Below are 45,789 nucleotides of genomic sequence, written 5' to 3'. Positions count from 1 at the left end.
CCCTCACCGTCATACCGGCGTACGCCGGTATCCACGGCCTCGGTGCACGGTTTTCGCGACACGTCACACGCCAGAAACGTCGTCGCGACAACCGATCGTCTCGCCGTGGACCCCGGCGTGCGCCGGGGTGACGAGCCGGAGGAGTCGCGGCATCCCTCACCGTCACGGCGGCACAAGCGGAACGTCGCGGCATCCCTCACCGTCATACCGGCGTACGCCGGTATCCACGGCCTCGGTGCACGGTTTTCGCGACACGCCGCACGCAGGAACGTGATCGCGACAACCGATCGCCTCGCTGTGGACCCCGGCGTGCGCCGGGGTGACGAGCTCGAGAGTCGCGGCACTCCTCACCGTCATATCGGCGAACGCCGGTATCCACGTCCCCGGTTCACGCTTTTCGCGACACGCCATACGAGGGCAGGTCATCGCGACAACCGGTCGCGCCGGGGTGACGATGACGGCGCGCGGCAAACGACCTCGCTTCGAGCCCCTTGTCACAAAAATGTATGACGAAGGGCTTGCAAGAATTCGGCCACGTCGCTATACTTTTTTGACTCTGATGCGGGGTGGAGCAGTCTGGCAGCTCGTCGGGCTCATAACCCGAAGGTCGTAGGTTCGAATCCTACCCCCGCTACCAGTTTTCCTAAAAAGCGCGAACCTCACGGTTCGCGCTTTTTTCTTGTGAGCGAGGATACGCCCATGGCCTGGGAACACATCCTTTCGGACAACCTCACCACGACCGCCGTCGGCGTGCTGATCGTGGTCGTTTCGTTCAACCGCTTGCTCGCATTCCTCTGGCCGTTCGCGCTGCTGATGCCGCTCGTGCCGATCTTCTCGCTCGCGTACTCGGGTTACCCCGATGGCGTGTTCATGTGGAGCTACGTGCCCATCGGGATCGCGATCTACGCGCGGATCAAGCTCGGTAGCTTTCCCAGGACGTGAGGTGGACCATGGCTGCCTTCCGGCACTTGCCGCTGGACCGGGCTGTGATTAATTTCGCGACTCCATCCACAAGGAGTGCGACGTGAGGACGATCGGTAACATCATCTGGTTCGTATTCGGCGGCCTGATCATGGGCCTGGGCTGGTGGCTGGCGGGGCTCGTCTGCTTCATCACGATCGTCGGCATTCCCTGGGGCCGTTCCTGCTTCGTGATCGGCTCGTTCGCGTTCTGGCCGTTCGGCAAGGAAGCGGTCGACCGCCGCGACCTCACGGGGCGCGGCGACATCGGCACCAGCGTGTTCGGCACGGTCGGCAACATCGTCTGGTTCGTCTTTGCCGGCATCTGGCTGGCCATAGGCCACGTGTGCTCGGCCATCGCCTGCTGCGTCACGATCATCGGCATCCCGTTCGGCTGGCAGCACCTCAAGCTTGCAGGCATCGCGCTCGCGCCGATCGGCAAGACGGTGGTGAGCACCGACGTTGCGGAAGCCTCGCGCCGGATGAACGCGGAAGCCGCCGTTCTTCGGGCACGCGCCTGAGCATGGCTGCACGGTTCATGCGCCTGCTCCGGAGCGGGCTGGCGGTTATCGCCATCACCGTGTCGATCAGCGGTTGCACCCGCGATGCGATGATCGAGAAGTTCACTCCGCACCCGGAAGCCGAGCAGGCGAAGAAGGCGATCGACGACTGGCGCATGGGGCGCCTGGCGGACCTACGCCCGCAACTATCGCAGGAACTCGCAGCTCAGGTCACGGACGAGCAGCTCGCCGTCATGGCGGTCGGGTTCCCGCGTGGCGAGCCGCGCTCCGTCAGGGTGATCGGAGCGACGACACATTTCCAGTCCGATACCCGTCGCTACGACGTCACGTATGAGTATGACTTCGACGGTCGCTGGTTCGTGGCGAGCGCCGTGATCCTGAAGGTTGGCGACATCGCCCGGATCGCCGGACTGCACGGGCAGATGCGTTCGCAGTCGATGGAGCAGGTCAACGCGTTCACGCTCGCGCACAAGGGCGGACTGCATTGGCTGATGCTGTGCCTTGCCATCGCCGCCCCGGTGTTCTGTCTGGCGGTTTTCGTGATCTGCATCAGGACGCCCTTCCGTCGCCGGAAGGTGTGGTGGGCGCTGTTCACGCTCGTCGGTGTGTGCACGGTGCATTTCAACTGGACGACGGGGCAGGCGGACTTCACCCCGCTCTCGTTTCAGCTGCTGGCGGCGTCCACGGCGGCCGTACCGTTCGGCCCATGGATCCTCGGCGTTTCGGTGCCGTTCGGCGCCATCATGTTCCTGATTCGTCGCAAGGCTCTCGTCGCGAGGGCCGGAGCCGAAGCTACTGCGGCCTAACCGGGCAGGGGCAGGGCGACCTCGGGTTCGCCGCTGGTCGCATAGCGGTTACGGCCCGCGCTCTTCGCGAGATAGAGCGCCTGGTCCGCGTGACGGACGAGGTCGCGTGCGTCGGCCGACATCGCGGTAGCGACCCCGATGCTCACCGTGACCCGGCCGTCGATGCCGTGGTCGTATTCGAGCAGGGCGTCGTACACGGCGCGCGTCATGCGTCGCGCGACGACCTGCGCGCCCTCCGCCGGTGCCAGCGGAAGCAGGGCGATGAACTCCTCGCCGCCGTAGCGCGCGATGAAATCGGCCGGTCGGCGCAAGGCGCCCGCGAGGAGGCGTGCGACCGCTTTCAGGGCGATGTCGCCTTCGGGGTGGCCGCGCGTGTCGTTGAAGGTCTTGAAGAGGTCGACGTCGATCATCAGCGCGCTGATCGGTTTGCCGTCGCGCGAGGCCTCGCGGACACGCTCCGCGAAGGCCTGTTCGAACGCGCGGCGGTTCGGGATGCCCGTGAGCTCGTCGAGCAGCGAGACGCGCTCGACCGCGGTCAGCGCGTCGGACAACCGGTCGCGCGTGGCGGCGAACCAGAACTGCGTCTGCACCACACGGACGACGTAGCAGAGCATGGCCAGCGCCATGACGATGCGTCCGAACATCCCTTGCGAGTCGCGGATGCCGAGGCTCAGCGCGAAGATGGCCGCCAGCAGGAGGCCGGGTGCGAATCCGGCCGCCAGCTGCCGCGCCCATAGCCTTCCCGCGGGATCGAAGGCGCGTGGCGTGCGGCCGTGGTGGAGCAGGCAGAGCAGCGCGGCGAAGGGCAGGGTGGGCAACACGTCCGCGAGCTGGCGGAGGACGGGCAGGTCCGGGTAGAGCTCGTCGTGATTGTGGATGCCCGCCGAGAGGGCGTACAGGCCGAGGAAGATCGTCGTCAGCCGGAAGAACCGGTACTCCTTGTCGTCCTGTGCGGCGAAGGTGCGGATGAGGAACGTCAGGAAGAGGAAGACGTTCTCGACGTCGAAGGCGACGACGACCCAGACCATGTCCTCGTTCTTCAAAAAACCGTTCCCGTCGCTGAGGTCGCGCACGCCGAGGTAGCAGAGGATGACGAGCAGAATGAGAAGCGCCCCGTCCACGACGCGGCGTGCCGGGGTGGTGGGTTCGTCGCGCGTCGCGACGGCCGCGTAGAGCAGCGGCAGCCCGAAGCTGACGAACAGCACATAGGTGGATATGAGGTTCTGTTCCGTGCCGGACCGGGCGATGGCGTAGCCCATGCCGGCGACCCAGCAGGCGAGGCCGAGCGCGAGGCAGGCCATGGTCCGCCGGTCGTACGAGGGCCATCGCAAGGCGACCACCGCGGCGAGGCAGGCAAGCCCGGACGCCGTGAGCATCAGGTAATAAGCAAGTTCCGGGAGATCGCGACCCGCGACCAGCGGCGCCAGGACCTGCACCAACGGAAAGGCGAGGAGCACGGCTCCATAGCCCAGGTATCGCCCCGGCGTTCGCATACCTGTGCTTCCTCCCCCTCAAGTGGCGCGCAGGCGTGCATCGTGCCACGAGACGCGGGCGTCGGCGATGCCCCGGGCGCCACATCGTCGCGTTGCCGAAAACGCGCTCATAGGCCCGGAGAGCGGATAGGCGACCGGATCATGTGCGCAAGATCGGTCGTGCGCCATCCCATCGCGCTCGCTACGCTTGTTCCATGACCCATTCCTCGCACCTTCGCTTTCGCCGCGTCCTCGACCACATGGACGTCCATCTCGACGGCGATCTTTCGCTGGAGACGCTCGCGCGTGTCGCGGCATGGTCGCCGTTCCACTTCCACCGGCGGTTCTCGGCGCTGACCGGCATGACCGTGCATCGCTACGTGCAGCTGTCGCGCTTCAAACGCGCCGCGTGGCAGGCGGCGTTCCGTCCGGACGCGTCGATGACGACGATCGCGCTGGACGCCGGCTATGAGAGTCCGGACGCGTTCACCCGCGCGTTCCGGCAGCGGCTGGGCCAGTCGCCCTCCGCATTCCGCGAGGCACCCGATTGGCGCGTCTGGGCAACGGCCTGGCGCGAACTCGACGAAGTAAGGAGGTTCCACATGCCTGCAGGTCATCGTCTCGACGAGGTTCGGATCGTCGATGTCTCCCCGGTGCGCGTCGCGTGCCTGCCGCACGTCGGCGATCCGGCCCGCATCGGCGAATCGGTGCGTCGCTTCATCGCGTGGCGTCGCGCCACCGGACTCTCGCCATCCCGAAGTGCGACCTGGAACGTGCTTCACGACGATCCCGAGACCACGCCTCCCGAGCGATACCGCCTCGACATCTGCGCGTCGTGCGACGTCGTGGAAGCGAACGATGCCGGTATCGTGGCCGGGACGATCGAAGGGGGACGCTGCGCGGTGCTGCGGCATACCGGTTCCGACGCGTTGCTCGGCGACGCCATCCGTTTCCTTTACGCCGACTGGCTGACCGCGAGCGACGAGGAGCCGCGCGATGCGCCGCTGTTCCTTCAGCGCGTCGCGTTCTTCCCCGATGTGCCGGAGCACGAGGCGGTGACGGATATCTACCTGCCGCTCGGAAGGGCCTCGAGCCCGGCGTAGGGTACCGATGAGTGACGGGGCGCGTTACAGTCGGCCCATGCCCCGGACCTTGCTCGCCTTGCTGGTTCCAGAAGCCGAACCGCTCGTCGGCGACCTCCGCGCGCGGATGGACCCGTCGGCGCGGCGCGGGCTGGGCGCGCACATCACGCTCGTCTATCCGTTCATCGACAGCCCGTCGGTGACGCCGGAGGTCCTCGATCGCCTGCGCGGCGTGACCGCGCGTCACGCCGCTTTTTCGTTCCGCCTCGCCGATGTCGGGACGTTCCCCTCGACGGTCTGGCTCGGGCCCACGCCGGCCGACGCGATCGCGCGTCTCGTGGTCGATCTGGAGGCCTCGTTCCCGGACCGTCCCCGTGCCGGCCCCGTCTTCGATGGCTTCGTGCCGCACCTTTCCGTCGCGCGTAACGTCCGCCGCGATCACGACGCGATCGTGGCGACCTGCCGGGGCCGCCTCCTCGCCAGCGGCGAGGTCGCCTGCCGGGCGCGCGAGGTCCATGTGATGGAGCGCGCCGATGCGGGCTGGCGCGTTCTCGCGGCGGCGCCCCTCTCGGAGGCCTAGGCCGCCGGGAACAGGCGGCGGTGGTCGCCGTCGCGGTACCAGCCGGCCACCGCGTCCGGCACCAGCCCGCAGGGATCGATGCCGGCCGCGGCGAACAAGTCCAGTGTGTCGAGCAGCGCCCGCCGCATCCGGACGGCGCCGGGATCGTCCGGCGCGTTGTGCCTCGCCCATTCGAGCGTCTCGTGGAGCCGCAGGGACCAGTCGTGGAGCAGGTCGGCTCGAGCGGCGAGGTGCTGGCGGAGCCAGGGCCGGATGGACTGGAGCGGAAACGCGTCGGTCGCCGCGATCCCGGCGAGCAGCTCACCGATGGGCTCCGCGGCGCCACGGAACCACTCGGTATGGCCCGCCGCCGAGTCGGGAACGACCAACGGCGCCATCGCCTGGTGCGTGGCGAAGGTCTCGATCAGCCGCCGTTCCACCCGCCGTGCCTCGGCGACACGCCCGGCGTCGAGCAGCAGGCCCCGGTCCAGGTCGAAGAAGTCGAAGAACCGGCGGTGCAGGGTGCTGAACCGGGTGAAAGGCTCGCGGGAGAACCCCACCTTCAGGAGATCCTCGTCCCGGCAGGGCAGCACGTAGACGAAAGCACGGCCACGGGAGGCGAAGCGGGGGTAGGGTGTTTCTTCGTCCATCCCGACAGTATGGGTGGCGGCGGTCTCATGGAGCGCGCCAGCCGGAGGGATTTCGGCCTGGTGGCGTCCTGCGACGCAGCCAGTGGCGACCTTGCAGGGAAGTGCGCTTTTACGATAGAATCAGTGAATCTTAAGCGGTGTTGGTGACGGTTTCGGCCTCTCACCGGTGGGCGCTTCAGGAACTTTCTTTTTACAAGAAAGCCTCCTCGTGAGGCTTTTTTGTTGGGCGCACGGAGGCGTCCTGCGACACGACTGTGAGCGCCGTCAGGGCATCGCGGCGCGCGCGGGAGGAAAGTGTCGGATACATCGGCGAACGAAAGGAATGGGCCGTTCGCGCCCTTTTTTTGTTTCTGGCCACCGGAAAAACCGCAGGTAACGTGGACACCAAAGCACTTTCCCAACGATTCAGCGACATCGTGGCCGAGCGCGGCCTCGAGGTTCTGGGCATCGAATTCCTGCCGGTCGACGGCCAGCAGACGCTGCGCGTCTACCTCGACGTCGTCGAGGCCGAGCGCGAGCGCCGCGAAGCGGCGGAGATCCCGCCCGAGGTGAACGTCAACGACTGCGAGGACGCCAGCCGCGAGTTTTCGGCGTTCCTGGACGTTGAAGACCCGATCCCGGGCAACTATGTACTGGAAGTCTCCTCGCCCGGTATCGACCGCCCCCTGTTCACGGCGGAGCAGTTCGCCCGCGTGGCCGGCCAGGAGGTCAAGGTGGTGCTCAAGGCCCCGATCGACGGCCGTCGCCGCCTCAAGGGCAACGTCGTTGAAGTAAACGGCGAGCACATTGTGGTGCAGGGCGAAGCGGGCCGGTTCGAATTCGAGCATGCGGACGTCGAAAGCGCCCGCGTGGTTCCCGACTGGGTGGCCCTCGGCTATGCGCCGCAGCCGAAGCCCACGGGCGGAAAGAAATCCAAATAACAGAAACGACGGGGTGCCGCGGGGCATCCTTACGGGAGTAGCGGCAATGAGCAAAGAACTTTTGCTGGTAGTCGACGCGGTCGCCAACGAGAAGGGCGTGCCGCGCGAAGTCATTTTCGAAGCCATGGAAGCGGCGCTGGCCTCGGCCGCCAAGAAGCGCTACCCCGATGAGGATCCGGACATCCGGGTCGAAATCGATCGCAACAGCGGCGATTACGAGACCTTCCGTCGCTGGGAGATCATCGCGGACGACGGCGAGATGGAGGATCCGTCCTTCCAGATCCGTCTGATGGACGCCCAGGACGAGGCCGGTGAGGACGAAGTCGCCGAGGTCGGCGGCTGGATCGAGCACCAGATCGAGAACGCCGAGTTCGGCCGCATCGCCGCGCAGGCCGCGAAGCAGGTGATCGTGCAGCGCGTGCGCGAAGCCGAGCGCCAGCAGGTCGTGGACGCCTTCCGCGACCGCGTCGGCGAACTGGTCACCGGTATCGTCAAGCGCGTCGAGCGCGGCAACGTGTACCTCGACCTCGGCAGCAACGCCGAGGCCTTCATTCCGCGCGACAAGACGATTCCTCGCGAATCGGCGCGCGTCGGCGACCGCGTCCGCGGTTACCTGTACGAAGTGAAGTCGGAAATCCGTGGTCCGCAGCTGTTCGTCTCGCGCAGCGCGCCGGAGTTCATGATCGAACTGTTCAAGCTCGAAGTGCCGGAAGTCGGCCAGGGTCTCGTCGAGATCAAGGGCTGCGCCCGCGATCCGGGCGATCGCGCCAAGATCGCCGTCGTCGCCCACGACAGCCGCACCGATCCCATCGGCGCGTGCATCGGCATGCGCGGTTCGCGCGTGCAGGCGGTGTCGAACGAGCTCAACGGCGAGCGCGTCGACATCATCCTGTGGCACGAGAACCAGGCGCAGTACGTCATCAACGCGATGGCGCCGGCCGAAGTCCAGTCGATCATCATGGACGAGGAAAAGCACTCGATGGACATCGCGGTCGCCGAGGACAAGCTGTCCCAGGCGATCGGCCGCGGCGGCCAGAACGTGCGCCTCGCCAGCAAGCTCACCGGCTGGCAGCTCAACGTGATGACGCAGGACCAGGTCACCGCGAAGTCGGAAGCCGAACAGCAGGCCGCGCTGCAGCTGTTCATGGACCGCCTGGAAGTCGACGAGGAAATCGCCGGCATCCTGGTCTCGGAAGGCTTCTCCTCGGTCGAGGAAATCGCCTATGTCCCGGCCGGCGAGCTGCTGGCCGTGGAAGGCTTCGACGAGGACATCGTCGAGGAACTCCGCGCCCGCGCCCGCGACGCGCTGCTCACCGACGCCCTCGCGGTGGAGGAAGGCATCGACGAGAACGGTCCGGCGGCCGAACTGCTCGAACTGGAAGGCATGGACGAACCCACCGCCTTCGCGCTCGCGGAGCGCAACGTGAAGACGCTCGACGACCTGGGCGACCTCGCCGTCGACGAACTGATCGATATCGAAGGCATGACCGAGGAACGCGCTTCGCAGCTGATCATGGCCGCGCGCGCTCCGATGATCGCCCGACTGGAGAAGGGCGGCTAAGCGCGAATCCGGAAGCGCCCTGGACGGGCGCCTCGAGGGAAGCCGAGAGGTTTCCCGCCAGGGATGGAGGCAGCCGTACGGGTCATCGACGGCACGTATGGTTACGCGCGGGAACGGCGGAGAATAAAGAACGATGTCGGACGTCACTATCAAACAACTGGCACAGGTCCTGGAAATGCCAGTCGAGAAGCTCCTTGGGCAGCTCGACCAGGCCGGGATGAAATTCAACAACGCGGATCAGGTGATCAGCAGCACCGAGAAGGTGAAGCTGCTCGGTTTCCTGCGCCGCACGCATGGCAAGAACGAGCCGGCTCCGGAAGCGGACGACTCGGCGCCGCGCCAGATCACCCTGAAGCGCCGCACGGTCGGCGAGCTGAAGGTGAACTCGGGCTCGGGCCGTGGCGCCGGTCCGGCCAAGACGGTCAACGTCGAGGTCCGCGCCAAGCGCACCTACGTCAAGCGCAGTGCGATCGCGGAAGACGCGTCCCACGATCCGGAACGCGAGGAGGCCACGCGCAAGCTGGCCGAGTCGCAGGCCCAGCGCGAGCACGAAGAGGCCCAGCGCCACGAGGAAGCCGAGCGTCGCCGCGAGGCCGAAGAGGCACGCGTGCAGGCCGAGGCCGAAGCCCGTCGCCAGGAAGAGGCCGCCGCCGAGGCGCGCCGCCAGGCGGAAGCCGCCGCGGCGGAACAGGCCCGTGCCGAACAGGCGCGCGCCGAGGCTTCGGCTGCCGTCGACACCGAGGCGCCGGCGACCCCGGCCGCCACGGCTCCCGCGGCCGGCGACGATGGCGTGGGCCATCAGACGGCCAAGCTCGACACGCGCTCGCTGGGCATGATCCTGCCGCGCATCCACGAGCCGCGTAAGCGCGAGCGCGTGGTCTCCAAGCCTGCGCCACCCCCGGCTCCCGCGCCGGCACCCGCTCCCGCCCCGGCGGCAGCGGCGCGTCCGGCCGGCCCGTCCGCGGCCCGTCCGGCGCCGACCTCGACGGCCGCGCCGTCGGGCGATCGTGGCGCCGCGCGTCCGAAGCACGGCGGTGGCGGTGCGGGTAACGGCGGTCGTGGCGAGCGCGAGCCGGGCGGCAAGCGATTCGCCGCCGGCGAGCTGCACCTGTCCGACGCCGATCGCGCGCGTCGCTCCAGCGGCGGCAACCGTCGCGGTGGCGGCAAGGTGCGCGGTCGTGCCGAAGTCCCGCGTGGCGGTTCCGCGCCGACGGGTCCGCACGGCTTCACGCGTCCCACCGCCGCGGTGGTGCGCGACGTCGTGATCGGCGACAACAACCTCGTCGCCGACCTCGCGCAGAAGATGGCCGTGAAGGGTGCCGAGGTGGTCAAGGCGCTGTTCAAGATGGGCGTCATGGCGACCATCAACCAGACGATCGACCACGACACGGCCGCGCTCGTCGTCGAGGAGCTGGGCCACAACCCGGTCCGCGCCACGGACAACGACGCCGAAGCCGCGCTGGCCTCGCACACCCAGAGCGTTGAGCTCGACGGCGAGAAGGTCACGCGTCCGCCGGTCGTCACGATCATGGGTCATGTCGACCACGGCAAGACCTCGCTGCTCGACTACATCCGCCGTACCAAGGTGGCGTCGGGCGAGGCGGGTGGCATCACGCAGCACATCGGCGCGTACCACGTCGAAACCAGCCGTGGCGTCATCACGTTCCTCGATACGCCGGGCCATGCCGCGTTCACGTCGATGCGTGCGCGTGGCGCGCAGTCCACGGACATCGTGGTGCTCGTGGTCGCCGCCGACGACGGCGTCATGCCGCAGACGCAGGAAGCCGTGAAGCACGCGCGCGCCGCCAAGGTGCCGCTGATCGTCGCGCTCAACAAGATGGACAAGTCCGACGCCAACCCGGACAACGTGAAGCAGGGCCTCGCCAACCTGGAAGTCATTCCGGAAGAGTGGGGCGGCGACACGCCGTTCGTGCCGCTCTCGGCGAAGACCGGCGACGGTGTCGACGCGCTGCTCGACGCGATCTCGATCCAGGCCGAGATCATGGAACTCAAGGCGGTGGCCGACGGCCGCGCCTCGGGTGTCGTGATCGAATCGAGCCTCGACCGCGGTCGTGGTCCGGTGGCCACGGTGCTGGTGCAGCAGGGCACGCTGAAGAAGGGCGACTTCGTCGTCTGCGGTGTCGAATACGGCCGCATGCGCGCGCTCGTCGACGAAACCGGCAAGCAGGTCAACGAAGCCGGTCCGTCGATCCCCGTGCAGGTGCTCGGTCTGTCGGGCGTGCCGGAGTCGGGTGACGACTTCGTCGCCGTGAAGGATGAGCGCCTGGCCCGCGAAGTCGCGGCCGAGCGTCAGCTGAAGCGTCGCGAGAACCGGCTGGTGTCGAAGTCCAACCGTCTGGAAGACATCATGGCCCAGATGGGCCAGGGCGAAGGCCAGCAGACCCTCAACATCCTGGTCAAGGCCGATGTGCAGGGTTCGGTCGAAGCGCTGCGCGACTCGCTCACCCAGATCGGCAACGACCTGGTGAAGGTGAACGTCATCTCGTCCGGCGTGGGCGGCATCACGGAGTCGGAAGCGACGCTGGCGGCTGCCTCGAAGGCGCTGATCATCGGCTTCAACGTCCGTGCCGACGCCTCGGCGCGCAAGGTGATCGATACGAACGGCCTCGATGTCCGTTACTTCTCGATCATCTACGACGTCATCGACCAGGTGAAGCAGGCGGCCTCGGGCCTCCTGGGCGTGGAGATCCGCGAAGAGATCATCGGTATCGCGCAGGTTCGCGACGTGTTCCGTTCGTCGAAGTTCGGCGCGGTCGCGGGTTGCATGGTCACCGAAGGTTTCGTCAAGCGCTCCAAGCCGATCCGCGTGCTGCGCGACAACGTCGTGGTGTTCCAGGGCGAGCTGGAATCGCTCCGCCGCTTCAAGGAGCTGGTGGACGAGGTCCGCAACGGCATGGAATGCGGTATCGCCGTGAAGCAGTACAACGACGTGAAGGTCGGCGACCAGATCGAGTGCTTCGAGCGCATCGAAGTGGCCCGCACGTTGTAAGAAAAGCGGAGATGGGGGGTGGGAAATGGGGGCGCATGGATGCGTCGTGAGCGGTACCGGTAGCGCCGCGGGGCGTATCCGGCTCCCTCAGGCGCACGTACATGCGCCCCCACTTCCCATCTCCCATCTCCTTCTTGGCCTCAGGCCAATGGTTCCCGGAGTGCCCTCCCCATGCCTTCCCGCGATTTCAAGCGCACCGACCGCGTGTCCGCCGAGCTCCGCCGCGAAATCGGCCTGCTCGTCCACGCCGCCGTGCGCGACCACGCGCTGCCCTCGGTCAGCGTGTCCGACGTCGAGGTCACCAAGGATCTCGACTGGGCCACCGTGTGGGTCACCACGTTGATGCCCGAACGGTCCGCCGAGGCCGTCAAGGCCCTGAAAGAGCTCGCCCCCGAATTCCGCCGGACGCTGTCGCGGTCGATGCGCCTGCGTCGCGTGCCCGAGCTGAAGTTCAAGTACGACGAGTCGGTCGACACCGGCGAGCGCATCGAGCGCCTGCTGCGCGAGAACCCCGTGCCGCCGGCGGATGCCGACGAAACCTGATCGCCATCCTTCGCGCATGAATCGCCGCTCGTTCCGCGACATCCACGGCATCCTCCTCCTCGACAAGCCGCTCGGTCTCAGCTCCAACCAGGCGTTGCAGACGGCGCGCCGGCTCGTCGGAGCGGCCAAGGGCGGCCACACCGGCAGCCTCGACCCGCTGGCCACGGGCCTGCTTCCCCTCTGCTTCGGCGAGGCGACCAAGATCGCCGGCTGGCTGCTGGGCTCGCGGAAGGCGTACGAGGCCGAGGTGAAGCTGGGCCAGACGACGACCACGGCCGATCTCGAGGGCGAGGTCGTCGAAACGCGTCCCGTGCCCGAGCTCGACGACGCGGCGATCGACGCCGCGCTGGCGCCGCTGCGCGGCCGCATCGTCCAGGTTCCGCCCGCCTATTCGGCCATCAAACAGGACGGTGTTCCTCTGTATGTCCGCGCCCGCCGCGGCGAGGCGGTGGACGTCCCCTCCCGCGAGGTCGACGTCTACCGGCTCGACGTGATCGGGCGGACGGGCGACACCGTCCGCCTCCATGTCGAATGCGGTTCGGGCACCTACGTCCGGAGCCTGGCGGTCGATTTCGGCGCGAACCTGGGCTGCGGTGCCCACCTGACCGGCCTGCGCCGGCTCTGGGTCGACCCGTTCCTGGCGCCCGCCATGGTGACGCTCGACCAGCTCCGCGAGGCGGCCGAGGCGGGCCCGGACCCGCTCGACGCCTGCCTGCTGCCCGTCGAGGCGGGGCTGGCGCATATCCCCCGGGTGGATCTCGACCCCGAACAGACGCGCGTGCTCGGTTTCGGCCAGCCCGTGCCGCTGGGCCCGGGTACATCGTCGGGGCGTTGCGGCGTCCGCGGCGCCGACGGGCGCCTGATGGCCCTGGGCGAGGTGGGCGGGGACGGTATCCTCCGGGTCCTGCGCGGGTTCAACCTGCCGCCCGTCTGACCGGGCTTGTTGCCGCTACGCGCAGGACGTTACAATTACGTGCTCGTTTAACGGCTTTCATCAAAAGCGAGGCTTGCGCAACTTCATCGGCAGTCGTTGAGGTTGCGCAAGTCTCGCATCCGCTTTTTAAGGAATCGATACACATGTCGCTCACCGTCGAACAGACCAGCCAGATCATCAAGGACTTCGGTCGCAAGGAAAACGACACCGGCTCGACCGAAGTCCAGGTCGCGCTGCTGTCCGCGAACATCACCGCGCTGCAGGATCACTTCCAGGCGCACAAGCAGGACCACCACTCGCGTCGCGGTCTGCTGAAGATGGTCAACAAGCGCAAGACGCTGCTGGCCTACCTCAAGAAGAGCGACCTCGCTCGCTACCAGTCCCTGATCGAACGCCTCGGCCTGCGCCGCTAAACCACCGGAACAGGACGAGGAGACATCGAAGTGGCGAAAGTAACCAAGTCATTCCAGTACGGTAGTCATGAAGTCACACTGGAGACGGGCGAAATCGCCCGGCAGGCCTCCGGTGCCGTCATGGTCAGCATGGGCGGCACGGTCGTCCTGGTGACGGTCGTCGCCGCGCCGAAGGCGCGCGAAGGCCAGGACTTCTTCCCGCTCACGGTCGACTACATGGAGAAGTTCTACTCCGCGGGTCGCATCCCGGGTGGCTTCTTCAAGCGTGAAGGCCGCCCGACCGAGAAGGAGACGCTGACCTCGCGCCTCATCGATCGTCCGCTCCGTCCGCTGTTCCCGGAAGAGTTCCGCAACGAGATCCAGGTCATCGCGCAGGTCGTGTCGCTGAACCCGGAAGTCGACGGTGACATCCCGGCGCTGATCGGCGCCTCGGCCGCCATGACGCTCGCCGGCGTCCCGTTCAAGGGTCCGATCGGCGCTGCCCGCGTCGGTTACGCCAACGGTCAGTACATCCTGAACCCGACCGCCACCCAGCTGAAGACCTCGGACCTCGACCTCGTCGTCGCCGGCACCTCCAGCGCCGTGATGATGGTCGAGTCGGAAGCCAAGCTGCTCAGCGAGGACGTCATGCTCGGCGCGGTGGTCTTCGGCCACCAGCAGATGCAGGCCGCGATCTCCACGATCAACGCGTTCGTCGCCGAAGCCGGCGCGAAGACGTTCAAGTGGGAAGCTCCGGCTCCGAAGACCGCGTTGTACGACGCCGTCAAGGCGGCCGTCGGCACGCGTTTCGCCGAAGCCTTCCAGATCCGCGACAAGCTCGCCCGCCGCGACGTCATCAGCGCGCTGAAGTCGGACGTCAAGACCGCGATCGCCGCCGACGCCGAAGCCAACGGCTGGACCGATGGCGACATCGGTGCCGCCTTCGGCGAAGTGGAATACCGCACGCTGCGCGACGGCGTCCTGTCGACCAAGGTCCGCATCGACGGCCGCCAGCTCGACGACGTCCGCCCGATCTCGGTGCGCGTCGGCGTCCTGCCGCGCACGCACGGCTCGGCGCTGTTCACGCGCGGCGAGACGCAGGCCCTCGTGGTCGCCACGCTTGGCACCACGCGCGACTCGCAGATCATCGACGCGCCGGAAGGCGAGTGGAAGGACACGTTCCTGTTCCACTACAACTTCCCTCCGTTCTCGGTCGGTGAAACCGGTCGCGTCGGTAGCCCGAAGCGTCGCGAGATCGGCCATGGCCGCCTCGCCAAGCGCGGCGTGCAGGCCGTCAAGCCGACGATCGAAGAGTTCCCGTACGTCGTCCGCGTCGTCTCGGAAATCACCGAGTCGAACGGCTCGTCGTCGATGGCCTCGGTCTGCGGTTCGTCGCTGGCCATGATGGACGCGGGCGTTCCGCTGAAGTCGCCGGTCGCCGGTATCGCCATGGGCCTCGTGAAGGAAGGCAACGACTTCGTCGTGCTCTCCGACATCCTGGGTGACGAAGATCACCTCGGCGACATGGACTTCAAGGTGGCCGGTACCGCCGATGGCGTGTCCGCGCTGCAGATGGACATCAAGGTCGACGGCATCACCGAAGAGATCATGCGCACGGCGCTGGCCCAGGCCAAGCGCGGTCGCCTGCACATCCTCGGCGAGATGGCGAAGGTGATCAGCACGGCCCGTTCGGAAATGAGCGAGTTCGCGCCGCGCCTGCTGACGATCAAGATCCACCCGGACAAGATCCGCGAAGTGATCGGCAAGGGTGGCGCCACCATCCGTTCGATCACGGAAGAGACCGGCACCACGATCGACATCACGGACGACGGCAACGTCGTCATCGCCTCGGTCAACCGCGAAGCCGCCGAAGCCGCGCGCAAGCGCATCGAGCAGATCGTTTCGGACGTCGAGCCGGGCCGCATCTACGAGGGCAAGGTCGCCAAGCTGATGGACTTCGGCGCGTTCGTCACGATCATGCCGGGCAAGGACGGCCTCGTTCACGTCTCGCAGATCTCCAGCGAGCGCGTGGAGAAGGTCTCCGACAAGCTGAAGGAAGGCGATATCGTCAAGGTGAAGGTGCTGGAAGTCGACAAGCAGGGCCGCATCCGCCTGTCGATGAAGGCCGTCACCGAGGAAGAAAGCGCCGCGGGCTGATCCATCGCCTGCATTGCGATAAAGAACCCGGCATCGCGAGATGCCGGGTTTTTTTATGCGCTGATGCCCTTCGGACGGGAGCCGATCGCATCGGCGAGCCCGCGGCAGCGGGCCCGGAGCCGGTGTCGCGCCGCCGCTCGCCGGTGTCGCGCCGCCGCTCGGAAGCCGCCGCCTCGGCGCATCGGTCCCCCTCGCGGTACGATGCGCACATGTCCGATAAACCCCACGATTTCATCGATCAGTACCAGGCCTGGGTCCGCGAAGGCGTCGAGGCGTGGTCGCGGCAGTTCGACCCGAAAGCCTCGCCGGCGGAAGCGATGCCTTCCGCCGACATCATGGGCCGGCTCTTCGCCGGCCTCGGCGGCTACGGCGACTGGATGCGTTCCTACGCAGGCGGCGAGGCGCCCTCGGGTCCGTTCGCCGGCATGCCGTCGTTCGGGCAGGGTGGCCCCGGCATGCCACCGTTCGGCTACGGGCCGCTACCTGGCGCCGCCCCGCACGAGCAGCAGCGCTTCGATGAGTGGGCCCGGGTCGCCAACGAAGCCCTGTCGCTGCCAGCCTTCGGCCTGACACGCGAGCAGCAGGAGGAACAGCAGGCCCTGCTGCGCGCCTGGATCGATTACGCCGGTCACTACCAGCGCTACCAGGCGCTCCTGCAGGGCGTTCATGAGCGCGCCAACGCGGCGCTGCGCGAGCAGGGGCCGCCGTCCGACGCCGACTCGATGCGCTCGGTGTACGACCGCTGGGTGAACCTCGCCGAGGAAAGCTACGCCGAGGCGGCGCTCTCCGCCGAGTTCCGCGAGGTCTACGCCGCGCTGGTCAACGCGCAGATGCATCTGAAGATGCTCCAGCAGCGGCAGGTGGAGCGCGCGGCGACCCAGGCGGGGATGCCCACCCGTAAGGAAGTGGACAGCCTCGGGGAGCGCCTGCAGGCCGTGCGTCGCGAGCTCCGGCACATGCAGGGGCTGAAGGCGGAAGTGGAGGCGCTCCGCGCCCAGGTCGCGACACTCACGGGGACGAAGGCATCGAAGACCGCGAAAGCCTCGAAAGCCTCGAAATCCGCGAAGCCTTCCGGCCCAGCGAAGGGCCGCGGCCGATGACCACGCATCCGTTCCCGTTCGATCCGCAGCGTGCGCAGGCGGAGATGGAGGCGTTCCGGCGCAAGCTGGAGTCCGGCATGGAAACGCTCAAGCGCGTGGGTCCGATCGAGCTCGGCACCACGCCGCGCGAAGTGGTGTACACCGAGGACAAGCTCACGCTCTGGCACTTCAGGGGCGACACGCCGCCGACCGCGAAGGCGCCGCTGCTGATCTGCTACGCGCTGGTCAACACGCCGTGGATGGTGGACCTGCAGGAAGACCGTTCGATGGTGCGCAACCTGCTCGCGCAGGGGGAAGACGTGTACCTGGTCGACTGGGGTTATCCGGATGGGGCCGATCGCTGGCTCACGCTCCAGGATTACATCGATGGGTACCTCGACCGCTGTGTCGACGCGATCCGCGAACGGCACGACGGCGAAGCGGTGAACCTGCTGGGCATCTGCCAGGGCGGCGTGTTCTCCCTTTGCTACACGGCGCTGCATCCGGACAAGGTACGCAACCTCGTGACGATGGTGACGCCGGTCGATTTCCACACGCCGGACAACATGCTTTCGCACTGGGCGCGCAACGTCGACATCGACCTTTTCGTCGACACCGTGGGCAACGTGCCCGCCGATGTCATGAACTTCGCATACCTCACGCTGAAGCCCGTGCGCCTGAACCAGCAGAAGTACATCGGCCTCGTCGATATCCTCGACAATCCGAAGGAGCTGGAGAACTTCCTGCGCATGGAGAAGTGGATCTTCGATTCGCCCGACCAGGCGGGTGAAGCGTTCCGCGAATTCGCGCGCGATTTCTTCCAGAAGAACCAGCTCATGAAGGGCGAGGTGCGCATCGGCGGTCGCCGCGTCGACCTGAAACGCATCGAGCAGCCCGTGCTGAACATCTACGCGGAACAGGACCACCTCGTGCCGCCCGCCGCCTCCACGCCGCTCGGCGATCTGGTCGGCAGCGACGATTACACGGCGCTGCCGTTCCAGGGTGGCCACATCGGCATCTACGTGTCCGGCCGCGCGCAGAAACTCGTGCCCCCCGCCATCCACGCGTGGCTGGCGGAGCGCTGAACCGCCGTCCCTGGTAGCCGTTCGCAGGGATGGCTCTCGAAGGATGGGAGCCGATCGCATCGGCGAACCGCCGCGCCTGCGGCGGCCGGCATGCGATAATCGGTCGATGAACACCCTCGACTCCCACGACTCCATCCGCGCCGTGCAATGGCACGGCGACCGCCTGCGCCTGCTCGACCAGCGCCGTCTTCCGGCCGAGGAAATCTGGTTCGACTGCACCACCGCCGACGACGTCACGCGCGCCATCCGCGACCTCGCGGTGCGCGGTGCGCCGGCGATCGGCATCGCGGCGGCATGGGGCGTCGTGCTGGCCGCGCAGGCAGGCGTCGACCTGCCGACGGCCATGGCCACGCTGCGCGCCGCGCGCCCCACGGCGGTGAACCTGATGTGGGCGCTCGATCGCATGAACGCGCGGGTGCTCCAGGGCGCGGATGCCGCGGCGCTCGAGCGCGAAGCGCAGGCGATCCAGGACGAGGACCTCGCCGCCAATCGCCACATGGGCGAACTCGGCGCGGCGCTCATCAAGCCCGGCTCGCACGTTCTCACGCACTGCAATACCGGCTCGCTCGCCACCGCCGGTTACGGCACCGCGCTCGGCGTGATCCGCGCCGGCGTCGCCATGGGGCACATCGAGCAGGTCTTCGCCGGCGAGACGCGTCCCTGGCAGCAGGGCGCGCGCCTGACGATGTGGGAACTGGTGCGCGATGGCATCCCCGCCCGCCTCATCGCCGATTCCGCCGCCTCGCACCTCATGAAGGACGGCAAGGTGAAGTGGGTGATCGTGGGCGCCGACCGCATCGCGGCCAACGGCGACACCGCGAACAAGATCGGCACCTACCAGCTCGCGATCGCCGCGCGCCATCACGGCGTGAAGTTCATGGTCGTCGCGCCGTCGACCACCGTGGACATGGCGACGGCCGACGGTGCCGACATCGAGATCGAGCTGCGCGACGCGACGGAGCTGCTCTCGGTCGGCGGCACGCGCACGGTGATCGAAGGCGCCGAGGCCTGGAACCCCGTGTTCGACGTGACGCCGGCGGAGCTGATCGACGCGATCGTGACCGAGCGTGGCGTGATCCTGAAGCCCGACGAAGAACAGATGCGGATCATGTTCCCGTGATCCACCTGCGCCGCGAGGTCGCGCTGTTCGCGATCGGCGGCGTGCTCGGCCTCTGCGTGGACGCCGGCATCGCGCAGGCACTGGTGGGACTGGCGGGATGGAACGTGTACACGGCGCGCGTCGTCTCCTTCCTCAGCGCGGCGACCGTCACCTGGTGGTGGAACCGGACGCACACCTTCGCGCACCGCGATTCGGGGCGTGGCAGACACGCCGAGTGGCTGCACTGGATGGGCCTGATGGCGCTCGGCGCGGTGGTCAACAACGGCGTCTACGTGCTCGCGTTCAGGGCGTGTCCGGAGCTGCACACGTGGCCCGCGGTGGCCGTCGCCGCCGGTTCCGCGGCCGGCTCGATCGCCAATTTCGCGCTCGCCCGCGCGGTGCTCTTCAGGGCGCCCAAAAGCTCGTCGTAAACCGCTGTTTTTACAGCCTTTTTAGCTGTCATTTCCACGCGCGTTGTGCTACCATCGACGGGTTGAGTCGGTGGTGCGGCGCGAAGCGCGGACACCTAGCCGGCGGGGGCACTCACGCAACATCCAGGAAGCCGATTGATGGCAGAACTCGCCAAAGAAGTCATCCGCGTCAACATCGAAGACGAGATGCGCCAGAGCTATCTCGATTACGCGATGAGCGTCATCGTGGGGCGTGCGCTCCCCGATGTGCGCGACGGACTCAAGCCCGTGCATCGCCGCGTGTTGTTCGCGATGAACGAACTGAGCAACGCCTGGAACAAACCGTACAAGAAGTCGGCCCGCGTGGTCGGTGACGTGATCGGTAAGTACCATCCGCATGGCGACGCTTCGGTCTACGACACGATCGTCCGCATGGCGCAGCCGTTCTCGCTGCGCTACATGCTCGTCGACGGCCAGGGCAACTTCGGTTCGGTCGATGGCGACAACGCGGCGGCCATGCGATACACCGAGGTGCGCATGGCGCGCCTCACGCACGAGCTGATGGCGGACATCGACAAGGAAACCGTCGACTTCGGCCCCAACTACGACGAAAGCGAGCACGAGCCGCTGGTCCTGCCGACCCGCGTGCCCAACCTGCTCGTCAACGGTTCGGCCGGCATCGCCGTCGGCATGGCGACGAACATCCCGCCGCACAACATGACCGAGGTCGTCAACGCCACGCTCGCGCTCATCGAAGAGCCGTCGCTGGGCATCGATGAACTCATGACCCACATCCCGGGTCCGGACTTCCCGACGGCCGGCATCATCAACGGCTCGTCCGGCATCGTCGAGGCGTACCGCACCGGTCGCGGCCGCATCCTCGTGCGTGCGCGCACCGAGATCGAAACGGAAGCCAACGGCCGCGAGACGATCATCGTCCACGAGCTGCCGTACCAGGTGAACAAGGCGCGCCTGATCGAGAAGATCGCCGAGCTGGTCAAGGAAAAGAAGCTCGAGGGCATCAGCGAGCTGCGCGACGAGTCCGACAAGGACGGCATGCGCGTGGTCATCGAGATCCGTCGCGACGCGATGGCCGACGTCGTGCTGAACAACCTGTTCCAGCAGACGCAGCTGCAGGTCACGTTCGGCATCAACATGGTCGCGCTGCTCGACGGCCAGCCGAAGCTGCTGAACCTCAAGGACATCCTCGAGGCGTTCATCCGCCACCGCCGCGAAGTCGTCACCCGCCGCACCATCTTCGAACTGCGCAAGGCCCGCCAGCGCGCCCACATCCTCGAAGGTCTCACGGTCGCGCTCGCCAACATCGACGAGATGATCGAGCTGATCCGCACGTCCGCCTCGTCGGCCGAAGCGCGCGAGCGCATGGTCGCGCGTCGCTGGGAGCCGGGCATGGTCCGGGCGCTGCTCGCCGCCACCGGCGCGGCGTCGTCGCGTCCGGAGGACATGGATCCGCGCGACGGCCTGCGCGATGACGGCTACCAGCTCTCCGAAGCCCAGGCGACCGAAATCCTGCAGATGCGCCTGCACCGCCTCACGGGGCTGGAGCAGGAGAAGCTCTCCGACGAGTATCGCGAGATCCTCGACACGATCCGCGGCCTGATCGAGATCCTCGAGAACCCGGCCCGCCTGCTCGAAGTCATCCGCGAGGAGCTGGAGCAGATCCGCACGGATTACGGCGACGAGCGTCGCACCGAGATCCAGCATTCGCAGGAAGACCTCAACGTCCTCGACCTGATCGCGCCGGAAGACGTCGTGGTCACGCTCTCGCACACGGGTTACATCAAGCGCCAGCCGGCCAGCCTCTACCGCGCGCAGCGTCGTGGCGGCAAGGGTCGTTCGGCCTCGGCGCTGAAGGACGAAGACGTCGTGCAGCAGCTGTGGGTGGTCAACACCCACGACACGCTGCTCACCTTCACCAGCACCGGCCGCGTCTACTGGCTCAAGGTGTACCAGATGCCGGAAGCCGGTCCCGGCGCGCGCGGCAAGCCCATCGTCAACCTGCTGCCGCTGGGTGAGGGCGAGAAGGTGCAGGCGTTGCTGCCGGTGCGGGATTACGACCCGAGCTGCTTCGTGTTCTTCGCCACCCGCAACGGCACGGTGAAGAAGACGCCGTTGACCGAGTTCGCGTTCCAGCTGCAGAAGGGCAAGGCCGCGATCAACCTCGACGAGGGCGACGCGCTGGTCGATGTCGCGATGACGGACGGCGAGAGCGACGTCCTGCTGTTCGCCTCGAACGGCAAGTCGGTGCGTTTCGACGAAGGCAGCGTGCGCTCGATGGGCCGTACCGCGACGGGTGTGCGCGGCATGCGCCTCGCTGACGACGCCGAAGTGGTGTCGCTGATCGTGGCGGCGGGTGAGGGCGATATCCTGACGGCGACCGAGCGTGGCTACGGCAAGCGCACGGCGCTCGAGGAGTTCCCGAAGAAGGGCCGCGGCACGCAGGGCGTCATCGCCATCCAGTGCTCGGAGCGCAACGGTAACCTGGTCGCCGCGACGCAGGTCACGGAAGCCCAGCAGCTCATGCTGATCTCCGACCAGGGAACGCTGGTGCGCACGCGCGTGTCGGAAGTCTCGCAGCTCAGCCGCAATACGCAGGGCGTCACGCTGATCAAGCTGCCGAAGGAAGAGAAGCTGATCGGAGTCGTGCGCCTCGAGGCCGAGGAAGAGATCGAAGGCGAGGGCGAAACGCCGGAAGGCGAGGCCGCTGCCGACATGCCGCCGATCGAAAGCGGCCCGGTGGACGGCGGCGACAACGCCGAAGCGTAAATAGAAAAAGCCGCCGAAAGGCGGCTTTTTCTTGGCCTGTAGGAGCGGACCTGGCCGCGACAGCTTTTTGCGATCCGATGGCAGGCCTGATGCTCATCGCGAAAGGCTGTCGCGGCCAGGTCCGCTCCTACGGGGATCCGCGGGTCACGCGTCGATCGCTTCCAGCATCGCCTCGGCGGACGACACGCGGAACTCGCCCGGTGCTTCGATGTTCAGCACCTTCACCACGCCGTCCACGATGTACATCGCGAAGCGCTTGGCGCGAATGCCCATGCCGTTCTTGGTGCCGTCGAGTTCGAGGCCCAGCGCGCGGACGAACGCGGCATTGCCGTCGGCCAGCATGTGCAGCTTCGGCGGGATGCCGCGGTCCTTGCCCCAGGCGTCCATGACGAAGGCGTCGTTGACCGACAGGCAGAACACCTTCACGTCGCGCGATTCGAAATCCGCCATGTGCTCGATGTAGCCCGGCAGGTGCTTGTTGGAGCACGTCGGCGTGAAGGCGCCCGGGACGGCGAACACCACGACCTTGCCCTCGCCGAGCAGGTCGAGGGTGGAGTGGGTCACGATGCCGTCCTTGAAGGTGGCAACGGTGGCTTCGGGGATGCGGTCGCCGACGGCAATCGTCATGGTTCGTTCCTGCGATGGGGAAAGCCCCGAGTGTAAGCGAAGGGGCGCCGGCTGAAGCGAAGACAACCGCGCCGGCGGGGCACTTGAATCGCGGATCGCCGGTCATATGTTTGTTTCCAGACGGCCGAGGGGCCGGAAAACTTCTTGGGAGTCAAACAGATGAACCAGCTTCGTCAGGTTTCGTTCCGTCGCGCGCCGGTGTTCGGCGGCGACGTGCGCAACGTCTTCGAGACCTTCTTCGGCAGCGATATCGCCGCCCCGACGGCGAGCGCCAGCGCCTGGGCGCCGCGCGTCGACATTCGCGAGGAAGACGGCCGTTTCCTGATCCTGGCCGACGTGCCGGGCGTGGACCTCGCGGACATCGAGATCCAGATGGACAAGAACGTGCTCAGCATCAAGGGTGAGCGCAAGGCGTACGCCAGCGAGGCCGAGGGCAAGTTCAGCCGCGTCGAGCGCGCGGCCGGTGCGTTCAAGCGCAGCTTCACGCTGCCCGAGAGCGCCGACGCCGAGGGCATCACCGCGTCCGGTGGCAACGGGGTGCTCGAAATCGCGATTCCGAAGAAGGCCCAGAGCGCGCCTCGTCGCATCGCGATCAACACCGCGGGCTAAAACGGCCTAAGCTTAGGTGTCCGGCCCGCGGTGGATCCGTCCACCGCGGGCATTTCGTATTTTTGGCAGGTCGACACAAGCGCGGGAGAGCCTGTGGAGTTCAAGGATTACTACGAGACACTAGGGGTCAAGCCCGAAGCGACCGACGCCGAGATCAAGGCGGCGTACCGCAAGCTTGCCCGCAAGTACCACCCCGACAAGAACAAGGAGCCGGGGGCCGAAGAGAAGTTCAAGGCCATCAACGAGGCGAACGAGGCCCTGAAGGATCCGGAAAAGCGTCGGCAGTACGACCAGTTCCGCGCGGGTGGCTACCGGCAGGGCGAGCAGTTCCGGCCGCCTCCGGGCTGGGGACAGCAGGGCGGCGGGTTCGACTTCGGCGACATGGGTGGCCGCGGTGCCGGCGACTTCAGCGATTTCTTCGAAAGCCTGTTCGGCGGCGGCCGTGGGCGCGGCCAGCAGGCGCAGGCGCGCCGCGGCCGGGACATCCAGGCCCGGATCGAGACCGACCTGCAGACCGCGTACAACGGCGGCAAGACGCGTGTGGTGCTGAACGACTCGTCGGGTGGCGAGCGGGTGCTGGAGGTGAAGATTCCGGCCGGCATCACGTCGGGCCAGACGATCCGGCTGGGTGGCCAGGGCCATCCGGGCACCGGCGGCGGCCCCTCGGGCGACCTGCTGCTGGAAATCGCCATCCGCGACGACAGCCGGTTCCGTCTCGACGGACGCACCGTGACGCATGTGCTGCCGATCACGCCGTGGGAAGCGGCGCTCGGTGCGACCGTCCCGGTGCCCACGCTCGGCGGGCACGTGGACCTGCGCATTCCCGCGGGCTCGCAGTCAGGACGCAAGCTGCGCCTGAAGGGGCGTGGCCTGCCCGGTTCGGAGCCGGGCGACCAGATCGTCGTGCTGGAGATCCGCGTGCCCGTGCCGGAAACGCACGAGGAGCAGGCGGCCTACGCGGAATTCAAGGATGCCTTCGCGGGTTTCGATCCGCGGCGGGGGTGAGGCTTACCGCCGGACGGACCGCTTGCCGGGGATCTGTAGGAGCGCGCCCTGCGCGCGACAGCTTTTGGGCCGGACGCTGAGGTCCTGAGCTATTTCGCGAAGAGCTGTCGCGCGCAGGGCGCGCTCCTACGGCGGACGGCCGTGCTCCTGTACCACCGTCCATTCTTCAGCCCGGCAGGTGTTCCTTCAGCGCCGCGACCAGTTCCTCTTCCTTGATCGGCTTGACGACGTAAGCCTTCGCGCCCTGGCGCAGACCCCACACCTTGTCGGTGTCCTGGTCCTTCGTGGTCACCAGGATGATGGGGATGTGCTTCGTCGTTTCTTCCTTGCTGATGGTGCGCGTGGCCTGGAAGCCGTTGAGGTTCGGCATCACGACGTCCATCAGGATCAGGTCGGGGACTTCGCGCTTCGCGACCTCGACACCCTGCGCGCCGTCTTCGGCGGTGATGGCCTCGTGGCCCAGCTTTTCGACGATGCGCTTGATACCCAGCAGCTGCGACGGCGAGTCGTCGACGATCAGGATGCGAGCCATTCACTTTCCCCCGGGTCGGTGCCCGATGTGTTCTTTGAAGACGCCTGCCGTCCCGGCAGGTGTCGCGGATCCGCGGTGACGAAAAAATGTCGCGCGTGGCGCCCTTGGCGAGCGGCCATTCTACCGGCCACCGCGCCCGTATCAATGGTGCGGCAACACAAACGTGCTCAGGCAGGTATCAGGAAGCGATCCGGACGAGCGTGCGACCGAAGGATCCTCCCTCGAGCATCGCACCGAAGACGCCTGCCACGTCTTCAAGTGCCACTTCCTTCGTGCAGATGGTGTCGAGGTGGCGTGGCTTCCACTCCGAGGAGAGGCGCTTCCACACCTCGTCCCGAACGTCCCGGGCGGTGCCGGCCGAGGCGATGCCGAGCACGCTGACGCCGCGGATGATGAAGGGCATGACCGTCGTTTCGAGCGCCGGACTGCCGGCGAGGCCGCAGATGGCGGCATTGCCGTACGGCGCGATCGCCGGCAGGAAACCGGCGAGCGTCGCTCCGCCGACATTGTCGAGCAGCCCGCCGTAACGGGCGGATTCCATGGGCTTGCCGCTGAAGGCGAGCTGGTGACGGTCGACGCAGGTGGTGGCTCCTATGCCGCGCAGGAAGTCGAAGCGATCGGGCTTGCCGCTGATCGCATGGACCTCGTATCCGGCGCCGCTGAAGATGTCGATGCCCAGCATGCCGACGCCGCCCGTGGCGCCGGTGATGGCGATCGGTCCCAGGGAAGGTGTCTGGCGGTTCTCGGTCATGCGTAGAAGCGCGAGGGCGGCCGTGAAGCCGGCGGTGCCGATGATCATCGCCTCGCGGGTGGTGAGCGTGGCGGGCAGGGCGACCGTCCAGGCGGCGGGCAGGCGCACGTATTCGCCGTAGCCGCCGTCGAGCGTTTCCGAGAGACCGCTGCCCGTGGCGAGCACCTTGTCGCCCTCCCGGAAGGCGGGATCGGACGACGCGACCACCGAGCCGGCGACGTCGATGCCGCCGTTCAGGGGGTACGTGCGCAGGATCTTGCCCTTGCCGGTGCCGGCGAGGGCGTCCTTGTAATTCACCGACGACCATTCCGCGCGGACCAGCACCTCGCCTGGCGAGAGGCTGTCGGTGTCCATGGTTTCGATGCCGGCGCGGTGGCCGGCGCCGTCCTGGTGGATACGGAACGCTCGGAACGATGTCATGGGTGTCTCCCTGGGCGGCTCGATCAGCCGATGCTATCGACAGAGGTCGGAGTGATCCACTTCGGGACATACGTGGACTCGTAGCCGCGCATCCACGCGAAGAGCGCGTCGATGCCATCGCCGAACCACACCTGGTCGCGCTGCACCGCCTTGACGAAGCCCTCGGACACCATGTGGTCCATGGTGGCGGCGAGGCTGCGGTAGAAGCCCCGTACGTCGAGGAACGCGCAGGGATAGGCGTGCAGGCCAAGCTGCGCCCAGGTCAGCATCTCGAACATCTCGTCCATCGTGCCGAAGCCGCCCGGCAGGGCGACGAACGCGTCGGACAGCTCGTACATGCGCGTCTTGCGCTGGTGCATCGTCTCGACGACGTGCAGTTCGGTGAGCCCCGTATGCGCGACTTCCTTCTCGACGAGCTGGCGCGGAATCACGCCGATGACGCGGCCGCCGCCCGCGATGACGGCATCGGCCACGGTGCCCATGAGGCCAACCTTGCCGCCGCCGTAGACCAGCGCGATGCCTTCCTGCGCCATGCGCGTGCCGAAGGCCCAGGCGGCCTCGGTGTATTCGGGGTGCGCGCCGCTGCTGGAGCCGCAGTAGACGCAGAGGGATTTTATTTCACGCATGCCGATGTCTCCCGATGTGTTTACCCGACCGCACGCCCGGCCAGCCGCATCGCCGATACGATCGGCTCCCACCCCTCCGGTAGCAGCCTTCCTACCGAAGGGTGGGAGCCGATCGTATCGGCGATCTCGTGGCCGCGAGTGCGATCGGGTAAAAACACCCGCCTCGAAACGACAAAGCCCGCCCATGCGACCAGCATGAGCGGGCTTCGTTCGTGGCTTGCGATCAGTTGCCCTTGTGGATGGCGCGCTTGTCGACCGACAGGGCGGCCTCGTGCACGACTTCCGAGAGCGCCGGGTGGGCGTGGACGATGCGGGCGAGGTCTTCCGACGAGCCCTTGAACTCCATCGCCACGACGCACTCGTGGATCAGCTCGGACACCGCCGGGCCGACCATGTGCACGCCCAGGATGCGGTCGGTTTCGGCGTGGGCGATCATCTTCACCTGGCCGATGCCCTCGTTCATCGCCACGGCGCGGCCGTTGGCGGCGAACGGGAAGGCGCCCGTCCTGTACGGGATGCCTTCTTCCTTGAGCTGCTCTTCGGTCTTGCCGACCCAGGCGATTTCCGGCTCGGTGTAGATGACCCACGGCACGGTATCCAGGTTGACGTGACCCGGCTTGCCGGCGATCAGCTCGGCTACCATCACGCCTTCCTCGGAGCCCTTGTGCGCGAGCATCGGGCCACGCACCGCGTCGCCGATCGCCCAGACGCCTTCGACGCCGGTGTGGTTGTGCTCGTCGACCACGATGCGGCCACGCTCGTCGAACTTTACGCCGGTGTCGTCGGCCAGCAGGCCGGCGGTGTAGGCGCGACGGCCCACGGCGACCAGCAGCTTGTCGACGACGAGGGTCTGCGCGTTGCCGTCCTTGTCGGTGTAGCCGACGTGGACTTCGTCGCCCTTGACCTCGGCCGACGTGACCTTGGCGTTGACCTTGATGTCGAGGCCCTGCTTCGCGAACTCGCGGGCGGCCATCTTGGCGATGTCCTGGTCGGCGACCTGCAGGAACTTCGGCAGGGCTTCGAGCACGGTGGTCTCGGCGCCGAGGCGCTTCCACACGCTGCCGAGTTCCAGGCCGATCACGCCGGCGCCGATCACGCCCAGACGCTTCGGCACCTCGGCCAGATCCAGCGCGCCGGCGTTGTCGATGATGTGCTTGCCGTCGAACTTCGCGAACGGCAGCTCGATGGGCACCGAGCCGGACGCGAGGATGACGTTGGTGGCCGAGAGGGTCTGGACGCTGCCGTCGTTGCCCGTGACTTCGACCTGGTTGCCCTTGAGCAGCTTGCCCTTGCCGAAGAACGAGGTGATCTTGTTCGCCTTGAACAGCATCGTCACGCCGCCGGTGAACTGCTTGACGATCTTGTCCTTGCGGCCGATGAAGGTGCCGATGTCGATCTTCGCGTTCTCGGCGGTGATGCCGTGATCCTTGAAGTTGTGCGTCAGGTTGTGGAACTGCTTCGAGGAATCGAGCAGCGCCTTGGACGGGATGCAACCGACGTTGAGGCAGGTGCCGCCCAGGGCGGCCTTGCCGTCCTTGCCGACGAAGGCGTCGACCACGGCGGTCTTCAGGCCCAGCTGCGCGGCGCGGATCGCGGCCACATAGCCCGCGGGGCCGGCACCGATGACGATGACGTCGAACTTGTCGCTCATTGCTTAGCTCCGGATATCACTGCGGTATTGCCTACCGCCCATATATGGGGTCTGGACATGAAAACGGGAGTCTCGCGACTCCCGCCTTCACATGTGGGTTCAGCCGGCCATTACAGGCCCAGCAGCATCCGCTGCGGGTTTTCGAGCTGGTTCTTGATGTCGACCAGGAACAGCACGGCGTCGCGGCCGTCGATGATCCGGTGGTCGTACGACAGGGCGATGTACATCATCGGCGCGGCGACGATCTGGCCGTTCTCGACGACCGGGCGCTCCTTGATCGTGTGCATGCCGAGGATGGCGCTCTGCGGCGGGTTCACGATCGGGGTGGAGAGCAGCGAGCCGAAGGTGCCGCCATTGGTGATGGTGAAGGTGCCGCCCTGGAGGTCGTCCAGGCCGAGCTTGCCGTCACGGGCCTTCTTGGCGTAACCGATGATGCCCTTCTCGACGTCGGCGAACGACATGTCCTGGACGTCGCGCAGCACCGGCGTGACGAGGCCCTTGTCGGTCGACACGGCGATCGAGATGTCCTGGTAGCCGTGGTAGATGATGTCGCTGCCGTCCACCGAGGCGTTGATCACCGGGTAACGCTTCAGCGCCTCGGTGGCCGCCTTGACGAAGAAGCTCATGAAGCCGAGCTTCACGCCGTTCGCCTTCTCGAACTGCTCCCCCAGCGACTTGCGCAGCTTGACGACCTCGGCGAGGTTCACTTCGTTGAACGAGGTGAGCATCGCGATCGAGTTCTTCGACTGCATCAGGCGCTCGGCGATGCGGGTGCGGATGCGGGTCATCGGCACGCGCTCTTCCGGGCGCGAACCCGGCGTCGGCTTCGCGGCCGGCGCGGCGGCTGCCGTCGGGGCGGCGGCGCCACCCTTGCCGGCGTTGACCAGGTCTTCCTTGGTCACGCGACCGTCGCGGCCGGTGCCGGCGACCGTGGACGGGTCGATGTTCTCTTCCACCGCGACGCGGCGGCCGGCCGGCGAGAGCTCGTCGACGCCCTTCGGCTCGGCGGCTTCGGTCTTCGCGGCCTTCGGCGCCTCGGCGGCGGCGGGCGCGGCGGCCGGGGCGGGCGCGGCAGCGGCGGCGCCTTCCTCGATCACGGCGATCACCTGGCTGCTGGTGACCGTGGCGCCTTCCTCGAACTTGATTTCCTTCAGCACGCCGTCGACCGGCGCCGGCACTTCGAGAACGACCTTGTCGGTCTCGAGGTCGAGGAGGTTTTCATCGCGCTTGACCGCGTCGCCGGCTTTCTTGTGCCAGGTGGCGATGAGCGCGTCGGAGACCGACTCGGGCAGGACCGGGACTTTGACTTCGATGGACATGCTTGTCTTACTCCGCTGCGTGATCGGTGCCGACCGGCGCGACCAGCGCCTGTTCGACGAGCGCCGTCTGTTCGGCGATATGGGTGTTGAGGTGACCGGCGGCCGGCGACGGGGAACGGGCACGGCCGGCGTACGACAGGCTGTGCTTCGGGCCGATGCAGGCCTGCAGGTGGTGACGGATCTGGAACCAGGCGCCCTGGTTCATCGGCTCTTCCTGGCACCACACCACTTCCTTGGCGGAAGCGTACTTTTCCAGTTCGGCCGAGACTTCCGGGCGCGGGAACGGGTAGAGCTGTTCGACGCGGACGATGGCGACATCGTTCAGGCCGCGCTTCTCGGCGTCTTCGAGCAGATCGTAGTAGACCTTGCCCGAGCAGAGCACGACGCGCTTGACCTTCTTGGCCGGCAGATCGCGATGCTCGCCGATCACCAGCTGGAAACGGCCGTTGGCGAGTTCGTCGAGCGACGACACGGCGAGCTTGTGGCGCAGCAGCGACTTCGGCGTCATCACGATCAGCGGCTTGCGCACCGGGCGCACCTGCTGGCGGCGGATCATGTGGAACGCCTGCGCCGGGGTGGTCGGCACGCAGACCTGCATGTTGTCCATGGCGCACAGCTGCAGGAAGCGCTCGAGACGCGCGGAGGAGTGCTCCGGGCCCTGGCCTTCGTAGCCGTGCGGGAGGAACAGCGCGAGGCCGCAGAGGCGGTCCCACTTCGCTTCGCCCGAGCTGATGAACTGGTCGATCACGACCTGGGCGCCGTTGGCGAAGTCGCCGAACTGGCCTTCCCAGATGGTGAGCTGGTCCGGCGAGGTGGTGGCTTCGCCGTACTCGAAGGCCATGACGGCTTCTTCGGAGAGCAGCGAGTCGATGACCTCCACGCGCGCGCCCTGGCGGATCTTGCGCAGCGGGATGTAGCACTCGTCGCTCTTCTGGTCGTGCAGCACCGCGTGACGGTGGAAGAACGTGCCGCGGCCGGCGTCCTGGCCCACGACGCGGAGGTCGTTGCCTTCGGCGATCAGCGTGCCGTACGCGAGGTTCTCCGCGAAGCCCCAGTCGCCCGGGAGTTCGCCGGCGGCCATCTTGCGACGGTCTTCGTAGATCTTCGCGACGCGCGGATGCAGCGTGACGTCGGTCGGGACGTCGAGCAGGGCGTCGAGCACCTTGCCCATCGTCTCGCGCGACACGCCGGTATCGACGTCCATCGACAGCTTGTTGCCGTGGAAGCGCGTCCAGTCGACCGAGATGTCGCGTTGCGGATTCGGATCGATGGAGATCAGCGGCTCGCCCTTCTCCAGGCGGCCGCGGTAGTCGTCGAGCATCTTCTGGCCGTCGTCGGCGGCGATCGTGCCGCCCTTGACCAGCGCCTGCGCGTAGAGGTCGCGCGTGGTGGGACGCTTGCGGATCACCTGGTACATCAGCGGCTGCGTGGCCGCCGGCTCGTCGGCCTCGTTGTGGCCGTGGCGGCGGTAGCAGACGAGGTCGATGACGACGTCCTTCTTGAACTGCTTGCGGAACTCGTACGCCAGGCGCGTGACCTGGATGACGGCTTCCGGGTCGTCGCCGTTCACGTGGAAGACCGGCGCGTTGACCATCTTGGCGAGGTCTGTGCAGTACAGCGTGGAGCGCGAGTCGTCGCGACGCGAGGTGGTGAAGCCTACCTGGTTGTTGACGACCATGTGCAGCGTGCCGCCGACCGCGAAGCCGCGGACCTGCGACATCTGCATCAGTTCCATGTTGACGCCCTGGCCCGCGAAGGCGGCGTCGCCATGGATGAGCAGGGCGACCGACTTCTCGCGGGCGGTATCGCCACGGCGCGCCTGGCGCGCGTGGACCGAACCGGCGACCACGGGATTGACGATCTCCAGGTGCGACGGGTTGAACGCCAGCGCGACGTGCACGCCGCCGTTGGGCGTCTTGACGTCGGCCGAGAAGCCCATGTGGTACTTCACGTCGCCGGTGTGGATCGGGCTGTCGTCGTGCTCGAACTTGCCTTCGAACTCGTTGAAGAGCTGCGAGGGGGCCTTGCCGAGGATGTTGACCAGCACGTTGAGGCGGCCGCGGTGGGCCATGCCGATCACGATTTCCTTGACGCCGTTGTCGCCGGCGGCGCGGACGACGTCGTCGACCATCGGGATCAGGCTGTCGCCGCCTTCCAGCGAGAAACGCTTCTGGCCGACGTACTTCGTGTGCAGGTAGCGCTCGAGGCCTTCGGCCGCCGTCAGCGCTTCGAGGACGCGAACCTTCTCCGCCTTCTGCAGGCCCGGATTGCCCGCCGCCTTCTCGAGGCGCGAGTAGATCCACGAACGCTGGTCGTAGTCGGAGATGTACATGAACTCGGCACCGATGGTGCCGGTGTAGATCTGCTTGAGCTTCGCGAGCAGGTCGCGCAGCTTCATGCGCTGGCCGCCGCCCGCGAAGGTGCCGGTGTCGAACTCGGTGTCGAGGTCGGCGTCGGACAGGCCGTGGAAGGCGAGGCCGAGGTCCGGGGTGTCGATGTCCGCCACGCTCAGGCCGAGCGGGTCGATCTGGGCCGCGATGTGGCCGCGCGATCGGTACGCGGTGAGCAGGCGGAGGACGCCGGCCTGCTTCTGCGCGTAGGCGTCGTCGGCCGAACCCGCCGCTGGTGCGGCGACCGCCGAGCGGCGCTGTTTCTGCGCGGCCTCGATGCGGGCGATGGCGCCGGAGTGGGGGACGTCGCCGGCCTCGCGGCCCTTGAAGGTCTTGAAGTAGCCGTCCCATTCCGCCGGAACCGAGCCGGGATCGGCCAGCCAGGCCTCGTAGACTTGCTCTACGTAGTCGGCGTTGCCGCCGGCGAGTTGGGAGGATTCGGAAAACTCGCGGATCAGGTTTGCGCTCACGTCACCACCGGCACACACGAAAAGGACGGGCTGCCACGGGGCATGTGGGGACTGCCCGCGGCATAAGAATCCGTTAATTATAGCCCCGTGCTGCAGCGCCGCGCCAACCCAATCTCGCGTGCCGCGGCGATCTCAGATCCCGAGTGGTCTTATCTGCCAGGCGGGCTCGGCCCGCTCCCAGACTTCGTCGAAATACGCCGTCAGGCGAGAGGTCTCACCGGGGGCGTCGAGGTCGCCGCGGGCCTCGAACCGGGTGGCGCTCGGCCTGAACAGAAAGCCACCGGCGAGATCGGTGACGAAGGCCGAGGCGTAGCGCAGGTGGCTTTCATCGGTCGGCACGCGGATGGTCATGGCGGTGGGCAGCCGCTGCGCGAGCGCGACCAGCCGGTGTCCTTCGCGGTGGGCGCGTTCGGCGTCGTGCGTGAGGATGCGGACCTGGGCGTGGCGGCCGCTGGTGGCGAGGCGGCGCAGTTCGGCGAGCGCGGCCTCGTTCTCGAGGATGCCCGGCTCCATCGTGGGCAGGTAGATCGCGAGGCGGTGACGGGCACCCGCCAGCAGCTGGAGAAGGGCGGCCTCGAGGCTCGCCCGGTCGTCCGCCGCCAGCGGCCTGCCCGCCGGGGTCACCGGCGGCGGCCCTTGCGGATGCCGATCTGGCCGTCGTTGACCAGGGCCAGCAGGGTCGCCCGGTCGGCCTTCGACGGCGCGCGGTCGAAGGTCACCTCGCGCGCGCCGGACAGGCGTTCCGCGAGTTCGGCGGAGGTCTCGTACGCATGGCCGCTGACGTAGAGGGTGACGGCGTTCTTTCCCTTCACCCAGGCGAGGCGGGCGAACGGGTGGCGGACGAACGTCGCACCAGCGTCGATGGCCTTGTCTAGCGCCGCCTCCGTCGTGGCCTTCGGTGGCGCCGCGGCGTCCTGCGCGTTGCGGTAGCGCGTGATGAACCGGCCGAACCAGTCGGCCAGCAGGTCGCGGTCGAGCGCGGCGGCGAAGGGCAGGGCCTGGCGCAGGCGGTTCAGGGCCGCGTTGTCGATCTCGCCGGCCCGCTTCGCGGGCGCGAGGTCGGGGTCGGTGTAGCGGAGCTCTTCGGGCATCCGCTCGGCGAGGAAGTCGGCGAGGTCGCCGGTCAGTTCCGCCTGCGACGGCGCGCGCATGCCGATGGAGATCGTCATGCAGTCGCCGATCGCGACGCCGTCGTGCGGCACCCCCGGGGGCAGGTAGAGCATGTCGCCCGGCTCGAGCAGCCATTCGTGCGTGGGCTCGAACGTCTTGAGCTGCTTGAGTTCGACATCGTCGCGGAAATCGAGCGGTGCGTCCGGATCGTCGCTGATCGCCCAGTGACGCTGGCCGATGCCCTGCAGGAGGAAGACGTCGTACTGGTCGACGTGCGCACCGACGCCACCGCCGTCCTCGGCGTAGGACACCATGATGTCGTCCACGCGCCAGGTGGGCAGGAACGCGAAGTGATCCAGCAGCGCGGCGACGTCGGCGTCCCACTTGTCGACGTCCTGCACGAGCAGGGTCCATTCGCGTTTCGGCGTCCTGCCGAACTCGGCTTCGTCGAACGGGCCGGTCTTCACCGTCCAGCGGTCGCGTTTCTCGTCGTGGACGATCAGTCGGGCGAGCACGCCCTCCTCGCAGGCGAGGCCGGCGAGATCGTCGGGCTGGATCGGTGCCTCGAAGTGCGGGATCGCGTTGCGGATCAGCAGCGGGCGCTTCTGCCAGTAATCGCGCAGGAACTGCGCCGCGCTCATGCCCAGCGGCTGGCTGGCGCTGCCGCGCACTTCGATGGGGAGGGCTTTCCGGGTGGGGGTCTTGATGGCCATGGCCGTCAGATCGCCCTGGCCAGCTTGTCCGCCAGGCCGATGTAGCTGGCCGGGGTGAGTTCGGCGAGCGCCTTCTTCGCATCGGCCGGGAGGTCGAGGCCGTCGATGAACTGGCGCATCGAATCCTTCGTGATGCCCTGGCCACGGGTGAGCGCCTTCAGCTGCTCGTACGGCTCCGGCAGGCCGAAGCGGCGCATGACCGTCTGGACGGCCTCGGCCAGCACTTCCCAGCTCGCGTCGAGGTCGGCGGCGATGCGTTCGGCGTTGACGTTGAGCTTGCCGAGGCCCTTCATCAGGGATTCCAGCGCCACCAGCGAATGACCGAACGCCGTGCCGAGCGCGCGCAGCACGGTGGAATCGGTGAGGTCGCGCTGCCAGCGGCTGATCGGAAGCTTCTCGGCGAAGTGGCCGAGCAGGGCGTTGGCCAGGCCGAAGTTGCCTTCGGCGTTCTCGAAGTCGATCGGGTTGACCTTGTGCGGCATCGTCGAGGAACCGACTTCGCCGGCCTTGAGCGCCTGGCGGAAGTAGCCCAGCGAGATGTAGCCCCAGATGTCGCGCGCGAGGTCGATCAGGATGATGTTGATCCGGCGCAGCACGTCGGCGAACTCGGCGATGCCGTCGTGCGGCTCGATCTGCGTGGTGTACGGGTTGAACGTGAGGCCCAGGCCGTCGACGAAGCGGGCGGCGAGCGCGGGCCAGTCGATGGCGGGGTACGAGATCACGTGCGCGTTGTAGTTGCCGACGGCGCCGTTGATCTTGCCCGGAATCTCGATCGCCACCAGCTGGCGACGCTGGCGCTCCAGGCGCGCGACGACGTTGGCGAGTTCCTTGCCCATGGTGCTCGGGGAGGCCGTCTGGCCGTGCGTGCGCGAGAGCAGCGACAGACCGGCGTGCTCGTGCGCGAGGGCGCGAAGGGTGGCGATGACCTGGTCGATGGCCGGCAGCAGCACCGTCTCGCGAGCATCGCGCAGCATCAGCGAGTAGGCGAGGTTGTTGATGTCCTCGCTGGTGCACGCGAAGTGGACGAACTCCTTCGCCTGGGCGAGCGCCGGGTCGTTGCCGATCTTTTCCTTGATGAAGTACTCGACCGCCTTGACGTCGTGATTGGTGGTGGCCTCGATCGCCTTGATGCGCTCGCCGTCTTCCGCGGAGAAGTCGTTCGCGATGGCGAGCAGGCGCGTCACGGCCTCCGCCGAGAACGCGGGCAGCTCGACGATGCCGGGGTCGGCGCCGAGCGCGAGCAGCCAGTGGATCTCCACGTGCACGCGGCGATGCATCAGGCCGAATTCGCTGAAGATCGGACGCAGCGGGCCGGCCTTGGCGGCGTAGCGGCCGTCCAGCGGCGAGAGGGCGGTCAGCGTGGCGTGGGACATGGGGTCGTTCCTGGGGCGGGGGCGGTCAATCGACGATTATACCGGGCCGCCAGCGCCTTGGCCCCGTAGGAGCGCGCCTCGCGCGCGACAGCCTTTCGCGGGGAACCCCGAGCTCGCGCGCCAGATCCGGGTTCGCTCGCGAAAAGATGTCGCGCGCGAGGCGCGCTCCTACAATGGGGCGTTACCCACCGGAGTTCTGCGCATGACGAAGTTCCGTACCGAACGCGACAGCATGGGCGAGTTGAAGGTCCCCGCCAAAGCCCTCTACGGGGCCCAGACCCAGCGGGCCGTGGACAACTTTCCCGTGTCGGGGCTGACGATGCCGCGCGAGTTCATCCGCGCGCTGGGCCTCGTGAAATCGGCCGCCGCCGACGCCAACGTGAAGCTGGGGCACCTCGACAAGGCCTCGGCCAGGGCGATCCGCGACGCCGCGGCCCGGGTCGCCGCTGGCGAGGTGGACGAGCATTTTCCGATCGACGTGTTCCAGACCGGCTCGGGCACCAGCTCCAACATGAACGCCAACGAGGTCATCGCGCACCTCGCCGAGGCCGCGGGCACGAAGGTCCACCCGAACGACCACGTCAACGCGGGGCAGAGCTCCAACGACGTGATTCCCACCGCCATCCTCGTCAGCGCCACGCTGGCGACGACCGAGCGGCTGCTGCCGGCCCTGAAGCACCTGCGCAAGACCATCGACGGCCGGGCGAAGGAGCTGAAGAAGGTCGTCAAGACCGGCCGCACGCACCTGATGGACGCGATGCCGATCACGTTCGGCCAGGAGCTCTCGGGATGGTCGGCGCAGATCGGCGACGCCATCGAGCGCATCAACGACACCCTCAAACGCACCCGGCGCCTGCCGCAGGGCGGTAGCGCCGTGGGCACGGGCATCAACGCCGATCCGAAGTTCGGCCCGTCCGTCGCGGTCGAACTGACGAAGTTGACGGGCGTGAAGTTCGAATCGTCCGACAACTACTTCTCGGGCATGGCCGCGCAGGACGGTCCGGTGGAGCTCTCGGGCCAACTGCGCACGCTCGCCGTCGCGGTCATGAAGATCGCCAACGACCTGCGCTGGATGAATTCCGGCCCGCTCGCCGGCCTGGGCGAGATCGAGCTGCCGGCGTTGCAGCCGGGCTCGTCGATCATGCCGGGCAAGGTGAACCCCGTGATTCCCGAGGCGGCCGCGATGGTCGCCGCGCAGGTGATCGGCAACGACGCCACGATCGCCATCGCCGGTCAGTCGGGCAACTTCCAGCTCAACGTCATGCTGCCGGTGATCGCGTACAACCTGCTGCAGTCGATCGAGATCCTCGCCAACGTGACGACGCTGCTGGCCGACAAGGCCATCGCGGGGTTCCGCGTGAACGAGGACAACGTGCGCGCGGCGCTGGACAAGAATCCGATCCTCGTCACCGCCCTCAATCCGGTGATCGGCTACGAAAAGGGCGCGGCGACCGCGAAGCAGGCCTATAAGGAGAAGAGGCCGATCCTGGACGTGGCGCTGGAGACCACGGGCCTGTCGAAAGCGGAACTGGCGAAGCTGCTCGACCCCGCCGCGCTGACCAAGGGCGGCATCCATGGCGGCGGTGGTGGCGGTGGCTGAGCAGCGCCGGCGCCGTCGCGAGCCCGACGACCGGGGCCGTGGATCCCGGCGTACGCCGGGATGACGGTGAGGGGTCTCGTGCGTTCAGCGCACCGGTCCCCTCACGTCGCACCGGCGCACGCCGATGCCTACGGCGAGGCGTCGGGTGGGCGCGACGAGGTTGCCGGCAACCGGCGTTGAAGCCACGGAAGACCGATCACTTCTTACACGCCGGCGTGGCGTTGGCTTCGTCGGGCCGGTCGTACCGCACGTAGCCGTTCCACGCCACCGGGAAACACGTCCGCCCCAGCACATCGTCGATCACATACGGAAAGATCGACTCGCCGCGCGAGCTGTTGCTCATCATCAGCAGGCAGGTCTTCGATCGCTCCAGGCAGACGAACAGGTTGTTCGTGCCGTCGTCGTGACCGCCCTTGAAGAACGCTCTGCCCTGCGGGGAGTCGAAGGTGACGACACCGAGCGCCGAGCCCAGCGCGATGTCGTCATAGGCCGTCGTGTCCGGCAGACCGATCGTGGGGAACTGCTTCGGCGAGCGGATGCGGGCGACGGGCGTGAGCCACGTGCGATACGTGGCGGCGTCGAGGCCATCGCCCCGCGACATCGCCGCCACCAGCCGCGCGAAGTCGGCGATCGTCGTATCCATCGAGCCTGCCGCCCGGACGGACCCGCGCTCGTCGTGCCCGAGCGCCTTGCCGTTCTCGTCGTAACCGATCGCAAGGTTCGATGCGAAGTCCGGCCGCCACGTCATGCTCGTCCGCGTCATCCCGAAGGGCACGAACAGGCGGTCCTTCATCAGGGTGGCGACATCGATGCCCTTGCCGTTCTCGAGCACGAACTGCATCAGGTTGATGCCTTCGCCCGAGTAACCGTAGCGCGTGCCCGGATCGAACCAGAACGAGAGCTTGCCGTCCGGGTCGTATGCCTTCCCCGGCTGCCAGAAACGAAAGTTGGGAAAGCCGCTGCGATGACTCAACAGGATCGCGGGCGTGAGCTTGCGCCAGCGTTCGTCGCCGGCGAGGTCGGCGTATTTCTTGTACTCGGGCAGGGGCTTCGGCAGGTCGGTGGCGATGCTTTCGTCGAGGCTCAGTTTCCCGGCTTGCACCAGCGACATCGTGGCGTAGGCAAACGCGGCCTTGGTCAGCGACGCCGCGTACATGACGGTATCGGTGGTGAGCGGCAGGCGCTTTTCGACGTCACGCATGCCATAGGCCTTGACCGAGGCCACCTTGCCGTCGTCGATGACGGCGATGGCGAAGCCGGGCACGTTGGCGTCCTTCATGAGTTGCGTGATCCGCGCGTCCAGCGCGGCCCCGCGCAGCGGCGGTCTTTCGGCGGCGGTCGCGCCGGTGGCGGTGACAGCGAAGAGCAGCGATCCGAGCAGCGTCGAGCGAAGCATCATGCGTCCTCCCCAGATGGAGACGGCTCCCGAGGGAGCCGTCCATGTCGATTCACGATCAGGTGTCGTCGCGCCAGCGGCGGAACCAGATGGCGCCGGCGATCATCGCCGCACCCGCCAGGGCGCCGATCCAGAGCGCGGGGCTGGCCAGTGCGCTGTAGTGAAAGGCCAGGTCCATACCCTTCACGAGCGACGCCGGGTTGTCGTCGTCCAGGCCCGCCAGTGACGAGGTGTTGCCGATCCAGCCACCGGGCATCAGGCTGCCGAGCAGGCGGCCGACCACGTTCTTCCAGAACCAGTTGCTCGACAGGCCGGCGATGCCCATGAGTCCGAACCAGGAGACGATCACGCCGGCGCCGACGGGTAGGGCGATCGCCCAGAGGAACGGCTTGCCTCGTGCCCAGGCGGAGCAGAGCAGCAGCCAGCCGACGGTCGGCAGCGCCCAGATCGCATAGAGCGGGATCAGCAGGATCATGTTGACCACGACGCGGATCGGATGCGAAGCCATCAGCAGCGACCAGACGCCGACGCCGTGGATCGCGGCGACGATGGCGATCAGGATGCCGAGCACGAGCGCCACGATCACGCCCACCACCACCGCGATGGCCGGGGCCAGGAGCAGCGCGCTGGCGACCTTCGACAGCACCGTCGAGGTATCGGACAGCGGCAGCGACTTCCAGAACAGGATGCTGCGGTCGCGGCGGTCGTCGTAGAGGGCGCCGAGGCAGTAGAAGAAGATCACGATCGCGGTGACGCAGAGGATCACGCCCGCGACGGCGTAGAACATGATGTCGACGCCGGCGGCGACCTGCTGGAGGTCTTCCGGGCGCATGTGCGCCTGCAGCTGCGCGTCGCCGCCGAAGCGGAGTCCGCCCCACCAGTGCGGGTTCTCCCGGCGTCCGAACACCTCGCCGAGCACCAGCCCCATGCCGTTGAGCACCAGGAACACGATGCCGGTGACGACCGGCGCCCAGAAGAAACCGCCCTTGGTTTCCCAGAACTCGCGTTTGACTAGCCAGTAGAAGGTTTTCATGCGTAGGTGCCCTTCATGGTGGCGACGAAGAGGTCGCCGATCGACGGTCGCCGTACCTCGCCCAGCCGTTCGAGCTGCGGGCGGCTGACGTTGTCGAAGAGGAAGATGCTCTTGCCGAAGACCTGGCGCTCGTCCAGGGGCTTCAGTTCGCGCGCGGCGGCGGCCAGTTCCGAACCCACGAGGACTTCGGAGAACCGTTCGCCGAGGCTGTCCATGTCGGTATCGAGCACGATCTTCCCGTCGCGGATGAACATCAGGTCGGTGAGGATGTGTTCGATCTCCTCGACCTGGTGGGTGGTGACCAGGATCGTCTTCTCCTCGTCGAAGTAGTCTTCCAGCAGGCTCTGGTAGAACTGCTTGCGGTAGAGGATGTCCAGACCCAGCGTCGGCTCGTCCAGCACCAGCAGCTTCGCGTCGATCGACATCACCAGCGCGAGGTGCAGCTGCACGATCATGCCCTTGGAGAGCTGCTTCACCTTCTGCCCCGGCTGCAGCTTCGTGCGGGCCAGGAAGGCGTCGCACTTGGCGCGGTCGAAGCGGGGATGGGTGTTGGCGACGAAATCCACGGCGTCGCGCACCTTCAGCCAGCGCGGCAGCACCGCGACGTCGGCGATGAAGCAGACCTGCTCCATCAGCTTGCCGCGATCCTTGCGCGGGTCGAGGCCGAGGACGCTGAGTTGGCCGTCGAACGTGGTCAGGCCCAGGATCGCCTTGAGGGCGGTCGTCTTGCCGGCGCCGTTCGGGCCGATCAGGCCGACGATGCGGCCGGCGCCGATCTGGAAGCTGGCGCCGTCCAGCGCTAGGGACGATTTGTAGCGCTTGGTCAGGCCGGTGGCGGTAACGACCGCGGTCATGACGGGTCCTCCGTGGAGCCGTTGGCTTCACGCATCAGGGTTTTGAGGTCGAGGCCCATGCGCTGCAGGCGGGCGAACAGGGCCGGCCATTCCTCGCGCAGGAAGCGCTCCCTTTCACTTTTCAGCAGCGCGTCGCGCGCGCCATCGATAACGAACATGCCAAGACCCCTCCGTTTCTCAACCAGTTGTTCGTCGACCAGCTCCTGGTACGCCTTCGATACGGTCAGCGGGTTGATCTGGAAATCCCCCGCGACCTGGCGGACCGACGGCAGCGGATCGCCTTCGTTCAAGGCGCCATCCAGGATCATCGCCACCACGCGTTCGCGGAGCTGGCGGTAGATCGGGACGCTGTCGTTCCAGGTGATGGACATGTAGTTCATTCCTTCGCCGTGTGGCGCAGTGCGTTACCGAACGAATAGTAGGGCATGGCCAGCTGCGCGCCGATGAGCGCTGCGGCGCGATCTTCGGCGCTGCGCTTGATGGCGGCCGCGGCCGAATCCAGGGTGTCTTCGCTCGCCAGCATCGCCTGGCGCACTTCGGCGTCCGTGGGCCGCACTTCGATCGGGGCCAGGTCGACGACGCGGGTGCCGTTGACGAAGTGCGGCGCGGCGAGCATGGAGGAGGCGCGGTCATCGAAGGAGCGCAGGGCGAACACGCTGGTGCCGGCAATCAGAAGGGAAGCGGTCAGGGCGATGAGGTTCGGCGCTTTCATGGAAGTACTCCGATGACGTGTGGAGGCTCTAGGGGTTACAGGGAGGCGACATCCGCGCCGGCATCGGCGTAGACGACGATCGGGGCGAGGTCGGTGACCTTGGCGCCGTTGATCTCGGTCAGCGGGGCGGCGGTGGTCGAGGTGCTGTGGAAGCCGACCAGGGCGGAAGCGGCGATGGCGAAGGAGGCGGCCAGGGCGATGTAGTTCGGGCTTTCCATGGTGTCTGCTCCTGTGGTGCTGTGGGGGACCGGTGTTGTAGTGAACTATAACACCAGATTTTTAGCCGTCAACGGAAATTTCGTTGATTTCCATATGACTTATGGCCTATGCCGTGCCGGGGTGTGCTGGTGGGCAGGCACGGTAGAGATGCGCTGAACGCCTAAAAGGTTGCAGGCATCCTCGCCGTCGTACCGACGTGCGCCGGTGCGACGAGCAAAAAAAACGGGCCCCGAAGGGCCCGTCATCGTCACGCCGCGGGGCGACTTACAGCTCCGCGCGGAACTCCACGCCGATGATGCGCGGGTCGTTCACGAACGCCGTGCGGTTGTTGAAGTCGATGCCGCCGGTGATCACCTTCTTGTTGGTGATGTTGCGGCCGTAGAACGCGACTTCGCGCTTGCCGAAGTCCCAGTTGTAGCCGATGCGGATGCCGCCTTCGAGGAAGGGCTTGCTGCGGAACTCTTCCGACTCGTACAGGAAGAAGTTCACTTCGCTGCGGTAGTTCCAGTCGGTGTAGACGAAGAACTCGCCGCTCTCGCCGTACGGGATGCCGTAGCGGGCGGTCCACGTGCCGATCCACTTCGGCGCGTTCGGCAGCACGTTGCCGTCGATCAGCGCGTTGCCGGTGGCGTTGAGCGGATCGATGACCGTGCAGCCGCCGCCGCACGGAGCGACCGCGAGGTTGCGGTCCTTCAGTTCCGTGTGGTTGTAGCTGCCGCCGGCGGTCATGTAGAAGTTCGGCGTCAGGTAGGCCTCGAGGTCGAACTCGGCGCCGTAGCCTTCGGTCTTCTTCGCGTTGATCAGCTGCGTGACGTTGGTGGCACCACCCACGGCCGTCAGCTGCTGGTTGTGCATGTTGTACTTGTAGACGTCGGCGTTGAAACGCAGCTTGTTGTCGTCCGACGTGGACTTGTAGCCGATCTCGTAGGACGTGATCGTCTCCGGCTTGGCCGTCGAGATGCTGTTGGCGAAGTTGATGCGGCCCTGCACGCTGGGCGCGCGGAAACCGTTCGCGACGCGCGCGTACACGTTCGAATTCTTCGACAGCTGCCAGGTGCCGGTGACGTCGCCGCTCCAGCGCGAGTCGGTCGGATCCGACGTCAGCGGGCCGACCGGGCCGGTGAAGCCGAGGAAGCGCTCGGCCTTGAAGTCACGCTTGTCGTGCGACCAGCGCGCGCCGGCGCGCACGTCGAATTCGTCGGTGAACTGGTAGTCGGCCGAACCGAACACCGCCCACGCCTTCGTGCGCTGGCTCTGGTCGACCCAGCCGTTGAGCACGTGGTTGTTGAGCGTGTCGTAGCTGAAGTTCGTGATCGCGATGTCTTCGTCGAAGTAGTACGTGCCCACCTGCCACTTCAGGCGCTCGGCCGAGTCGTTCGACAGGCGGAATTCCTGCGTGATCTGGCGATCCTTAGGCAACGCGTCGGCCGTTTCGGAATAGAACGGGGTGACGCGGTTGGTGAAGCTCGGCTTCGCCGGTGTTTCAGAGGCGTCGTAGCCGCCGTCGACGTCGCCGAGGCTGTACGTGGTGGCGCGCTCGAGGCCGGTGATCGACGCGAAGTTGAGATCGCCGAAGTGCCAGTTCAGGTGCAGGTTGCTGCCCCAGGTGAACAGGTGCTGCTTGTTGCGGCCATCCTGCGACACCGAATCGCGATCGAAGCCCGGCACGAACTGGTCGCCGCCGAGGGTGATCGAGTTGGCGCGGTTGACCATGGCGCTGCCGTCGAGCCAGCGGCCGTGGACGTTGATCAGGGCGTCGAAGTCTTCCGAGGCCTTGTAAAGGGCCTGGAGGCGCACGGCACGGTCGTTGTAGCCGCCGAGGTCGTCCTTCTTGCCGGTGTAGTCGTTGTCGATCCAGCCGTCGCGGTGCTGGGCGAGGGCGGAGACGCGGCCCGACCAGTTCGACGCCAGCTTGCCGCCGATCGCGGCCTCGGCGTTGGCCGTGCCATAGGAGCCGTAGGAGACGCGGGCGTAGCCCTCGGTTTCCTGGGTCGGCTTGCGCGATTCGAACTTGATCACGCCGGCCGGCGAGTTGCGGCCGAAGAGCGTGCCCTGCGGGCCGCGCAGCACTTCCACCTGCTCGAGGTCGAACAGCGGGAAGCCCTTGAGGATCGGGTTCTCCTGGACGATGTCGTCGTAGACCATCGAGACCGGCTGCGACGCGTTGAGGTCGAAGTCGCTGTTGCCGAGGCCGCGGATGTAGAAACGCGGGAATTCGCGGCCGTAGGAGGTTTCGGCGTAGACGCTGGGCGCGCGCGAGGCGAGCTGCAGCACGCCGTCGCCGGCCTGGCCGAAGGCCTCCAGCTTCTCGGCGGTGACCACGGTCATGGAGATGGGCACCTTCTGCAGGTCTTCCGTGCGCTTTTCGGCGGTCACGTTGATGGTCTGCAGGGTGGCCGTCTTGGTCGGAGCGGACGTCTGCGTGTCCTGCGTGGCGTCCTGGGCGATGGCCGTGCCAGCGGTGAGCGCCGTGGCGATGGACAGGGCAATGACGAGACGTCGCGGCATGCGGCGCGTGCTTGCGAGAGACATGGTTTTGGTTCCGCCTGGGAGGTCCTGGGGTGGGAGAGTGCCTCGCCAACTGCGGTCGAGCCGGTCCCCTGGCGAGGGCGCGTCTGGCCGAATTATCCCCCGTTACGTGGTCATGACGAAAGTGTTGCGGCGCAGTAACGGTTCGCGGCGTGGCTCGAGCGCGCGGCTGTCATGGAAGTGACACAGACCCGGCATAACGTGCGCGGCGTAAGCGGCGTCGGGCGTGTTGGCCACATTTAATCACACGATCGCCGACGTTTGAGTATTTTCTCAATCCATTCGGAGCAAGCACGCGATGAAGAAGTTCCTCCCCGCAGCCGCCTTCTGGACGATGTGCGGGACCGCGGCGGCCGACGGCGCGCCCCAGGCGGCGATCGAGCTGTACGTCGACACGGCTACGCGGCAGATCTTCGCGGAGCCGGGGCCCGGACGGACGCGGCTCGGCAAGTTCGTCCAGGCCAGCGACGAGGCGGCGCCCGCGGTCGCATCCGCCACCAGACCGGCGCCATCGGCGGCCACGAATGCCGTCGCCGCGGCACCCGCGGTGGCGAGCGCGAAGCCGTCGACGAAGGCCTGGTACGAGAAGATCGGCATCCGGGGATACGTGCAGATGCGCTACAACCATGAGCTGGGCGAAGACGCGAAGGACCTGAAATCGCCGGGCGACCGCTTCATCGGCCGCGAACAGGGCTTCGGCATCCGTCGCGCGCGCGTCGTCATCAGCGGCGATGTCACCGACAACATGTCGATCTACATCCAGCCCGATCTCGCCAGCACGCCTTCCGGATCGAGCACCACGAACTTCGCGCAGCTGCGCGACGCCTACGCCGATCTCTGGCTCGACAAGGAAAAGACCTGGCGCATCCGCGCCGGCCAGTCGAAGATCCCGTACGGCTGGGAAGACCTGCAATCCAGCCAGAACCGCCTCGCCTTCGATCGCGCCGACGCGCTGAATTCCGCCGTGCGCGACGAGCGCGATCTGGGTGTGTTCGCCTACTGGTCGCCGCTCGTGGCGAAGGAGCGCTTCGCCTACCTCGTCAAATCCGGCCTGAAGGGCTCGGGCGATTACGGCGTGGTCGGCTTCGGCGTGTACAACGGGCAGGGCGCCAATCGCCCGGACCGTAACGACAAGCTCCATTCGGTGGTGCATTTCTCCTATCCCTTCAAGTTCGCCAACGGCCAGTTCCTCGAAGTCGGCGCCGATGCCTACACGGGCCGCTACAAGGTCTCCACCGCGTCCGCGACGATCGACGGGCGGACCTTCACGCCGAGTGTCGATGGCACCGTAGACGGTTCGGAGGATCGCCGCGTCGCCGCGCACGTCGTGTACTACCCGCAGCCGTTCGGCTTCCAGGCGGAGTGGACCGTGGGCAAGGGACCGGAGCTCGACGTGGCGCGTCGCACGATCCGCACGAAATCGCTGCGCGGTGGCTACGCGCAGGTGATGTACAAGTTCGATGGCGCGTACGGTTCGCTGATTCCCTACGCGAAGTGGCAGACGTATCGCGGTGCCGCGAAGTTCGACACCAATGCGCCTCGCATGGAGGTCGACGAGGTGGAGGCCGGCGTCGAGTGGCAGCCGTCGAGCGCGATCGAGCTCGCGGTGGCGTACGCCAACATGCGCCGCACGGACGTCAGCGCCGCACCGTATCGCCGTATCGATGGCCAGCTGCTGCGCGTGCAGCTTCAGGTCAACTACTGAGGACTGCGTTACCCCGGACCGTCGTACCGGCGAATGCCGGTATCCACGGCCTCGGTGCACGGTTTTCGCGATCGTCCACACGCCGGAAACGTCATCGCGACAACCGATCGCCCCGCCGT

40 protein-coding genes and 1 tRNA gene are annotated in these 45,789 nt (G+C 67.1%); 22 read left to right on the top strand and 19 right to left on the bottom strand.

From position 1 onward, the window contains the following. The first annotated feature begins 560 nt into the window (after positions 1 to 560). The 4 genes from BMY69_RS09795 to BMY69_RS09780 all read left to right on the top strand — a co-directional run bounded on the left by BMY69_RS09795 (position 561) and on the right by BMY69_RS09780 (position 2,286). A tRNA-Met gene (locus BMY69_RS09795) sits at positions 561 to 637 on the top strand. A gap of 62 nt (positions 638 to 699) precedes the next feature. Continuing rightward, positions 700 to 942 carry a hypothetical protein gene (locus tag BMY69_RS09790; RefSeq protein WP_090177618.1) on the top strand — a complete coding sequence of 81 codons (243 nt, stop codon included), beginning with the start codon at positions 700 to 702 and terminating at the stop codon, positions 940 to 942. Between the two features lie 82 nt (positions 943 to 1,024). Next, positions 1,025 to 1,480, top strand: coding sequence for a YccF domain-containing protein (locus BMY69_RS09785; RefSeq protein ID WP_090177616.1), 456 nt, complete (start codon positions 1,025 to 1,027; stop codon positions 1,478 to 1,480). Positions 1,481 to 1,482: 2 nt separating this feature from the next. Then, entirely contained in the window at positions 1,483 to 2,286 is an 804-nt protein-coding gene (locus tag BMY69_RS09780) for a hypothetical protein (RefSeq protein WP_090177613.1), read from the top strand. Here BMY69_RS09780 and BMY69_RS09775 read toward each other — a convergent pair. Further along, positions 2,283 to 3,779, bottom strand: coding sequence for a GGDEF domain-containing protein (locus tag BMY69_RS09775; RefSeq protein ID WP_090177610.1), 1,497 nt, complete (start codon positions 3,777 to 3,779; stop codon positions 2,283 to 2,285). The genes BMY69_RS09780 and BMY69_RS09775 overlap by 4 nt on opposite strands. Positions 3,780 to 3,973: 194 nt before the next feature. On the opposite strand from BMY69_RS09775, the gene BMY69_RS09770 reads away from it, so the two are divergent. Both BMY69_RS09770 and BMY69_RS09765 read left to right on the top strand, forming a co-directional pair. Next, positions 3,974 to 4,861: an AraC family transcriptional regulator gene (locus tag BMY69_RS09770; RefSeq protein ID WP_090177608.1), complete on the top strand. Its 888-nt coding sequence runs from the start codon at positions 3,974 to 3,976 to the stop codon at positions 4,859 to 4,861. A 37-nt stretch (positions 4,862 to 4,898) separates the two neighbouring features. Beyond that, positions 4,899 to 5,420 (top strand): 2'-5' RNA ligase family protein, encoded by a 522-nt coding sequence (locus BMY69_RS09765; protein ID WP_177191134.1) that lies wholly within the window; start codon positions 4,899 to 4,901, stop codon positions 5,418 to 5,420. On the opposite strand, the gene BMY69_RS09760 is transcribed toward BMY69_RS09765, so the two are convergent. Continuing rightward, a complete protein-coding gene (locus BMY69_RS09760) occupies positions 5,417 to 6,049 on the bottom strand; it encodes a GIY-YIG nuclease family protein (protein WP_090177602.1) in 633 nt (210 codons plus the stop codon). The two genes, BMY69_RS09765 and BMY69_RS09760, sit on opposite strands and share 4 nt — an antisense overlap. A gap of 377 nt (positions 6,050 to 6,426) precedes the next feature. Here BMY69_RS09760 and rimP point away from each other — a divergent pair, with 377 nt between their 5' ends. The 12 genes from rimP (at position 6,427) to gyrA (ending at position 22,026) form a co-directional block, all read left to right on the top strand. Further along, positions 6,427 to 6,969, top strand: coding sequence for a ribosome maturation factor RimP (gene rimP, locus BMY69_RS09755; RefSeq protein ID WP_090054145.1), 543 nt, complete (start codon positions 6,427 to 6,429; stop codon positions 6,967 to 6,969). A 46-nt stretch (positions 6,970 to 7,015) separates the two neighbouring features. Continuing rightward, entirely contained in the window at positions 7,016 to 8,530 is a 1,515-nt protein-coding gene (nusA, locus tag BMY69_RS09750; protein ID WP_090054143.1) for a transcription termination factor NusA, read from the top strand. A gap of 133 nt (positions 8,531 to 8,663) precedes the next feature. Next, the gene (gene infB, locus BMY69_RS09745) at positions 8,664 to 11,540 is read left to right on the top strand and encodes a translation initiation factor IF-2 (protein ID WP_090177600.1); all 2,877 of its coding nucleotides are present in this window, start codon (positions 8,664 to 8,666) and stop codon (positions 11,538 to 11,540) included. Positions 11,541 to 11,711: 171 nt separating this feature from the next. After that, entirely contained in the window at positions 11,712 to 12,083 is a 372-nt protein-coding gene (rbfA, locus tag BMY69_RS09740) for a 30S ribosome-binding factor RbfA (RefSeq protein ID WP_090054139.1), read from the top strand. Between the two features lie 16 nt (positions 12,084 to 12,099). Then, complete coding sequence (truB, locus tag BMY69_RS09735) at positions 12,100 to 13,017, top strand: tRNA pseudouridine(55) synthase TruB (RefSeq protein WP_090177597.1); 918 nt, start codon at positions 12,100 to 12,102, stop codon at positions 13,015 to 13,017. 143 nt (positions 13,018 to 13,160) lie between these two features. Then, positions 13,161 to 13,430, top strand: coding sequence for a 30S ribosomal protein S15 (gene rpsO, locus BMY69_RS09730; protein ID WP_090054134.1), 270 nt, complete (start codon positions 13,161 to 13,163; stop codon positions 13,428 to 13,430). Positions 13,431 to 13,460: 30 nt separating this feature from the next. Continuing rightward, entirely contained in the window at positions 13,461 to 15,566 is a 2,106-nt protein-coding gene (gene pnp, locus BMY69_RS09725; protein ID WP_090054132.1) for a polyribonucleotide nucleotidyltransferase, read from the top strand. A gap of 209 nt (positions 15,567 to 15,775) precedes the next feature. Next, positions 15,776 to 16,666, top strand: coding sequence for a poly(R)-hydroxyalkanoic acid synthase subunit PhaE (locus BMY69_RS09720; RefSeq protein ID WP_090177594.1), 891 nt, complete (start codon positions 15,776 to 15,778; stop codon positions 16,664 to 16,666). Then, positions 16,663 to 17,730, top strand: a complete 1,068-nt coding sequence (locus tag BMY69_RS09715; protein WP_090177592.1) for a class III poly(R)-hydroxyalkanoic acid synthase subunit PhaC — start codon at positions 16,663 to 16,665, stop codon at positions 17,728 to 17,730. The genes BMY69_RS09720 and BMY69_RS09715 overlap by 4 nt, the downstream gene beginning before the upstream one ends. 106 nt (positions 17,731 to 17,836) lie before the next feature. Further along, on the top strand, positions 17,837 to 18,850 hold the full coding sequence (gene mtnA / locus BMY69_RS09710) for an S-methyl-5-thioribose-1-phosphate isomerase (RefSeq protein ID WP_090178420.1): 1,014 nt from the start codon (positions 17,837 to 17,839) through the stop codon (positions 18,848 to 18,850). Continuing rightward, complete coding sequence (locus BMY69_RS09705) at positions 18,847 to 19,260, top strand: GtrA family protein (RefSeq protein ID WP_255364519.1); 414 nt, start codon at positions 18,847 to 18,849, stop codon at positions 19,258 to 19,260. The genes mtnA and BMY69_RS09705 overlap by 4 nt, the downstream gene beginning before the upstream one ends. A gap of 138 nt (positions 19,261 to 19,398) precedes the next feature. Next, the gene (gene gyrA / locus BMY69_RS09700) at positions 19,399 to 22,026 is read left to right on the top strand and encodes a DNA gyrase subunit A (RefSeq protein WP_090177590.1); all 2,628 of its coding nucleotides are present in this window, start codon (positions 19,399 to 19,401) and stop codon (positions 22,024 to 22,026) included. A 144-nt stretch (positions 22,027 to 22,170) separates the two neighbouring features. Here the strand turns inward: gyrA and BMY69_RS09695 are convergent, their stop codons facing one another. Then, positions 22,171 to 22,653 (bottom strand): peroxiredoxin, encoded by a 483-nt coding sequence (locus tag BMY69_RS09695; protein ID WP_090054123.1) that lies wholly within the window; start codon positions 22,651 to 22,653, stop codon positions 22,171 to 22,173. Positions 22,654 to 22,812: 159 nt separating this feature from the next. Between BMY69_RS09695 and BMY69_RS09690 the strand changes: the two genes are divergently transcribed. Together BMY69_RS09690 and BMY69_RS09685 are read left to right on the top strand one after the other, a co-directional pair. Then, positions 22,813 to 23,262: an Hsp20/alpha crystallin family protein gene (locus BMY69_RS09690; protein WP_090054121.1), complete on the top strand. Its 450-nt coding sequence runs from the start codon at positions 22,813 to 22,815 to the stop codon at positions 23,260 to 23,262. 93 nt (positions 23,263 to 23,355) lie between these two features. After that, positions 23,356 to 24,267 (top strand): DnaJ C-terminal domain-containing protein, encoded by a 912-nt coding sequence (locus BMY69_RS09685; RefSeq protein WP_090177588.1) that lies wholly within the window; start codon positions 23,356 to 23,358, stop codon positions 24,265 to 24,267. 166 nt (positions 24,268 to 24,433) lie between these two features. Here BMY69_RS09685 and pilH read toward each other — a convergent pair whose 3' ends face one another. The 9 genes from pilH to purB all read right to left on the bottom strand — a co-directional run bounded on the left by pilH (position 24,434) and on the right by purB (position 35,622). Next, on the bottom strand, positions 24,434 to 24,799 hold the full coding sequence (pilH, locus tag BMY69_RS09680) for a twitching motility response regulator PilH (RefSeq protein ID WP_090054116.1): 366 nt from the start codon (positions 24,797 to 24,799) through the stop codon (positions 24,434 to 24,436). 178 nt (positions 24,800 to 24,977) lie between these two features. After that, positions 24,978 to 25,970, bottom strand: coding sequence for an acrylyl-CoA reductase family protein (locus BMY69_RS09675; RefSeq protein ID WP_090177586.1), 993 nt, complete (start codon positions 25,968 to 25,970; stop codon positions 24,978 to 24,980). Between the two features lie 23 nt (positions 25,971 to 25,993). Beyond that, positions 25,994 to 26,596: an LOG family protein gene (locus tag BMY69_RS09670; RefSeq protein ID WP_090177581.1), complete on the bottom strand. Its 603-nt coding sequence runs from the start codon at positions 26,594 to 26,596 to the stop codon at positions 25,994 to 25,996. A 223-nt stretch (positions 26,597 to 26,819) separates the two neighbouring features. Continuing rightward, complete coding sequence (gene lpdA, locus BMY69_RS09665; protein WP_090177580.1) at positions 26,820 to 28,247, bottom strand: dihydrolipoyl dehydrogenase; 1,428 nt, start codon at positions 28,245 to 28,247, stop codon at positions 26,820 to 26,822. Positions 28,248 to 28,357: 110 nt separating this feature from the next. Further along, complete coding sequence (odhB, locus tag BMY69_RS09660) at positions 28,358 to 29,566, bottom strand: 2-oxoglutarate dehydrogenase complex dihydrolipoyllysine-residue succinyltransferase (protein ID WP_090177577.1); 1,209 nt, start codon at positions 29,564 to 29,566, stop codon at positions 28,358 to 28,360. A 7-nt stretch (positions 29,567 to 29,573) separates the two neighbouring features. Next, positions 29,574 to 32,426, bottom strand: a complete 2,853-nt coding sequence (locus BMY69_RS09655; protein ID WP_090177575.1) for a 2-oxoglutarate dehydrogenase E1 component — start codon at positions 32,424 to 32,426, stop codon at positions 29,574 to 29,576. A 132-nt stretch (positions 32,427 to 32,558) separates the two neighbouring features. Beyond that, positions 32,559 to 33,050, bottom strand: coding sequence for a DUF7931 domain-containing protein (locus BMY69_RS09650; RefSeq protein ID WP_090177573.1), 492 nt, complete (start codon positions 33,048 to 33,050; stop codon positions 32,559 to 32,561). Continuing rightward, positions 33,047 to 34,249: a cupin domain-containing protein gene (locus BMY69_RS09645; protein ID WP_090177571.1), complete on the bottom strand. Its 1,203-nt coding sequence runs from the start codon at positions 34,247 to 34,249 to the stop codon at positions 33,047 to 33,049. Before BMY69_RS09645 ends, BMY69_RS09650 begins: the two co-directional genes overlap by 4 nt. A 5-nt stretch (positions 34,250 to 34,254) precedes the next feature. Then, positions 34,255 to 35,622 (bottom strand): adenylosuccinate lyase, encoded by a 1,368-nt coding sequence (gene purB / locus BMY69_RS09640; RefSeq protein WP_090054100.1) that lies wholly within the window; start codon positions 35,620 to 35,622, stop codon positions 34,255 to 34,257. A 202-nt stretch (positions 35,623 to 35,824) separates the two neighbouring features. Here purB and BMY69_RS09635 point away from each other — a divergent pair, with 202 nt between their 5' ends. Beyond that, positions 35,825 to 37,222: a class II fumarate hydratase gene (locus tag BMY69_RS09635; protein WP_090177569.1), complete on the top strand. Its 1,398-nt coding sequence runs from the start codon at positions 35,825 to 35,827 to the stop codon at positions 37,220 to 37,222. 196 nt (positions 37,223 to 37,418) lie between these two features. Here BMY69_RS09635 and BMY69_RS09630 read toward each other — a convergent pair whose 3' ends face one another. From BMY69_RS09630 to BMY69_RS09600, 7 genes are all read right to left on the bottom strand, one after another. Next, a complete protein-coding gene (locus tag BMY69_RS09630; RefSeq protein ID WP_255364518.1) occupies positions 37,419 to 38,621 on the bottom strand; it encodes a serine hydrolase domain-containing protein in 1,203 nt (400 codons plus the stop codon). 55 nt (positions 38,622 to 38,676) lie between these two features. Further along, positions 38,677 to 39,651 (bottom strand): hypothetical protein, encoded by a 975-nt coding sequence (locus tag BMY69_RS09625; RefSeq protein ID WP_090054096.1) that lies wholly within the window; start codon positions 39,649 to 39,651, stop codon positions 38,677 to 38,679. Then, positions 39,648 to 40,505, bottom strand: a complete 858-nt coding sequence (locus BMY69_RS09620; RefSeq protein WP_090054094.1) for an ABC transporter ATP-binding protein — start codon at positions 40,503 to 40,505, stop codon at positions 39,648 to 39,650. Before BMY69_RS09620 ends, BMY69_RS09625 begins: the two co-directional genes overlap by 4 nt. Beyond that, the gene (locus tag BMY69_RS09615) at positions 40,502 to 40,876 is read right to left on the bottom strand and encodes a GntR family transcriptional regulator (RefSeq protein ID WP_029213371.1); all 375 of its coding nucleotides are present in this window, start codon (positions 40,874 to 40,876) and stop codon (positions 40,502 to 40,504) included. The genes BMY69_RS09620 and BMY69_RS09615 overlap by 4 nt, the downstream gene beginning before the upstream one ends. Positions 40,877 to 40,881: 5 nt before the next feature. After that, on the bottom strand, positions 40,882 to 41,217 hold the full coding sequence (locus BMY69_RS09610) for a hypothetical protein (RefSeq protein ID WP_090177567.1): 336 nt from the start codon (positions 41,215 to 41,217) through the stop codon (positions 40,882 to 40,884). A 35-nt stretch (positions 41,218 to 41,252) separates the two neighbouring features. After that, the gene (locus BMY69_RS09605) at positions 41,253 to 41,435 is read right to left on the bottom strand and encodes a hypothetical protein (RefSeq protein ID WP_090177564.1); all 183 of its coding nucleotides are present in this window, start codon (positions 41,433 to 41,435) and stop codon (positions 41,253 to 41,255) included. A 265-nt stretch (positions 41,436 to 41,700) separates the two neighbouring features. Beyond that, complete coding sequence (locus BMY69_RS09600) at positions 41,701 to 43,968, bottom strand: TonB-dependent receptor (protein WP_090177563.1); 2,268 nt, start codon at positions 43,966 to 43,968, stop codon at positions 41,701 to 41,703. A 295-nt stretch (positions 43,969 to 44,263) separates the two neighbouring features. On the opposite strand from BMY69_RS09600, the gene BMY69_RS09595 reads away from it, so the two are divergent. Continuing rightward, positions 44,264 to 45,670 carry a porin gene (locus tag BMY69_RS09595; RefSeq protein ID WP_255364517.1) on the top strand — a complete coding sequence of 469 codons (1,407 nt, stop codon included), beginning with the start codon at positions 44,264 to 44,266 and terminating at the stop codon, positions 45,668 to 45,670. The last annotated feature ends 119 nt before the right edge of the window (positions 45,671 to 45,789 follow it).

The organism is Luteibacter sp. UNC138MFCol5.1 (assembly GCF_900110505.1).
Classification (GTDB): Bacteria; Pseudomonadota; Gammaproteobacteria; order Xanthomonadales; family Rhodanobacteraceae; genus Luteibacter.
This window is presented reverse-complemented; position numbering and strand designations above follow the sequence as displayed.

Coding starts and splice junctions, on each gene's coding strand:
- BMY69_RS09690 (WP_090054121.1), top strand. CDS start 22,813: ATGAACCAGCTTCGTCAGGTTTCGTTCCGTCGCGCGCCGGTGTTCGGC.
- rpsO (WP_090054134.1), top strand. CDS start 13,161: ATGTCGCTCACCGTCGAACAGACCAGCCAGATCATCAAGGACTTCGGT.
- BMY69_RS09695 (WP_090054123.1), bottom strand. CDS start 22,653: ATGACGATTGCCGTCGGCGACCGCATCCCCGAAGCCACCGTTGCCACC.
- nusA (WP_090054143.1), top strand. CDS start 7,016: ATGAGCAAAGAACTTTTGCTGGTAGTCGACGCGGTCGCCAACGAGAAG.
- BMY69_RS09605 (WP_090177564.1), bottom strand. CDS start 41,435: ATGGAAAGCCCGAACTACATCGCCCTGGCCGCCTCCTTCGCCATCGCC.
- purB (WP_090054100.1), bottom strand. CDS start 35,622: ATGTCCCACGCCACGCTGACCGCCCTCTCGCCGCTGGACGGCCGCTAC.
- BMY69_RS09720 (WP_090177594.1), top strand. CDS start 15,776: ATGTCCGATAAACCCCACGATTTCATCGATCAGTACCAGGCCTGGGTC.
- BMY69_RS09600 (WP_090177563.1), bottom strand. CDS start 43,968: ATGTCTCTCGCAAGCACGCGCCGCATGCCGCGACGTCTCGTCATTGCC.
- BMY69_RS09615 (WP_029213371.1), bottom strand. CDS start 40,876: ATGTCCATCACCTGGAACGACAGCGTCCCGATCTACCGCCAGCTCCGC.
- lpdA (WP_090177580.1), bottom strand. CDS start 28,247: ATGAGCGACAAGTTCGACGTCATCGTCATCGGTGCCGGCCCCGCGGGC.
- BMY69_RS09765 (WP_177191134.1), top strand. CDS start 4,899: ATGCCCCGGACCTTGCTCGCCTTGCTGGTTCCAGAAGCCGAACCGCTC.
- BMY69_RS09620 (WP_090054094.1), bottom strand. CDS start 40,505: ATGACCGCGGTCGTTACCGCCACCGGCCTGACCAAGCGCTACAAATCG.
- BMY69_RS09670 (WP_090177581.1), bottom strand. CDS start 26,596: ATGCGTGAAATAAAATCCCTCTGCGTCTACTGCGGCTCCAGCAGCGGC.
- BMY69_RS09625 (WP_090054096.1), bottom strand. CDS start 39,651: ATGAAAACCTTCTACTGGCTAGTCAAACGCGAGTTCTGGGAAACCAAG.
- rbfA (WP_090054139.1), top strand. CDS start 11,712: ATGCCTTCCCGCGATTTCAAGCGCACCGACCGCGTGTCCGCCGAGCTC.
- pilH (WP_090054116.1), bottom strand. CDS start 24,799: ATGGCTCGCATCCTGATCGTCGACGACTCGCCGTCGCAGCTGCTGGGT.
- truB (WP_090177597.1), top strand. CDS start 12,100: ATGAATCGCCGCTCGTTCCGCGACATCCACGGCATCCTCCTCCTCGAC.
- BMY69_RS09715 (WP_090177592.1), top strand. CDS start 16,663: ATGACCACGCATCCGTTCCCGTTCGATCCGCAGCGTGCGCAGGCGGAG.
- BMY69_RS09595 (WP_255364517.1), top strand. CDS start 44,264: ATGAAGAAGTTCCTCCCCGCAGCCGCCTTCTGGACGATGTGCGGGACC.
- BMY69_RS09770 (WP_090177608.1), top strand. CDS start 3,974: ATGACCCATTCCTCGCACCTTCGCTTTCGCCGCGTCCTCGACCACATG.
- BMY69_RS09635 (WP_090177569.1), top strand. CDS start 35,825: ATGACGAAGTTCCGTACCGAACGCGACAGCATGGGCGAGTTGAAGGTC.
- BMY69_RS09775 (WP_090177610.1), bottom strand. CDS start 3,779: ATGCGAACGCCGGGGCGATACCTGGGCTATGGAGCCGTGCTCCTCGCC.
- BMY69_RS09675 (WP_090177586.1), bottom strand. CDS start 25,970: ATGACATCGTTCCGAGCGTTCCGTATCCACCAGGACGGCGCCGGCCAC.
- odhB (WP_090177577.1), bottom strand. CDS start 29,566: ATGTCCATCGAAGTCAAAGTCCCGGTCCTGCCCGAGTCGGTCTCCGAC.
- BMY69_RS09780 (WP_090177613.1), top strand. CDS start 1,483: ATGGCTGCACGGTTCATGCGCCTGCTCCGGAGCGGGCTGGCGGTTATC.
- BMY69_RS09630 (WP_255364518.1), bottom strand. CDS start 38,621: ATGATGCTTCGCTCGACGCTGCTCGGATCGCTGCTCTTCGCTGTCACC.
- BMY69_RS09645 (WP_090177571.1), bottom strand. CDS start 34,249: ATGGCCATCAAGACCCCCACCCGGAAAGCCCTCCCCATCGAAGTGCGC.
- BMY69_RS09760 (WP_090177602.1), bottom strand. CDS start 6,049: ATGGACGAAGAAACACCCTACCCCCGCTTCGCCTCCCGTGGCCGTGCT.
- gyrA (WP_090177590.1), top strand. CDS start 19,399: ATGGCAGAACTCGCCAAAGAAGTCATCCGCGTCAACATCGAAGACGAG.
- infB (WP_090177600.1), top strand. CDS start 8,664: ATGTCGGACGTCACTATCAAACAACTGGCACAGGTCCTGGAAATGCCA.
- BMY69_RS09610 (WP_090177567.1), bottom strand. CDS start 41,217: ATGAAAGCGCCGAACCTCATCGCCCTGACCGCTTCCCTTCTGATTGCC.
- BMY69_RS09790 (WP_090177618.1), top strand. CDS start 700: ATGGCCTGGGAACACATCCTTTCGGACAACCTCACCACGACCGCCGTC.
- mtnA (WP_090178420.1), top strand. CDS start 17,837: ATGAACACCCTCGACTCCCACGACTCCATCCGCGCCGTGCAATGGCAC.